This window comes from Marisediminitalea alba, assembly GCF_002993365.1.
Lineage (GTDB): Bacteria > Pseudomonadota > Gammaproteobacteria > Enterobacterales > Alteromonadaceae > Alteromonas > Alteromonas alba.
The window spans coordinates 1-57363 of sequence record NZ_PVNP01000032.1; the positions used below are offsets into that span (position 1 = coordinate 1).

The following is a 57363-nucleotide window of genomic DNA, read 5'->3' on the forward strand; positions in this document are numbered from 1 at the left end:
GGGGATCCCATCAGTACGGGATAGAGTCGTTCAACAAAGTTTGACTGATATCCTGAGTCCCATTTTCGAAGAGCAGTTCCATCCATCAAGCTTTGGTTACCGACCGGGGCGGAGCTGTCATGATGCCATCAATAAAGCCACAATGTTCATCCGTCGATATGAGCGACGACACGTGGTGGATATGGATCTGTCGAAGTGCTTCGATAAGCTGGACCATAGGCTTATCCTGAAAAGCATCAAAAGACGGGTACGAGATGGTAGCGTGCTGAACTTAATCAGTCAGTTCTTAACAAGTGGGGTAATGGTTGATGGGCATTGGCAGCAGACAGAGGCAGGTAGTCCGCAAGGTGGGGTAATCAGCCCATTGATAGCGAACATCTATCTGGATGCGTTTGATGAGGAGATGAAACAGCGTGGCCACCGCATAGTGCGATACGCTGATGACATTCTTATCTTGTGTCGGAGTCGTTCAGCGGCAGAGAATGCGCAGCGACAAGCGACACAAATCCTTGAAGGTAAACTGAAGCTGACAGTGAACACAGAGAAAACCCATATCACGCACAGTGATGCGGGAGTCAGGTTCCTTGGCGTGGAAATCGGGACAAAACATACCCGAATTCAAGCGAAGAAACTGGCGGCGTTCAGAAGGAAGCTAAAGCAGATGACAAAACGCAATGGAGGAAAACCGTTGCAAAGTGTCATCAAAGGACTGAACCCATTGCTAAGAGGGTTTAGCCAGTACTTCAGGATTGCCGATGCCGGCAGGGCATTCAGACAAATTGCGAGTTGGCTAAGACGCAGACTGCGAAGCGTTCAACTTAAGTTATGGAAGAAGACGAGCCGCCTGCATCGCTGGCTACGACAGCGAGGATACAAAGGCAAGTTCGTCTGCATGAACATGACGAGTTGGCGAAGCGCAAGAAGCCCGTTAGCAAGCTACGCGATGCCAAACAGCTGGTTCAACGAACTAGGACTGGTGAATCTGGAAGATGTTAGAACGGGGAATGTGCCCAGCATTTACGCTGGATAAATCAGTACATGAGCCGTATACGAGGTCCGTACGTACGGTTCTGTGAGAGGGATGAGGCGGAGACGCCTCACCCTACTCGATATTGGTCGAAAAACTTCGCTCACTCATTCTCAATCCGATTCCTATAAGCATCCGGACATAAGTTCTGCAATGTAAGTCAATCTAACATCGCCAGACGCTTGGTAGCGCGCCTAACCAAAGCCTCGTCATTTGCATGTGCTATCGCCTGATTCAGGCGCTGAACGGCTAACTGGCTATTTTCTTGTTGCGCAATATCCAGTAATAACACGGCGATTTCGACATTCTGACTGGTGGGCAACTTATAGGTTGCAAGTAATCGGTTAAGGGCTTGCTCACCCGGTTTTACAGCCAATCCGTGTTCCTGACTAAACAACGCTACCTGATAACAAGCATTGATCCATTTCACTTCCCGGTACCAGCTTTGCACCGGAGGGTACTCACAGGCCTGCGCAAACGTTTGTTGTGCCTGGGCCAGATTATCTATTGTCCAGTAATACTGCGCCACACGTTCGAGCACGACAAAGTCGTCGTGAAATTCTTCCACAGCCGCTTTAGCTGCGACAACGCCACTTTGCTGATCATCAGTATTTTGTGCGTAGTTCAGTTTGGCGATATAGCCCCACTTTTGATCCAGAGCGATGGCTTTGTCGGTTAAGGTTTTTTGTAAGGACGCATCGGCACCATAACTACTTCCGTGCGCAGAGGCCCCGGCTCGTAGGGCTACATATTCAGCATTGTCAGGACCGACTTCTCCGGCGCGTAACTTAGCCTGCACACCTTTCTTATAAAACCCGAACTTAGAGAAAATTCCCGCCTGATGGCCAAGGTCGCGCCAGGCATCGGAGGCAAATGCGAAGGTATCGGGATTATCCGCAAAACGAGATTCAAAACTAAGCAACAGCCTCTCCGCTGCATCGTTATTCTCCAGTTCGATTTGTAGCATGATAGCCAGTTTGCTTAACTGATGATTGTCATCTTTTATCCCTTCCTGTTCGGCTAGCAGCTTTGTGGCAGGGCTGGTATCCCCTTGTACTAAATGGTGAAATGCGGCATTAATTTGTTCATTTAATCCCTTATTCCGCTCAGCGTTGTTGGCATAACTGGCTACACAAAATACTAGTCCACTTACTAATAATAGCGTTCTTTTCACTGTTCTGATGCTACCCACATGAGCTCCACATATTGCCTGGTTCCGGAGCGCAGAACATAATGCGCGGTTAGAAAATTGTCAGGCAATACATGATGAAGCCTGTGTATTTGATGATGAACGGATAAATAACGAAGAGTTAAATTACTTAAAAGCTAACCTTGTTTCACTGCGAGAGACAGCCTTAAACTTTGCCAAGGTAACGGCCAGGTTAACTTGTAAGTTTTATCGCTCTGAATACACGGATGCAAAAGGTTTACGCTTAAAATGGGGTCTTGTATAGTGTCGTTCGAAATCGAGTAGATGAAGTAGCCCCAGAGCGTATTATTTAGTGCTGCTTCATTAATTACTAATGCCTTATCAGGCTTCCAATTGTGTTGTAGCACCATTATGAAATACAGTCCTTTACTGGCAGAGTTAATCGATAGCCTGACCTGCTTACCGGGTGTGGGAAATAAAACCGCCCAACGCATGGCGTTTCAGTTGCTTGAGCGCAACCGTGAAGGCGGCAGAACACTCAGCGCTGCCTTGCACAACGCCATGGAGCATATCGGTCATTGCAAACAGTGCCGTAATTTTTCTGAGAATGAGTTGTGTGAAATCTGTCAGCATCCCCAACGTAGCGACAGTCATCAACTTTGCGTAGTAGAGAGCCCACAAGACGTAATGGCCATCGAGCAAACCATGGCGTACAAGGGCACTTACTTTGTATTAATGGGTCACCTGTCGCCCATTGATGGTATCGGTCCTGCTGAAATTGGTCTGGATATTCTCGAAAAACAAATTACTGAAGGACAATATGCCGAAGTCATTCTGGCCACCAACCCCACAGTGGAAGGCGAGGCCACTGCCCATTATATTGGTCAGCTTTGTCAGAAGCACAATGTTTCGGCTAGCCGGATTGCGCATGGTGTGCCGATTGGCGGCGAGCTTGAATACATAGACGGCAATACACTCACCCATGCATTTTCAGGTCGACGGTCACTCTGATTACCGTCGAAACTCATTCCGGCAAGCCATTTTATAGTCAGCACTTAGCTACCCAATCAACAATTTTTTATTTTTTACCGTTGAATTTTCTGTCCTGAGACCTCACTTGTCTTGTTGAAAAATAATTAAACTGACTAGGAGACTCTGGTTTATGGCTGAAGTGGCCCATCAAGAAACTCATGGCTTTCAAACAGAAGTAAAACAACTTCTGCATTTGATGATCCATTCTCTGTATTCAAACAAGGAAATCTTTTTACGCGAGTTAGTATCCAACGCAGCCGATGCCGCTGATAAACTTCGTTTTAAGGCGCTGGAAAACGATAGCCTGTACGAAAATGATGGTGATCTGTGCGTTAAACTGAGCGTTGATAAAGAAGCGGGTACCATCACCATTAGCGATAACGGTATCGGTATGAGCCGCGACGACGTAATTGCCAACCTCGGTACTATTGCGAAGTCGGGCACCGCAGACTTTTTCAGCAAACTGTCTGGCGATAAAGCCAAGGATTCCCAGCTGATTGGTCAGTTTGGTGTTGGTTTTTACTCCGCGTTTATCGTTGCCGACAAAGTCGTTGTTCGTACCCGCGCTGCAGGCGAGTCTGCTGATCAGGGCGTGGAATGGATTTCTGAGGGCGAAGGCGAATTCACCGTAGGTGATATCGAAAAGGCCGATCGCGGTACAGAGATTACCCTTTATCTGCGCGACGACGAAAAAGAATTCGCCGATGACTGGCGTTTGCGTTCGATCATCAGCAAATACTCCGATCATATCAGTATTCCGGTGCGCATGTGGAAAGCGCCGGTAGAAGAGCAGGAAGGACCAGACGGCGAGAAGATCCCAGCCCAGCCTGGCGAGTGGGAAACCGTTAACAAAGCTACCGCATTGTGGACCCGTGATAAGTCAGAAATTAGCGATGAAGAATACATTGAGTTCTACCGCCATGTTTCTCATGACTTTGCCGAGCCGATGAGCTGGGCACATAACAAGGTGGAAGGTAAAACCGAATACACCAGCTTGTTATATATCCCAAGCAAAGCCCCATTTGACCTATGGAACCGTGAGCAAACCCACGGCCTGAAGCTGTATGTACAACGCGTGTTCATTATGGATGACGCTGAACAGTTTATGCCTACCTATCTGCGCTTTGTAAAAGGCTTGCTCGATTCCAACGATCTGCCGCTTAACGTGTCCCGAGAAATTCTGCAGGACAACAAAATCACTCAGTCACTGCGTACTGGTTGCACCAAGCGTGTACTGCAAATGCTGGAGCGTATGGCGAAAAACGACGCCGAAAAATACCAGTCGTTCTGGAACGAGTTTGGTAACGTGCTGAAAGAAGGTCCGGCAGAAGACTTCTCCAATAAAGAGAAAGTAGCAGGCCTGTTGCGTTTTGCCTCCACTCACAACGACAGCAGTGACCAAACGGTATCTCTGGCTGACTATATTTCTCGTATGAAAGAAGGTCAGGACAAGATTTACTATGTGACTGCCGACAGTTACCAGGCGGCCAAAAACAGTCCTCACCTGGAAATCTTTAAGAAGAAAGGCATTGAAGTACTGTTGATGGGCGAGCGCATCGACGAGTGGTTAATGCAGCATCTTACCGAGTTTGATGGTAAGCAGCTGAAGTCGATTGCCCGTGGCGATCTGGATTTAGATGATCTGGAAGACGAAGAAAGCAAAAAAGCTCACGAAGAAGCCGAAAAGCAGGTAGAAGGTGTGCTTGAGCGTGCCAAAACCGCGTTGGGCGACAAAGTTATCGACGTTAAATTTACCCACCGTTTAACCGACTCACCAGCGGTAATCGTGGCTGACGATAATGGCATGACTACGCAAATGATGAAGCTGATGGAAGCGGCTGGTCAGCCTGTTCCTGAAGTGAAATATCACTTTGAACTCAACCCTGAACATCAGTTAGTGAAGTTACTGGCCGACGTACAGGACGAAACGGTATTTAAGAGCTGGACAGAAGTATTGTTTGATCAGGCGGCACTATCTGAGCAGGGCAGTCTGAAAGATCCTGCCACGTTCGTTAAAAACTTAAACGGCTTATTGATGAGCTTGTCAAAGTAAGTCAGCAGCTAAGCACGGCATAAAACGGGCAGGTTTTTACCTGCCCGTTTTTTTTGCGTGTACCTGTGATGTCGACAACATTAATCCACTATTCGACAGACTTGCAGGTAACAAATTATCAGCGTGGTTTATATTGGTTTTAATTCTGGTTGATGATGCAAAGCGGAACAAGCTGGGTTGCTTACCCATGCAGACACTTACAGGTTACGGTCAACGCCTGTAATGCTTATAGCTACCGCATAAATTAGCATTGCTGTTAAGGATTTGTGTCGACATTGTTCAATAGTTCAATTTACATACGCTATTAGTCGTAAGACAGCAGACAAGACCTGCTGAGCACTTGTCACGCCGAATGGTAGTGTGTAAAGTGCCTCACAGTTATGAATAAATAAGCGGAGAGCGCAAATATGCGAATTATACTTCTCGGTGCACCGGGCGCCGGCAAGGGAACACAAGCGCAATTTTTAATGGGCAAATATGGTATCCCGCAAATTTCTACAGGTGACATGCTTCGTAGTGCAATTAAGGCTGGCACAGAAATGGGCCTGGCTGCCAAGAAAGTTATGGACGAAGGGAAATTAGTGTCCGACGATATCATTATTGGTCTGGTAAAAGAGCGTATTGCTCAGGATGACTGTAAAGATGGTTTCCTGCTCGATGGTTTCCCACGCACTATCCCTCAGGCAGATGCCATGAAGGAAGCAGGTGTGGCAGTTGACCATGTTATCGAATTTGATGTGCCGGACGACGTTATCGTTGATCGAATGGGCGGCCGCCGTGTTCACCCTGCGTCAGGTCGTGTTTACCACGTTGTCTACAATCCACCCAAAGAGGAAGGTAAAGACGACGTGACCGGCGAAGAGTTGATCATTCGTGATGACGACAAAGAAGAAACCGTTCGCGCACGCTTAGGTATTTACCATGAGCAAACACAGCCACTGGTTGATTACTACAGTGCTGAAGCCGAAGCAGGTAACTGTGCTTACCACAAACTCGACGGCACTCAACCGGTAGAAACGGTCAGTCAGCAATTAGGCGAGCTGCTGGGTTAATCCGGCCTCTTGCAGAAATTAAAAAGCCGCTGACTCACAGCGGCTTTTTTGTTTTCCGTTTTTGCTTACCAACGAACCGCGCAATCATTGCTTTACCCTTCACCCATTTCACTGTCACAATAACCGCTTCTGACGTGAAGATAGTAGTGAAAAGATGATCGTACTTCCGGTGACTGCTTTTTATGCCAGTATTCTGGCATTTATCTATTTGTATATTACCGCGTTGGTGATTATTCACCGGCGTAGCAATCGAATTGGCGTGGGTGACGGCGGCGACGAAGTACTGCAGCGTCTCGTTCGGGTTCACGGTAACTTTGCTGAATATGTGCCGCTCACGTTACTGCTGCTGGCCATCCTGGAAATCAGTACGGAAATTCCCTGGCTGATTCATCTATTCGGCGCATCCCTGGTCATTGGCCGCGTATTGCATGCATACGGTTTGCGTCACTCTGTGGGCGCAACCTGGCAACGAGTCGCAGGCATGATGTTAACCGTGATGTCGCTGTTCGGCCTGGCCAGCGCAAACCTGACACTGATTTACTGGTTGCCGTTTTTATGAATTCATTAGCACAACTTATCACGCCAGCGTGCCTGCTCGACCTGAATAAGTTCCGCCGCAATTGCCAGCGAATGCAGGCCGTCGCGGATAGTGAACAACTTACGCTTCGCCCGCACGTTAAAACCCTTAAATCACTGCAGGCGGCAGAATATTACGCGCCAGCCTCAGGCCCCATCACGGTGTCAACATTGGCTGAAGCGGCTACTTTTGCCAGCGCCGGTTATACCGATATTCTCTACGCAGTGGGCCTGTCTCCCAACAAGTTCGGCCAGTTAGCCGCCATTCAACGACTGGCGCGGGATTTCACGGTGATAGCTGACAGTCTGGCCGCGGTGAATGCATTAGCCGATTACGCCGGTGAGTTAGAGCTACCTTTATCGGTGATGCTGGAAGTGGATGTGGACGACCATCGCGCCGGGTTATTACCTCAGTCCGACGAGTTGATTATTTGCGCCAGAGCTTTATCAGCAGCTCCGAATATTCACTTTCGAGGCATCATGACTCATGCCGGGGCCTCCTACGATTGTGACACCAAAGCTTCGCAACAGGCGATGGGGCAACAAGAGTGTGAACGTATTGCCAACGCTGCAGCTAACCTGTTGGCAGCGGGAATACCCTGTGAGCTGGTTTCGGCAGGTTCAACCCCCACGGCTTTAGCCGGCATAAAGCACACCGGTATCAATGAACTTCGGGCTGGTGTTTATGCCACATTTGATTGTGTCATGGCCGGTCTTGGGGTGTGTGAAACTGATGATATTGCCCTGTCTGTACTGACATCCGTTATCGGCCACCAGGTCGATAAAAACTGGGTGATTGTTGATGCTGGCTGGATGGCCTTATCGCGGGACCAGGGCACTGCATTACAGCAGCAGGACTGCGGCTATGGGCTGGTGTGCGATGAGCACGGTAAGCTATTGGATGGCTGGTATGTGAGTGCCACTAATCAGGAACACGGCATTATCAGCCATCGCGATAATCTCACGCCGCCTGAGTCTGTGTTTGGTTATGGCCGTTTACTGCGTATTTTACCGATTCATGCTTGTGCCACAGCAGCTCAGTATTCTAAATACCATGTCATCGGTGATGACGGCAACATATCGGCTATCTGGTCGCGGGTAAATGGCTGGTAGGATGCTGGTCTGTTGAGCAGACTTCTTCATGCTGTGAACTGGGCAAATAGGCCACATCGGTTTACACTTATACGATGTAGTTTATGAGTCGCTGTCCTCAATGAAGTTTCGCCAGCTAGTCAGTGTTTTTTGTTTATTTGCACTCAGTATAACAGAGGCGTTCGCCAATACGCCCTCGCTGGTGGTGTTTACCGAAGTGTCACCACCTTATCAGTATCAGGCGGGCGATCAGGTTAGTGGTATTGCTACTGAGCGGGTTCGCAACATTATTTCCCATGCCGGGCTTACCGCTGAGTTTAAGATATATCCCTGGGCCAGGGCGATGCTAAACGTCGAACGCTCCAGTCGTGCTTTGATTTACTCCATTGCAAAAACGCCTCAGCGGGAAGGTCGTTTTCACTGGATTGCTCCGGTTGCCAGGTTTAACCTGAGCATTCTGACGCTTGCCAGACGAGAGGATATCCAGCTCGATAACCAGCTTGATCTGAATGGCTTGTCGGCAGCCGCTCAGCGAGGTGATATTGCTGAGTCATGGCTGGTTAGCAAAGGCCTGGTGGAAGGTCGGGATCTGCTGGTATGCGCCGATATTCTATGTTCGTGGCAGCAGTTAAAACTTGGCACTGTCGATATCATTATCGAAGATCCAAACCTTATTGAAAGCACCGCGGAGCTGGCAGGTTTACAGGCCGGGGATATCAAGGTTGTGCAGCCCGTACCGGCACTTTCTGTTGTGGCTTATCTGGCGGCTAATGGTGATATGGAGCCGGAGATAGTGGAACGCTTGCAGGTTGCCGCCCGGGAACTCGGTTATCAGTGACGCATAAAAAAGGCCACCATCAGGTAGCCTTTGTTCAGGTTGTGCTGACTAGCCTTTATGGCGTTCTCTGAGCACGTTAACGGCATCCGATACCGACATATCACAGGCCTGCAGCAGCACTGTTAAATGATAAAGTAAGTCAGCTGCTTCATTACGCAGTTCTTCTTTATCCATTACGGTGGCCGCCAGCGCAGTTTCAACGCCTTCTTCACCTACTTTCTGCGCGATGCGCTTTACGCCTTTACTGTACAGTTTGGCAGTGTAGCTCGACTCCGGATCAGCCGATTTACGTGCTGCCAGTACCCGCTCCAAATCGCCTACAAAGGTGTAATCGGCAACGTCGCCATCAAACCAGCAGCTTTCTGCGCCGGTGTGGCAGGTTGGGCCATTAGGGTTGGCCAGCACCAGTAAAGAGTCGTCATCGCAATCACTGCTGACACTGACTAAATCCAGCGTGTTACCGGAGGTTTCGCCTTTTTGCCATAAGCGCTGCTTAGAGCGGCTGAAAAAGGTGACTTTACCGGTACTCAGGGTAACCTCGAGTGCTTCCGGGTTCATGTAACCCTGCATCAGTACTTTACCAGTTACCGCATCTTGCACAATGGCGGGTAGCAGGTTATCCATTTTTTCCCAGGCTAACTGGCCCTGGGTCTCTTGAGTAATTTTCATAGTTGTTTCCTTATGCCCCAACCGTATAACGCTGGCGCATGGGGACACCGGCAGCTACCAGAGTCGCTTTTAATTCGTCGATGTTAATAATGGCTTTATGAAACACTGAAGCTGCCAGCGCGCCGTCGACATCGGCTTGCTTAAATACATCGGTAAAGTGTTCTATGGCACCAGCACCGCCTGAGGCAATCAGTGGGATGTTACAAACTTCTCTTACTGCTGCCAGCTGCGCAATGTCATAGCCCTTGCGCACGCCATCCTGATTCATACAGTTAAGCACTATCTCACCGGCACCACGTGACTGCACTTCTTTGATCCAGTCCAGGGTTTGCCAGGCAGTTTGCTGAGTGCGGCTTTCGTCACCGGTAAATTTGTACACTTCGTACTGGTTGTTGGCTTCGTTATAAAAACTGTCGATACCAATTACCACGCACTGCTGACCATACACATCGTGCAGTTCATTGATCAGTTCAGGATTGGTCAGGGCCGGGGAGTTAATCGAAATTTTATCCGCGCCCATTTCAAGAATGCGCCCGGCGTCTTCTACTGACTTAATCCCGCCCGCTACGCAGAAAGGAATATCAATGACCTGAGCGATGCGGCTCACCCAGCTTTTATCTACTACGCGCTGATCGGAGCTGGCGGTAATATCATAAAAGACCAGTTCGTCAGCACCTGCTTTGGCGTATTGTTCCGCCAGCGGTACGATGTCGCCAATGATTTCGTGATTACGAAATTGTACGCCTTTAACCACCTTACCGTCGCGTACGTCCAGACAGGGGATTATCCGTTTTGCCAGCATGCGATAGCCTCCTCAACGGTGAATTTACCTTCCAGTAGTGCCCGGCCTAAAATAACACCGCCTACACCGGTAGGGCGTAACGCGCGAATATCATCGAGCCCGCCTATACCGCCAGAGGCCTGCCAGAATACGTTAGGGAACTGTTTGCTCACTTCGGTATACAGTTGAACGTTTGAACCCTGCAGTGTGCCGTCACGGCTTATGTCGGTGCACAGTACGTGTTTAGCTTCCACTTCGGCAAAGGCTTCGAGGATTTGCTCCAGTGATACGCCGGAATTTTCCTGCCAGCCGTGGGTTGCAATAAACTTATTGCCGTCATCGTCGATGTTAATATCCAGCGCCAGTACTATGTGCTCAGGCCCGTATTGCTTTACCCAGCTTTTTACCAGCTCGGTTTGTTTTACGGCTAGTGAGCCAATGACCACCCGGCTTACACCAGATTCAAGCAGTTGTGCTACTTCGCGCTCTTCACGAATGCCACCGCCAGACTGGAATTTCATACGCTTGGTATCTACCATGGCGCGGATCAGTTCTAACTGACGTTTGTCTGTGTCTTTGGCACCGGTAAGGTCTACAATGTGCAACCACTCGGCACCCTGATCAGCATAGCTGTGCACAACCTCAACCGGGTCAAGGGTATACTGGGTTTTTTGGTTATAGTCGCCCTGGTACAGTCGCACCACGGCGCCGTCGATTAAATCGATAGCAGGTATAATCATGATTATAGGTTCACAAAGTTGGTTAGCAGTTGCGCGCCGGCTTCACCTGAACGCTCAGGGTGGAATTGCACCCCGAAGAAATTATTGTGCCGGATAGCAGCCGAAAAGGTCTGGCCGTACTCGCAACTCGCCAGAGTATGTTCATAAACCGGCACGGCAAAGCTGTGCACAAAATAAAAATAGGTGCCTTCGCCTAACCCTTTAAACAGCGGAGAGTCGCCGACCGGGCTAATGGTATTCCAGCCCATGTGGGGTAAGCGTAGTTCACCCGCCTGCATACGTTTAACATGGCCGGGTAACAATTTTAAGCAATCGATGGTGCCAGTAGTGGCTTCATCAGATTGCTCAACCATAAGCTGCATGCCCAGGCATACTCCCAGGACCGGCTGGGTTAATCCTTGCAGGGTAGGGATAAGCTGTTTGGCAGTAATGCTGGTCATGGCCGCGCCAGCCGCCCCGACGCCGGGTAAAAATACCTTATCGGCACTTTTAATGACCGCCGGATCGTCTGATACCGTTACGCTGACACCCAAACGCTCAAGGGCAAATTTAACCGAAGAAATATTGGCGCAACCGGTGTTAACAATAACAATGGTTTGCTGGGTCATTACAGGGCTCCTTTACTGCTTGGCAGGGCATCACCCGAACGGGTAATTGCCTGACGTAAGGCCCGGCCAAATACCTTAAACAGGCTCTCTACCTGATGGTGAGCATTACCTTCGCTGGTGGATAAGTGCAGCGACAGTCCCATGCTTTGGGCTAGTGAATAAAAGAAGTGCTCAACCATCTCGGTGGCCATTTCGCCAACCTGATCACGACTGAATTTGGCATCAAATTTCAGGTATGGGCGATTGGAAATATCCATAATACACTCGGCGCGACACTCATCCATCGGTAGAGCAAATCCAAAGCGGCCAATGCCGCGTTTGTTACCCAGTGCTTTCTTAAGGGCTTCACCTAACGCCAATGCGGTATCTTCCACACTGTGGTGATCGTCGATGTGCAGATCGCCATCGGTTTTAAGCTGTAGCTCAAAGCCACCGTGGGTGGCAATCTGGTCGAGCATGTGGTCGAAAAAGCCCATGCCGGTGGCAATGCTTGACTTTGCAGCCGAGTCTAAATCTACCCGCACATGAATGTCGGTTTCAGAGGTCGTTCGGGTGACTTCAGCAATGCGGGAAGACGCCAGTAACTGCTTCTCGATAGCCGGCCAGTTAATGTCGTCACGGCTGTACTGAATACCTTTGATCCCCATATTTTCGGCCAACTGCATATCCGTCATGCGATCGCCAATCACGTAAGAGCGGGTAAAGTCGACTTTACCCTGTTGCAGGTAGTCTTTGACCAGGCCAAGTTTTGGCTTACGGCATGAGCAGTTGTCTTCATCAAAGTGCGGGCAAATCAGCACGTCGTCAAAGGTTACGCCCTGACTTTCAAACACCGCCATCATGGCATTGTGGGGCAGGTCAAAATCGGCCTGCGGAAAGCTGTCGGTACCCAGACCATCCTGATTGGTTACCATTACCAGTTTAAAACCGGCGGCTTTCAGTTTTAATAAAACCGGGATCACCTGAGGTTCGAATACCAGCTTTTCGAGGCTGTCGAGTTGCTTGTCGATAGGTGGCTCTTCTACCAGAGTGCCGTCACGGTCGATAAATAAAATAGCTTGCTGGCTCACAGTGATGCTCCCGCTTGCTCAAAATAAGCGTCTAATAAGGAAAGTAAACGCTGATTCTGTTCAGCGCTGCCAATAGTTACCCGCAGGCAGTCTTGCAGGTTAAGTTGTTTGGACTGATCGCGTATAAGCATGCCCTGACTTACCAGGTATTGCATGATCTGCGCGCAGTGACTGTGGCGGAACAAAATATAGTTGGCTTTCACATCGCCAACCAGTGCTACGCCGGGCCGTTTGGCCAGCTCTGCCTGCAGCGTGGTGCGCTGTTCATTTAAAAACGCCACTTGTTGCTGCATTCGCTCAATATTCTCGGCCGTTAGTGCCTGCGCCACAATTTGCGCCACCGGCTCCGGAATGGGGTAGGGCGCAATCACTTTTAACAGCGACTGAATAATCGCTTCGCTGGCAATAGTAAATCCACAGCGTAAGCCGGCCAGGGCAAAGGCTTTGGAAAGCGTACGTAGTACCACCAGGTTAGGATACGCTGCCAGCTGCGTTGCCCAGGTGTTGTCGATATCAAACTCGATGTAGGCTTCGTCTACCACTACCAGTGCGGTGTTGGCAAAGTGTTCCAGCACGGCGGTTAAATCAGCCTGACTCACCTGAGTGCCGGTGGGGTTGTTGGGCGCACAAATAAACACCAGGTTAACGCTTTCTGTCGCGCAAATCCCGTCGACATCCAGGCTGAAATCGTCGTTTAAGGGAACGCGTTTAATGCCTACATCACAGGTTTCCGCGCTGATGGCATACATGCCATAGGTTGGCGGACAAATCAGAATATTATCTTCGCCCGGGGTACAGAAGGTGCGGATTAACAGCTCAATGCCTTCATCGGCGCCGCGGGTGACAATCAGTTGTGATTTATCGACACCGGCATAGTCGGCATAGCCGTTGATTACGCTGTGGGGCTGACAGGAGGGGTAACGGTTAAAGTTACCCGAATCAATATCGTAAGGATTGGCAAAAGGCGACTCGTTGGCGTTTAGCCAGTCCTGACCACCGGAAAATAACCGGCGCGCTGATTCATAGGGTTTCAGCGGCACCAGATTGGCGTTGATTAAAGTATCAACCAGTTTGCTCGTCATAGCGGTCTCTGTAAGTTAATCGTTTTGCTTGTTCAATTTGTCCAGCCGATAGCCAACCGCATTGCGGTGAGCATCGAGCCCTTCGGCATCAGCCAGTTGCATAATGGCCGGGCCTAAATTGCGCATGCCGTCTTCACTGAGTTCCTGAATTGTGTAGCGGCGCATAAAGTCCAGCAGTCCCAGGCTGGAGTAATTTCTGGCGTAGCCATAAGTCGGCAACACGTGGTTGGTGCCAGAGGCGTAATCGCCGGCACTCTCCGGTGACCACGGGCCTAAAAATATTGAGCCGGCATGTTTTATCAGCGGCAGTAACCCCCGTGAATTATCACATTGCACAATTAAGTGCTCAGGCGCGTACTGATTGCTCACGGCAATGGCTTCGTTCACTGAGCTGGTCAGAATATAACGGGCGTTTTCCATGGCCTTGCTGGCAATACTGTTGCGTGATAGCTGTGCCAGTTGTTTGGCTACCGCTGCTTCTACTGCCTCAATCAGCTCAGCACTGTTAGTGACCAGAATAGCCTGTGAATCCGGGCCGTGTTCGGCCTGGGAAAGCAAGTCAGAGGCAACAAAGTCGGCATCGGCGCTTTCATCAGCCAGCACCAGTACTTCTGATGGTCCGGCAGGCATATCAATGGCGGCACCGTCGGCGCGCTGACTCACCTGCTGTTTGGCTTCGGTAACAAAGCTATTACCGGGGCCGAAGATTTTATCGACTTTGGTGATGGTGTCGGTACCAAAGGCCATCGCGGCAATCGCCTGCGCGCCGCCACACAGATAAATCTCACCAATACCGCAGCATTTGGCGGCAAAAGCAATCTCAGGGGCAATTTCCTGCCCGGCATTAGGCGGGGTACAAAGTACCTTGCGCTCGCAGCCAGCTACCATCGCCGGTACACCCAGCATCATAACGGTAGAGGGCAGTGGCGCACTGCCTCCCGGGATGTATAAACCTACCGCTTCCAGCGCAGTAAAACGTTGCTCGCAGACGACGCCTGGCGTAGTGGTAAGCCGGATGTCCTGTGGGTACTGAGCTTCGTGGAATTGTTTTACATTGGCAAACGCCGTTTGAATGGCATCCTGTACTTCAGGCGTCACACGAGCAGCCAGCTCATCACGTTTTTCAATACTGAGTTTCAGGCTGGTAAGCTCAGGCGAGTCGAAACGGCGGGTAAATTCCAGTACCGCCTCATCACCGCGCGTAAGCACTTCTGCAAGGATGTCTGCCACGGTTGCCCTGAGTTTGGCGCTGTCGGCCATTGCCGGACGAGCCAGCGCGTCAACTTGTTGTGCAGAAGTCAGAGTAGACCAGTTAATCATAGGATTAGCCTCGCTTTTTAACCCATCATCTTTTCAATTGGCATAACCAGAATAGAGCTGCAACCTAATGCTTTGAGCTTTTCCATGGTTTCCCAGAACAGGTTCTCAGGGCTGACAACATGGATAGCTACGGTGTCGTCGCTGCCAGCCAGTGGCAGCACGGTTGGGTTCTCAGCGCCCGGGAGTAAGCTTTTTACCTGCTCCAGATACGCTTTTGGCGCGTGCAGCATAATGTATTTGCTTTCTTTGGCCTGAATAACGCCATCAATGCGCGGCACCAGACGGTTGATCAACGCTTGTTTTTCGGCACTCAGTTCACCATCGGCACGTTGAATCAGCACGGCTTTTGAGCGGAAGATCACTTCTTCTTCCTGCAGGCCGTTGGCTTCAAGGGTGGCACCAGTTGATACCAAATCACAGATGGCGTCGGCTACACCGGCGCGAGGCGCTACTTCTACCGAGCCTGTCAGCATGACCGCTTTGGCGTTAATGCCTTGCTCTTTGAAGTAACGTTCAAGTAAATAAGGGTAGGTAGTGGCGACTTTTTTACCGCCCAGAGAGGCTGCGCCGTTGTAGTCCATCTCAGTAGGAACAGCGAGAGATAAACGACAACCGCCGTAATCAAGACGACGCAGCACTTCGAAATCGGCTGCTTTACCAGCGGCCTGACGCTCGAGCATTTTCTCTTCTAACTCGTTTTCACCAATAAAGCCCATGTCAACAACACCGTCCATAACCAGGCCCGGAATGTCATCATCGCGAACACGCAGCAGGTCGATATTCTCATTGGTAGAATGGGCAATCAGCAGGCGATCGCGAATGTTGAGTTTAATGCCTATAGCTTTAAGAAGTGCAATGCTGTCGTCGCTTAAACGACCGGATTTTTGAATTGCAATTCGCAGTCTGCTGTTATCACTCATGGTGATGGTCCTCTAATTAGTCCTGAATTTGGTGCGCCATTAACGAAAAACCCCCGGAAGTTTCCTTCCGGGGGTCGATATTCTTTATCTGCGCCACTGGAAGGAAAACAACAACCTTCCAGCACAAACCTGAAAGGTTATGCTTTATGATGGTGGTGATGAATGGCGGCGCGTTTAATCATGTATTAAATTTTGTTCATTAATTTAGACGCGCAAACAATAGCCAAGACGCGCAGCCATTGCAAGTGTTTTGCAACTTTTGCGGGTAAATATACTCTAATTAATGGTTATAAGACCTGTCAGATTGGAATGAATACCCTAAGCTGGTGAATAATTATACATAAAGGCGTATAGTTGAGGCAAAGGTTGGGAGGTGGTTGTTATGAGTAACGATCTATTGTTTTCGGTTTTGCCACGGGAAGGCAAAGTGCCGGTGGTAGTCGACGAAAAGGTCAAGCGGGTCAGTAAAGAAGCCCGGGCTAAGCACCTGTCTGAAGATGAGAAAGAAACCCATGATGAAGAACGCCTGATCAGTGAGCAGGAGCAATATAAGGTGCATGAAAAAGCACCCCGCCAGGAGCAGGAGTCATCCCGGCAGCAGCATCAAAAGCAGGCTGATGAACAATCTGCTGCACCAGCGCCGGAAGATGAGGAAGAACTGCTCTACGACAGTCATGGCGAAACACCAGAACATCATCATGATCCTGATGCTCCGCACATTGATATCTACGAGTGAGTTTTAGCCGTTCGCTCGGTATCCAGCCAGAGTAAAAACGCAGGCAGAAACAGTAAGTCGATCACCAGCGCACCCACCAGGATAATGGCGGTCAGCAGGCCCATATCTGAATTGAGCGCAAAACTGGACAGGCTAAGAATACCAAAGCCCACGGTCAGCACTGTGGTAGTTACAATAAGCGCCTGACCAATGGTTTTGTAAGCATATCGCACGGCTTCTTCGGCACTTTTACCTTGTTCCCGGGCTTTTTTGTATTTCGATAAAAAATGCACCGTGTCATCCACAATGATCCCCAGTGTCATACTGAGCACCACCGAAAGCGCCATATTGATTTCACCCGAGAGCATGGCCCAGATGCCGAACCCTAACCCGGCTGGCAGTAAATTGGGCACCAGGCTGATCGCTCCCAGTTTCAGGGATTTTAAGGCAAAGACCAGCAGCCCTGATATGATCACCAGCGCCGTAAGCGAGCCCTTCAGCATACTTTGCATATTGGTCTCACCAATGTGAGCAAACATCAGAGCAGGGCTTGCCGCGGTTAACCTAAGCTCAGGCGCCAGTTTATTGAAGAAGTCCTTGGCGCGCTGTTCAAAGGCCGTGAGCTCTTTACTGCCAAGGTTATCCAGCGTCACGCTAATTCGGGTTGCGGCTTTGTCGACATCAATCTGGTTATTTAAGTCGAGGCCATAGGGGAGAGACATCTCAAACAGCAACAGATACTGGGCAGCCAGTTCCACATCAAGCGGCAACCGGTAAAAACTCTCATTATCATAATTCATGTTTTTGTTGAGCTTTTTATAGGTGTCACTAATGGAAGAAACATGATCAACCTCTGGCTGCGCCCTCAACCATTCGGTCAGTGCCTGCACCGAGGTTAATACTTCCGGTTTGTTAATACCGGAGATCTCATCGGTGTAAATGGCAAAATCAATGGTGGCGAGACCGCTTAGGTGTTCTGACTGATAATCGGCCGCCTGACGGAAGGTGTTATCCTGACTGAAGTATTTTATAGCAATGTCATTTAACTGGTTGGTGGAAGCCAGAATCAATGCGGTTACAAAAACGATTGCACTGTAAGGTAAAACCCGGCGGTGATAGGTGATCACCCATTCACCCAACCCGGTGAGCCAGGGCAGCGGTTTAGTGCTGGTTTGCTGCGGTGGTTTAATTGGCAGAATTTTAAGCATTGCCGGTAACAGTGTGAGAGCCAGTACACAAGCGAGCATGACGCCCATCGCTGTAAGATTCCCCAGGTCGACCAGAATCGGCACATCGGAAAAATTTAGGGTTAAGAACCCAATTGAAGTGGTAACTGAAGTAATAACCACCGGCATAAAGTTTAATGCCAGGGCATTGTGCAGGGCTTCATCGCGACTTTCGCCTTCACGCATATGTTGAAACCAGGAAGCTATCACGTGGACGCAGTCAGCTACTGCCAGGGTCATCACCATGGTGGGTACATTGACCGTTGAAACACTTAAAAAGAAACCGCTCCAGCCTGCGAATCCCATCGTTGCGGCAATGGTAGTTGCCACTATTACCAAAGTAGTCACGGCGGCAAAAAAGGATCGCATCAGCACGCCAATCATCACAATAATAGCGGCAAACATGGCCGGTACTAAGGTGGCTGCATCGTCGTTAGCGGCAATCTGGAAGGCATCATTGAGCATTACCACGCCGGTTAAATACAGCTTATGATCAGGGTGCTCTGAAGCGATCCGGTTTTTAATATCTTTTACAAAGTCGCCAATTTCCGCCACTTCCGGTGTTTGGTCACCATCGCTCATGCGTACGGTTATACTGATAACTGCCACCTGACCATCTGGTGAAACCAGCCTGTTCACCACATCAGGTTCACTCAGAGCGACTTGTTCGATATTGTCGATGACTTCTGGGGTGAGGGTTTGCCAGTCCGGATAGAGCTTATCGACGATTAAATCATCACCTTCAGCATAGGTATGCTGGAAATTGGTAACAGAGTTAATGCGAATAGAGTAGGGAGTTTGCCAGGCTTCTTCAGTGAGGGCTTTAATCAGATTCAGCGTCGTGGCGTTAAATACGTTGCCTGAATCCGGCACAACCAGAATATTTACCGACTCCGTTTTATTAAACATATCCTGCATTTCTTCAAATGCTACCCGTTGCGGATTATCCTCGCGAAAAAAGGTCTTATAGTCGCCGCGGAAATAGAGGTTCTGAGCGCCCGCTGCCAGTGCGAGAATCAGTATACTACTGAACAGAATAATCAGATAAGGATGGTTGAGGAGTCGCGTATAAAGGCGAATGGTCATTTGACGTCCTTCGAATTGTTATATTGTCATTGACTTTATAAACTACTATTACACGGTAATGTGGAGATTTCCACTGATGAAACAGAGTCTTTAGGCCGTTTGTTGTCGCCAGTCACGGAGCAGTATGAAATGAGTATACCCAGTGTTATGACCCGCCGCATAGTGACCGTTCAAATGGACGATTCACTGACTGTGGTCAGAGAGATATTCGAAGCCAGTGGCTTTCATCATTTGCTGGTGGTTGAAGATGAAAAGTTGGTGGGCGTCCTGTCAGACCGCGATTACCTCAAGGCTATCAGCCCTTTCATTGATAGTATTAGTGAGCGAATCCGCGACCGTGCCACGCTGGAGCGCAAGGTGCATCAGATTATGAGCCGGGACGTTATTTCTCTTAAAGTTACCGACACCATGGTGCGCGCCATCGGTTTATTTAATCAACATAAGATTTCTTGTTTACCGGTTATCGACGAGTTTGATAAGCCGGTTGGGATTGTTAGCTGGCGGGATATTTTTCGTTATTTTGGCGCCTCGGTAGAGAAACGCCGTTAGTCGTTAGCTTTTTGGTATCAACTATTGGCTCAGGCCTGGCTACCTAATGCTTTAAGCGCATCACCGTCTAACCGGTAGCGGATCCATTCGCCCTGGGGCTTAGCGCCCAGTGATTCATAAAAATCAATGGCTGGCTGATTCCAGTCGAGCACGCTCCACTCAAATCTTCCACAGTCTTTTTCCACGGCAATACCTGCAAGATGGGTTAGCAGTTGTTTACCTGCGCCGAGTCCTCTGCTTTGTGGTGAAACATACAGATCTTCAAGGTAAATACCGTACTGGCCCTGCCAGGTAGAGTAACTGAAGAAGTAAATTGCGAAACCGATGGGCTGGCCATCATGTTCGCAAATGAGCCCATGGGCATGGGGTGTTTCGCAAAACAGGGTATTGTGAATATGCTCAGGAGTGGCTTTGGCTTCATGCTCAGCCTTTTCGTAAATAGCCAGCTCTTTGATGAAGTGTAAGATAGTTTCGGTATCTGTTGTCTGAGCGGGGCGAATAGTGATGGCCATAGGGTCTCCTCGGTCGAGCCATGCCAGAGGCAGGTTGTTACTACATTTTGTTGTTAATGATGGGAAAGTTTAACTGAAAAGCATGCGGGGAGCACGGTTTGGCAACCGGCCTCCCCGAAGTTAATTGTGTTAAGAAAGCTGGGGAGATTTACCTGTTAGTTTATTTTTCATCAGTGGAAACAAGCCAAAGAATTTACCGAACAGGGTAGTCAGGTCCTGCAAAATCAAATACAGGCAGGGCACCAGTAGCAAGGTAACCAAAGTCGCGTACAACACTGCAGAACCCAGCGCAGCGGCCATTGGAATGACAAATTTGGCCTGCAGGCTGGTTTCAAACAGGATTGGCATAACCCCAGCAAAGGTCGTTATCGACGTTAAGGTTATTGCTCTGAAACGGGCGCAGCCAGCTTCCTGAACAGCTTGCAGTATGGAGTGGCCCTCCAGACGCTTCTGGTTTATGTAATCGGTCATTACCAGGGAGTCATTGATAACTACCCCGGCCGCCGCAATCAGACCAAAGGTCGACATCATACTCAGATCAAGGCCCAGCAGGTAGTGAGCCCAGATGGCACCGGTCAGGCTGAAGGGAATTACCGACATGATGATTAACGGCTGACCGTAACTCTTCAGCGGCACTGCCAGCAGGATGTACACCATGATCATCGCAGCCACAAAGAACATGATTTGTTCGTCTTGTTGCGCCTGTTGCTCTTCAATGTCGCCACCCAGTTGGGTTTGTACATTGGGGAATTCCTCGAACAGCTGTGGCAGCAGTTTTTGATCAATACTGGCTACCACCTCGTTAGGTTCAACCTGTTCTTCGTCGATAGCGCCATAGACATACACGGAGCGATAGCCCTCTTCACGACGAATGTAGCTGATTCCGGGTTCTTCGCTCAGAGTGACCACGTCACCCAACATGACTTCCTCACCCTCTGGTGTGGTAATCACTGTGTATTTCAGGTCAGAAAAACGCTCCCGGGTTAATCGAGGATAGCGCACCATCACCCGGACTTCCTCGCCGTCACGGATCACTCGCTGGGCTTCACCGCCGTAAAAGCTCAGGCCAACCTGGTTTGCAATGCTACGCAGATTCAGGCCAAGCTCGTAGGCTGCCGGTAACAGTTCCATGCGCACTTCTTTACTGGCCGGGTCAATGGTGGAGCTCACATCATAGAGGCCCTTTTCCTGTTGCAACATCTGAATAAAGCGCAGCCCCGCTTCGTTCAGTGACTTAATGTCGGCACCATACAGCAGGTAGCCAAATTCACCGTTGTCGCCACCACCGTTCACATCGTCTTCAATACTGAAGCTCTTCATACCGGCGATTTCAGGGATCTTTTCGCGCCACTTACGGGCCAGTTCAAAGGTATTAAAGTGACGTGCGTCCTCATCGACCAGAGGAATAACCAACCGCGCTTCGGTACGGGATTCATTAAATGCCAGCAGATCACGGATCATGCCAGAGCCATATTCCTTGATAGTTTCTTCTTCAATTTGCCAAATCACTGATTCGACGGTTTTTAATGCTTCGATGGTCGCCATATCCGACACATTTTCGTTCATCTCAATGCCGATGCTGGGGAAGTCATGAGGCACCTTGGGCTGAGGTATCATGCGCACATGATTACCGGCAACCAGGCCCCAGCTCAGCATTAGCATGGCAACAAAACCAGCTAGAACGGCCCAGCGCCACTGCACGGCTTTTTCGACGGTGCCACGGTACGGGCCATGAATAAACTGATTAAACCGCGCATTGAAGCGAGAGCGCCAGCCGTCAGGTTTTACTTTGCTGAATTTTATATGGGCAATGTGCGCAGGCAGGATAAGCTTGGATTCAATCAGACTAAAGGTCAGGCACAAGATCACAACAATGGCGATATTGTAAAAGAATTCCCCCTCGGGACCGCTACTAAGGGTAAATGGCGCAAACACGGCTATGGTGGTAAGTACACCAAAGGTCGCTGGCGTTGCTACACGCTTGGCCCCGCGGATAACGTTTTCTACCCCGGGCCCTCGTTGTTCTATTTCGGTGTAGGCACTTTCTCCTATTACAATGGCATCATCCACCACAATACCCAGTACCATGATAAAGGCGAACAACGACAGGATATTTACACTTACGCCAAACACTGGCATTAGCATAACTGCGCCTAAGAAGCACAGCGGTAGCCCCACCATAACCCAGAAAGCCAGGCGGAAGCGCAGGAAGATCGTCAACATCAGAGCAACCAGTAACGAGCCCTGAAACAGGTTGTTGAGCATCATGTTCAGGCGGGCATTTAAGTAGTAGGTCATGTCGACCAGCTCTTTAAGCTCTAAACCGGCTGGCAACTCTGTGTTCTTAAATGCCATGAAATCTTTTACCGTTTCAGCAATCGGCACAATGCTCTGCGATTTAGTTGCGTTTACTGCAATCAATACCGCATTTTGCCCGGTATAGCGGAAGTAGCGCTCGCCTTCAGTAAAGCCATCTTTAATGTCGGCGATATCAGAGAGCACGACCTTCGCGCCATCCGGGCCAATCTTGACCGGGATGCTGGCAAACTCATCGCCATCATAAAACTGACTTTCAATCCGCACCGAGACCAGGCCTGCGTCAGTACGTAATTGACCGGCTGAAATGTTGGCAGAGTACTGATTGATGGCATTGGTGACGTCTGAAATTGTCAGGTTATACATGCGCAGCAGTTCAGGCTTAATTTCGATGGCAATTTCATCGGTTGGTACCCGGGCATTGGCCAGGGAAACATTACTTAACTGGAGTAAGTCATCCTCAATTTCCTTGGCGATAGGCTTTAATTCCTCCAATGGAATATCACCCACCAGGGCCATTTCGTACACCTGCTGCTGAAACTCAGCCTGAGAAATGGTGACCGGCTCCATATCGGCCGGGAAGGTGGCAATACTGTCGACGCGCAGCTTTACCTTATCGAGCACATCGGTCAGCTCTTCATCTTTATCGATTTCCAGCGACACCCGGCCGCTGTTTCTGAAAGCGCGGGATACTGTGCGTTTAATTTCGCTAACGTCTTTCAGGCTCTCTTCTATCTTGATCAGGATACTTTCTTCAATTTCCTGGGGAGACGCACCGCGGTATTGCGCCGAAATATTAATATAGTTTCTCTCAATATTCGGAAACATCTGGCGCTGAATGGTTTTGTAGCCAAAGGCACCCATAATAAGGATGAATATCATCAGCAGGTTGGCGGCAACCGAATTACGGGCAAACCACGAAATAAGCCCGGTTTGAGGGTTTAATGGATCTGACATTACGCTGATTTCCGTTGATTAAGGTTGTTTTGCGACGAGTTTATCGGCACCTTCAATGACCTTTACGGCCATTCCATTCTGCGGATACTCAGGCAGTGTCATAACAATGCGATCATCAGCGGCAATATCTACCCGAATTAAAAACTCACTGTCAACTTCACGCACTACCTCAACCGGTTTGGCGACCAGTTTGTCGGCTTCATCGAGGATCCACAGTTGACGTCGGGTAATCAGTTCCTGCGGGATTCGGTAAACATTATCGATGGTCTTACCGGTAAACGACACTTTAGTGTAAGCACCAAACCGCAGCACAGGCTGTTGCGTAGTTAAACCGTAAGGGTCGTTAACTCTGGCTACCAGGTGGGTCATTCGAGTCGCGCTGTCGTAAATGCCTGAGTCGCGAACGATGGTGGCAGAGCGTTTAATTTCGTCGGTTGTGCCGTTAAGCAAGGAGACTGTTGCTTCAATACCATTGAGGGCTTCAGGCAGGAAGGCCTGGTCGAAACGTGCCAGAGGGAAAGTCACTTCGCCTACTTCCACATTGTACAAGGTGGCCGCAGAGGTTCCCACGGTAAGAAAATCCCCTTTACCAATAGAGCGACTAACAATTAAAGCATCGTAGGGCGCAACCACCTCAGTGTTGGCGAGGTCACGCTTAGCAATTTTCATTTGTGCCTGGGCGGCCTTAACCGCTGCTTCAGCAGATAAAATCTGTGGCTTACGCAGGTATAAATCGGTTACTCTTGAATTGGGTAAGGTGGCGGCTTCACGCTCGGCAACATTGGCCAGGGCTTTTTCTTCTATCAGCGCTGCCTGAGCATTGGCGAGCGCTGATTCTGCTTGTAACAGGGCTGCGGTGTACGCATCTTTTTCAATTGAGAACAGCATCTCGCCACGCTTAACAATGCCGCCGGCAACGAATGTCGGATTCCATTCTACCACTTCTCCGCTCACCTGGGCCGCCAGGCGGGTGCTTTCTAATGGCGCAAGTTCGCCGAAAGCTTCAATATTTATGGCAAAGGATTCTGGCTTTAACTGGGTAACCCGCACGGTCGGACGGGTGTCGACCGACTCGTTTTCTTCTGTGGTGTCACCTAGCGCGGTAACAGTCTTCATTGCTCCAATCCCCAGAACAATGATGGCTATTGGTAAGATCACTCTTATCAACTTCATATTTTGTACTTCCTTTGACCCTGGATACGCTTTTCTTTAGATTTATATTATGAGCGATGACAGCCATCGGATCGCTTTATAATTGTAACGAACTATTAAAAAGTGATACTGCGAAAGCCTATCGTTTTAAGGTGTTAATGATGACGCACTTAGGACCTTATTGCGACCCTTTTCTTTGGCCCGGTAAAGTGCCTTGTCTGCCAGTGAAAGGGCATTGTTAAGACCATTTTCCAGGTGAATTTGCGCCACACCAAAGCTGGCGGTAATTGTCAGTGAGGTGTTTTTGATTTGTACCGGCGTTGCTTGAATTGTTTCGCGGATTTTCTCAGCCAGTACCACGCCATTGCTCTCATTGGTGGTAGGCAGAACAAACAGAAATTCTTCGCCGCCCCAGCGTGCCACGCCATCCTGTTCCCTGATGACCTCCTTAAACAGGTCAGCAACATGCTTAAGCGCAATGTCCCCACCATCATGGCCGTAGTTATCATTGACCTGTTTAAACCGATCAATATCACACAGAATAAGGGTTAGTTGTTCCTGCTGCCGTTTAGCGCGGTTTATCTCGTGATCGATAAACTTCTGAATGCCGCGCCGGTTAGGCAGGTTGGTCAGCGCGTCATATAATGCCTGTCGTTCAAATTTTTCACTGATATCGCGAATGATGATAAAGCTGGTTTGCCGGCTGTGCTCGTAAAAGGCCGATAAAAAGGTCACGGTGGCGAAAGACAACAACAAACGCACTTTAAATTCGTGCGTATAACTGGCGATCAGCAGCGCATCACCGGGGGTGAACAGAATGACCGCGCACAGCGCGATAAACAGGCCAACGGTAATAATCCCCCAGAATACCCCGGCAAAAAACATGGCGACCGGGGGCAGCACAAAAATCCATAGCGGGCCGGTGCCAGCCACGCCACCGAATATGACCAGATACAGCATCAGACTAAGCAGGCAGAGTACCAGCAGGGTAGGGGCAATAATATGATTGTTTTTTAACTTACTGTGCAGCAACACCCCTTTACACAGGCCAAACAGGGTCGCCGATGACAGCAACACAATGCCAAGAGTAAGCTGTTCGTTGAAAAGGGCTTTGATTCCCAGTACCAGCGTGATGGACATGCCCACTATCGCGAACAGGTTGATAACGACTATCTTGCGATTAGTGTCTTCGTCATGGCCGGGGCGGCAGCCACTGGTGATAAGGCTATCGAATAGCTTAGTAAAAATGATGTAAGGGTTATCTGCCTGCTTCAACTCTGGTTACAACATCGTTGGTTAATTTATCGATCAGCAGTCGCATCTGCGATACTGAAAACGCAAAACCATCCTTGTTGAGTGGCAGCCAGTAATTAAACCGGACAATCTGCGGTGGCGCTCCGTCTGTTTCCAGCCTGAATTTTCCTTTCAGAACCAGTCTGCCATCATAGGTTGGAATAAAGTCGTCCAGCTGTATATCTAAAATGTACTCCGGTTGGGCAGGATTTGTCCACTTGCTTTGCACTCGAAGACGCATTTTATGCTTCACAGACAAGGATTCGCTAAACGCCATCTTAAAGTCACGGTCAAAGGGCTCTGCCCAAACGTGCTTTGGCGCGAAATGTATTTCGCTGTCGCTGAGCTGTAAACTGAGGTTACGTTGCTTTAAATAATCCGGTGCACTCAGCGAGCGTAAAAAAATCGTGGGCTGGTTGCTGATATCGGTACTCGACTCCGCGGCCACCAGCGTTGGCTCGTGCAGCATATAATAATTTAAACCGATTGGCTTACTGCTGCAGCCTGCTAACCACAGCACTGCAATGCCTGCTATCCACTTTTTCATTGGTCTTGCTCCTGCGCCTGAGGCTGAATATCTATCTCGGCATTATCTGAGAAAATCAGGCCATTCGGGGTTTTATTAAGTTGCATCAGCAGTGGTTGAATGGCCCTGAGCGTTTCTTGTAATGAGTCTACGGTATTGGCGATTTCCGCTTTACTTAACCCGCCCTCTGAATAGTGCTGCAGGAGACCCTCAAAGGCTTTTAAACTGTGCTGGATCTGATCGTTCAGTGCTTCCGTGTCGAGCGCCGCGATGGTTTCGTCGAAATTGTCACTGGTCTCATTCACCGATTCGGCGGCAGCGTTGAGGGTTTCTATTACGGCGGTAATATCTGCAATCAGGGTTTCCAGCGGTAATGCGTTGATTTTATCTAAAATGGCGTCGGCTTTTTGGGTCAGCTGAGTAAACTCACTGGAGACGGTGGGAATAACGTCTATGTCATTCACTGATAGCAGTGATGCCGTTTCTGGCTGGTCTACATGCTGTAAATCAACAAATAAGCCACCGGTTATAAAGTTACCCATGCGTAACGTGGCTCTGAGATCTTTACGGATCCAGCGGCCCAGGCGGTCGCGTAAAAAGGCCAGTCCTTCTTCGCTGTCTTCCAGGCGCGCTTTACCCGGATAAATATTAATTAATACCGGAATAGGATACTCATCATCCAGTAAGCTGCCGATGTCCATGTTATTGGAGTTAATCGCGGCGACTTTACCGATTTGCAGGCCACGGTATTCCACTGGCGCACCCACGGTAAGCCCGCGCACGCTTTCGTCGATGAGCAGCACGTATTGTGCAGCATAACGAAAGCGTTCATCTGCGGCAGCGTTATAGTCGCCATAAATTACAAATTCAGCGTTATCATCGATAGGTTGGCCTTTGGTATCGCCCTGGGGGTTACCAAAAGTCACACCGTTGGCCAGTAAAGTTTCCAGACTACCGGTCTGGATTGTGAGGCCGTTAGAAGCCAGCTGCAATTTTACCCCACTAACGTTCCAGAACCGTGTGTTTTCATCGATTAACTTGTGATAGGGGGCATGAATAAATGCCCGGTAGGTTATACGGCCTTGCTCAACATCAAAATGGACTTCCTCGAACTCGCCAACCTTAAAGCCTTTGTAAATGATGGTATCGCCGGGCTTATAAGTTAAATCGTCGGTATCGCTGCGTAACTCTACGTGTAAACCAGGTGTACCCGGTGGCGTAACCGGCGGGCGTTCCAGCGCGGTAAAATGATCCTGTTCGGTTTGCCCGGCTTCGGCGGTCATTGCGATAAAGCTGCCGGAAAGTAACGTGTTGAGACCAGACACCTCAGAAAAAGATACCCGCGGTGCTACTACCCAGAAACGGGTATTTTCATTGAGCAGCCGGGCTGCGCTTTTTTCCAGTCGGGCAGTTACGGTGACCCCATCAAGCTCGGGCTTGAGTTCGATTTTTTTTACCTGGCCAACATCCAGATCGCGGATTTTAATTGGTGTTTTGTTGACCTCGATGCCACTGGCGGAACTCATATCGATGGTGATCAGTGGGCCCTGATTTTGCCACTGGTAATACACCATCCAGGCGCCAATCAATAACGCAATAATCGGAATTACCCAGACTTTGGATATTCGCGTTGTGGGTTTTACTGCTGCATCATCGGTCATAAATCTGAGTCTTTCCTTTGCTGCCAGATTAAGCGGGAGTCAAATGTCATCGCGGCCAGCATGGTAATAAAAACCAGTGCACAAAATGCCAGCGCTGCAGGGCCAGGGTGAATCGCCAGGGTACTGCCAAGCTGGATAAGTGCTACAAGTATAGCCACCACGAATACGTCTATCATCGACCAGCGGCCAATAAATTCGATAAACCGGTAGTAGCGGATTTGCCTGCCGGGATTCGTCAGTTCTTTAAATTGTACGGCGTAAGTTAATCTGGCGAGTACCACCAGTTTGGCCACCGGAATAACAATACTGGCGACAAATATCACCATGGCGACCGGGTAAGAACCCGACTCCCATAACGATATCACGCCGCCCATAATGGTATTGGGCTCTGAACTGCCAAAAAGCTCTGTGCTCATTATGGGCAGTGCATTAGCTGGAATATACAGGATTAACGCCGTAAACAGCAATGCCCAGGTTCGCTGAATACTCAGGCTCGCCACATGCGGTGTAAGGGGGGTTACTTGTGGTAATTCACCATTGTGCAGCCATAGCTTGAGGCGGGTATCGTCAAAATAAAACAGCGCTGCACTCATACAAACACTGAACAGCACAAAGGCATAAAAGGACAGGCCGATAGCGATATCAGCCAATGAAGTTATTTTGATCAGACTCACCAGAGTACCGAGCAGAAAAATTTCCGCCATGCTCCAGGGCATCAGCCATTCTACCCAGCGCAGCAGGGTTTTCATCCAGGGGCTTGGTGTGGTCAGTAAACGGCAACTGAGCAGGATAATTAAGCCCGTCAGCACCAGCCCTGGCAGTACCAGAGTAGCCATGCCGGTGATCACCGCCAGAGTGACATAATCCTGCTCCACCAGCACATTCAGACCACCTGGTAAATCGATACTGTTTTGCTGCCCGTTGGCTCTGAAAGAGAGAAAGTTAAAAGGTAACGACAGCACTAAAAAAATCATCGCTGACAGCGATAAGGCCAGCGACGCGGGCATATCATTGCGGTGGTAAATACTCAGTGTATAACCGCAGCGCGGGCATACAGCACGCTGTTTATTCTGCAAAGCCGGTACGTTAACATTGGCTTCGCACTGAGGGCAGGTGATATTACATAGAGGAGGCGCTGACATCACGGGCGTCGAAAAGTGTTTTAGTTAGCTTAACCTAAACACTGGCGACTTAAAATAGAACGGGGCGCTTAAAGCGCCCCGTGAGTATTCAAATAACCGGTAGGAACCAGTCACTTAGTAGCTGGCGTTACCCGGAGTACGTGGGAACGGAATAACGTCGCGCACGTTTTGCATGCCGGTCACATAGGCTACCAGGCGTTCAAAACCTAAGCCAAAACCAGAGTGGGGTACGGTACCGTAGCGACGCAGGTCGCGATACCAGCCATAGTCTTCCTTGCTCAGGCCCATTTCTTCCAGGCGGTTATCGAACACATCAAGACGCTCTTCACGCTGTGAACCACCAATGATTTCACCGATACCCGGGGCCAGGACGTCCATCGCCGCCACGGTTTTACCGTCGTCATTTAAGCGCATGTAAAAGGCTTTAATGTCTTTCGGGTAGTTTTGCATGATAATTGGCGCACCAACATGCTCTTCAGCCAGATAGCGCTCGTGTTCACTGGATAAGTCAATACCCCAGCTCACCGGGAACTCGAAGTCTTTGCCACAGTTCTCTAAAATGGTAATCGCATCGGTATAATCCATGCGTACGAAGTCGCTGCTGATGAGTTTTTCCAGACGGGTGATAGCATCTTTGTTAATGCGCTGGGCAAAAAATGCCATATCATCGGCACGTTCTTCCAGAACCGCTTTGCATACATATTTCAGCATGTCTTCTGATAACTGGGCGATATCGTTCAGGTCGGCAAAGGCCACTTCCGGCTCTATCATCCAGAACTCAGCCAGGTGACGGGACGTGTTGCTGTTCTCTGCCCTGAACGTTGGTCCGAAGGTATAGATTTTAGACATGGCACAGGCGTAGGTTTCACCGTTCAACTGGCCGGATACGGTCAGGTAAGCTTCGCGCCCGAAAAAGTCTTCGCTGTAGTCCACATCGCCTTTGTCGGTTTTTGGGATGTTCATCATATCCAGCGTTGAAACGCGGAATAATTCGCCCGCACCTTCAGTATCGCTGGCAGTAATAATTGGCGTGCTGATCCAGAAATAGCCCTGTTCATGGAAAAAGCGGTGAATCGCCTGTGACAAACAGTTACGAATACGCGTTACAGCACCAATAACGTTGGTGCGGGCGCGTAAGTGGGCGTGTTCGCGCAGATATTCGATGGAATGGCGCTTAGCAGCCATAGGATACGTATCCGGGTTCTCCACCCAGCCAACAATTTCCACTGCCGTGGCGTCCAGTTCCAGTGCCTGGCCCTTGCCTTCTGAGGCTTTTACATTCGCGGTAACCACCAGTGAACAGCCTGCCGTTAAACGTTGAATATCGGCATAATTGGGTAAGGTATTGAGTGCAATGACCTGTACTGGGTCGAAACAACTGCCATCATGCAAAGCAATAAATGAAAGGCCTGCTTTTGAATCGCGACGGGTACGAACCCAGCCTTTTACCGTTACCGATTCGCCAACCGCGTACTTACCAGCCAGTACGTCAACTACGGGGGCGTGTGTCATGGTTACTTTCTCCAATCAAAGTGTGTCTTTATTTAATCGCAAATCATCGCATAGGCTAAGCGTGATTGCATCCAGATTCATTAAACAAAATGGCGTGTTGGCCGATATTAAGTACAAGAGCGGTAAAAATGCCGTTTTTCATCCGTTGCCTGCTTGAATAATAAGCAGTGTGGTAGTCTCTTTAGCCAAACAGGCGCTAGTATACTCAATCGCTTTGAGGATACTAGCGATACAGATGTAAATGACAACGAAACAAGTGCAAAAATTTGGTCAGGAACGCAGGAAGAAATCCCGCGAGCAGGATACTTATTACAAGGTGGTTGTTACCTTAAATTCTCTCGCCTGGTTATCGCTGCTTATTTGCTTAATTTTATTTCATTTCGCCCGGCCGGAAATGGTTTCCGGTGTGCAACAGTTCTGGGGAATTGAAGGGCGCACCAACTGGTCTGCTGAATATATAGATGCGCTGGTAATGTTACTGCAGGCTTGTCTGGTAACCAGCTTAGTCACCATGTTTTTGCGTTCGCGCCGCAATCGCCGCAAAAGCGACCGTTATGGGGTTAATTTATTTATTCTGGCCGGGATCAGCTCAGTGAGCCTGGTTACCCTTAATGCTGCAGCGCTGTCATAAGTCAGCGCTGCCCGCAATTATTACTAGCCGCCGATAAAACTACTGTTAATTAAATACCAGGTGTAACCTGCGTAGGCGGCTACAAACACACCACCTTCCAGCCTGTTCAGGCGACCAGGCCCTTTAAGGCCAATACAGAAAATAAACAGAGCAACCGACGCCACCAGCATAAACAGAACATCGCGATAGAGGAAGTCAGAGCTGACTTCCATGGGGTGAATGACCCCGGCAATGCCGACAACCGCCAGGGTATTAAACATGTTGGAGCCAATCACGTTGCCAAGCGCAAGGTCGTGTTCGCCTTTTTTCACCGCAACCAGTGAAGAAGCCAGTTCCGGTAAGGACGTGCCAATGGCAATAATGGTTAAACCAATAACTACATCACTAACACCAAAGTAGGTCGCAACTTCTACCGCGCCCCATACTAATAATCTGGAGCTGGCTACCAGAATGATAAGCCCTATTACCAGCCACAGAGTCTCCTTCTTAAGATTAGTATCGGCAAGATTAAGCTCTTCATCGTATTCTGCGGCGAGGGCGTCTTTGTCGCCGCTCATACCTGTCCAGATACTCCAGGAGATCAATAGAATAAACAGGCCGAGCAGGGAAAAAGCGTCATCTTTTGACACTTGTAAATCGAGCACCTGCCAGGCTGCAAAGAAGGTCAGGCCCAGCATGATAGGCAGTTCTTTACGGATAATTTGAGAGCGAACCGCTATCGGGCTGATAAGCGCCGTAATACCAAGAATAAGTGCGATGTTAGCGATGTTGGAGCCGTAGGCGTTACCCAGTGCGATGCCTGAACTTTGTTCCATTGCGGCAATAATCGAAACGATGATCTCTGGCGCTGAGGTGCCAAAGCCAATGATCAGCATCCCGATAAGAATTGGCGACAGGCCAAAATGTTTGGCAACAACCGCAGCGCCGCCAACAAACTTATCTGCACTCCACAATAATAAGGGTAACCCGACGAGAATAGCGACACTCGCTAACAACATATAATCTCCTTGAACAACCTATGCACCAACCAATGGTGCCGGGGTAGGCGCAGAATAGAGCATAACCCTTTCACATTGCAAATACATCAGTCGCAGCAGAAACAAAACAGGTCGTAACGATAAAAATAATCCGTTATTCGCGCGACTCGCTTACCAGTACTATAGCGCAATAAATCAACGCTGGCAGCGATCTGGCAATAGGGCCGATTGTCTGCGAACGTTCGTGTAAGGACATTCAACTTTTCATGCATCACACTCTGATTGTGGCAAATCAACACATCATGCTGGACGTACCCTCATTAACCGTTTTGAGTTTTGAGCAATACCTGGCGGATTATCCAAAATGGAACGAACCGAAAACGCGGGTTATTAACCTCTGTGACACAGATCAATACCTGAGTAACGGTTATTACTGTTCATTGCTTGCAGAAGCCCGGCAGCACCGGGTGATCCCCAGTGTAAATACCATTAATGATTTACGCCTGGTTAAAGCCGGACAGGAAGGTCAGTCGCTGGTCATTAAACCTCAGGAAAAGGCCATTATCGAAAGCCTTGGCGGTGAGTTTTTTGTGTGCTTTGGAAAAACGGAAGACAGCCGCCTGAAACGTATTGCCGCCTCTGCTTTTAATCGTTATCCAAGCCCGCTGCTGAAGCTCACTGTTCGACAGGAGCAGGCCTCGGTTGCCTGTGAATCGGTAGGTTTTAATGCGATCCCTGATGCGCTGCATAGCAGTTTTGTTGAGCGACTGAGTCAGTATACTCAGCAGCAATGGCGCACCTCGGCAAAAAGCAAACAATCCCGCTGGGACATGGCTATCCTGGTCGACCCAGAGGAATCAACGCCACCCAGTGACAAAAAAGCCATTGCCCAGTTTGTTAAAGCGGCCGGTAAAGCGGGCTTTCACGCCGAGGTAGTCACTGCAGAAACCATTGGTGACGTTGCGCAGTACGATGCACTGTTTATTCGCGAAACCACTGCGATTGACCATCAGACTTATCGTCTGGCTCGCGCTGCGGAGCGTGAAGGCGTGGTGGTAATGGACGACAGTCAGTCCATACTGCGTTGTTGCAATAAGATTTTTCTGCAGGATGCTTTTAGTTATCACAAGGTGCCTGCACCGAAGAGCCAGTTTGTGACCGATGCAGAGTTAACTACGTGTGAGGCTTTAATAGATGCATTGCAGTTGCCAATTATTTTAAAGCTACCGGAGAGCTCCTTTTCCAAAGGCGTATATAAAGTGGAAACCCTGGCTGCCTTGCACGACAAACTCGCTATGATGCTTGAAGCCTCCGCGTTAGTGCTGGCCCAGGAGTACATTTTTACTGAGTTTGACTGGCGCATAGGCATGCTTGGTGGCCGGCCAATATATGCCTGTAAGTATTTTATGGCGCGTAATCACTGGCAGATTTATAACCACGCAGACGGTAAATCAGACTCAGGTGACTTCGTTACCATGCCAACCTTCGAAGTGCCTAAACAGGTACTCAAGGCGGCGATTGCAGCGGCTGATGTAGCGGGGAAAGGGCTGTACGGCGTGGACATAAAACAACGGGGCAATAAAGTTTATGTGATTGAAGTGAACGACAACCCCAATATCGATGCCGGCATTGAAGATAAATACCTGGGCAACGAATTATACTTGCTGATCATGCAGGAGTTCGTCAGCCGCCTTGAACGCCGGGGGCGCCAGGCATGAACGCCGAACATTCGCCCTGGTTGTTAAGGCCAGCGCATAACAGCGATCTGGCTGCGCTGCTGGCGCTGGAAAATACCTGTTTCAGTGCTGACAGGCTTAGCCGTCGCAGCTTCCGGCATTACCTGCACAGCAGCAATGCTGAGATGGTGGTGGCCGATGCCGAAGGTGAGCTGGTGGGTTATGGATTACTTTTAGTCCGGCGCGGTACGTTGCTGACCCGCTTATATTCGCTGGCTGTTGCGCCACAAGCGCGGGGGCAGGGGATGGCAGAAGCTATTATCGGGTATCTGGAAAAACGTGCCAGTAAACGCGGCAAGCGTTATATGCGGCTGGAAGTGGCTGAGCACAATGCGTCGGCCATCAGTCTCTATACACGGTTGGGGTTTGAGTCGTTCGCGGTGACTCCCCATTACTATGAGGATGATGCCACCGCCATCCGCATGCAAAAAGCATTGCCGCTGGATACACCGGATATTCAGCACAGGTTATGCCCGTGGTATCAGCAATCCACCGCATTTACCTGTGGGCCAGCCAGTCTGATGATGGCCATGGGGATGTTGGATCCTGCCATCCGCTTGTCACAAACAGAAGAATTCGCGATCTGGCGTGAATCGAATACCGTGTACATGACCAGCGGTCCCGCTGGTACCCACCCATTGGGTCTGGCAATGTCTGCAATGGAGCGTGGGTTTGATGTGAAGGTGTATTTAAGTCACGAAGGCCCGCTATTTGTTGACGGCGTGCGCAATGAGCATAAACGCCAGACACTGGCCAGCGTGGAGAAACAATTTTTGGCCGACGCAGAGGCCCGTCAAGTACCGGTATTCTACAGTAACTGGCTGGAAATTCTGGATAAGGAAGCCAATGCGCCAAGTAGTGCCCTGATGTGCCTTATCAGTACTTATCGGTTGGATCGCTCAAAAGCCCCGCATTGGGTAGTGATCACCGGAACCGATGAACACTGTGTATATATTCACGATCCGGACCCTGATACCGACACGGCCGTATCACGGATCCTTGACTACCAGCACGTGCCGGTTGCCCGGGAAGACTTCCAGCGCATGACCAGCTATGGCAAGCGCCGGGTTCAGGCGGCGATTGTGATACGGCGGCGGCTCCCGGAGCTGGGCAGCGGCGAACTAATGTGCAGTGATTTTGATCTGGCGGTTTAAGTTCCGCATAGCTTCAACTAACTGCAGTAAATCATTAACTGTGCCTTTGAAAGCCGAACGCTTGGTGACCATCTGATTACCTGCGTGGCTTAACTGACCCTGGTTGGCCGGATCGAACATTTCGGTTTTCTCGGCCAGAGAATCCCACTCTGCCTGGAATGAGGCAGGGATAAGGTGACGCTTGGCCATCAGTTTGTCTCTGATTTGCAACAGTTGGCCAGTAATTAATGTCTGATTTTTCGGTGTATCTGTCATGGTTATTTTCCTCACTTCAATCGCATGGCCCTTGAAAGTGGGGCGTTTCGCGATACTGGATAAATATTAATCGATAAATTGTAAATAAAAGGTGTATACCATGATGATCAGGTAGCAATTTTGATACCTGAATAAGCACTCAGGTATAAAAAAGTTAATGGCTGAAGACCTGACGGTGCTTTTTGCGTCGATGGCGAAGCCAGGCTACCGGTAGCCAAAGCAGTAAATACAGGCTAAGAGAGGTAATCAGTGCAGAGCCAACGGCCTGCGGTTTGAGTGGCAAAGATGGCTGGTAGAGGTTTAACACCTGACCGAGTCGCTGGTACTGGGCAGGTTGAGCAAAATACCAGGCTTGCTCAAAATAGTTGCTGGTGCGCAGGTTATTCAGGGCTTGCTGAGCCTCTTTATGTGCCAGCAACACGGTTTGTTTGTGCCTTGCATCGTCACGCACCAGCGCGTCCTGATTGGCCTGCAGGGCAGTGAGCATAGCGTTGATATCGGTGTAACCGTAGGTGTCGGCCAATTGCTGATAATGATCTACCTCGGCCTGGGTGGCATCCACATAGCCGTTGAGATATTGCACATAATGGTCGGTGACAATCGGCACCTGTAGCATCAGGATGAGTAGCGCGGCAAACACTATCTTGTCGATTAATCGCAGGATAATCATTGATTGCGCGCTCCTTAATGTCTTAACCGTAAGTGTGGCTCAGGCAGTGATAGATGGCATCACTTAAGCGGCTGAGCTGCTCAGATGAAATGACGTAGGGGGGCATAATATACACCAGCTTGCCAAATGGTCGGATCCACACGCCATTTTTTACAAACAAAGGCTGTAAACGTTTCATATCTACCGGGTGTTTGGTTTCCACTACGCCAATAGCACCTAATATTCTGACATCCTGCACGCAGGCAAGTTCATTACAGCGGGAAAGCTCGGCTTTAAGCTGGGTTTCTATGCCTTGTACCTGAACCTGCCAGTCACCCTGATTAATCAGTGATAAGCTCGCACCGGCCACCGCGCATGCCAGCGGGTTACCCATGAAGGTGGGACCGTGCATAAATACGCCGGGATTACCTTCACAAACACCGCGTGCCACATCCTCGGTACACAGCGTGGCCGCCAGCGTCATGTAACCGCCGGTCAGAGCCTTGCCAACACACATAATGTCCGGGCTAATCTCGGCATGATCGCAGCCAAACAGCTTACCGGTGCGACCGAATCCGGTGGCAATTTCATCGCAAATCAGTAACACATCGTAAGTATCGCAAAGCTGACGACATCGGCGTAAATATTCGGGATGATAAAACCGCATTCCGCCAGCACCCTGCACAACAGGCTCGAGGATCAGCGCCGCCAGCTCTTCGTGGTGGCGGGCAAAAAGCTCTTCCAGCGGCAGAATGTCGTCTTCACTGAAAGCCTGACCAAAGCGGGTCTGTGGCGCTGGAGCAAAAACGTGCTTGGTTAGGCTGTTGGTAAACAGGCTGTGCATGCCATTAACCGGATCACAAACCGACATAGCGGCAAAGGTGTCGCCGTGATAGCCATTGCGGGGCGCAATAAGCCGCGATTTTTCCGGTCGGCCCTGACACGCCCAGTACTGTACGGCCATTTTAATGGCCACTTCCACTGATACTGAGCCGGAGTCAGCCAGAAATACCCGCTCAAGGCCCGCCGGTGCCATGCTTAGCAGCTGCCGGCACAGATTAACGGCTGGTTCGTGGGTCAGGCCGCCAAACATGACATGGCTAAACTTATCAACTTGCTGGTGGGCGGCGGCATTGAGTGCCGGGTGATTGTATCCGTGGATAGCGGCCCACCAACTGGACATACCGTCAACCAGGGTTTCTCCCGAGGCCAGGCTAATCTCGGCACCACTGGCGCCACTGACCTCAAAACAAGGCAAGGGATCGATGGCTGAAGTATAAGGATGCCAGATATGTTGTTGGTCAAATTCTTTATTGGTTAAATTATGCACAATAGTAAAGTTTAAAAAGTTAATTTGGTTGACAAGTCTTTGCTGCCGCATAGACTAAGCGACCAGACAATAAGAGTAAAGGATAGGCGATGCTGGCATCACAATATAATAGCACTGAAGCGGTCGTTCGACATGACTGGACCCGGGATGAAGTGGAGGCATTGTATGCAATGCCCTTCAACGATTTGTTATTTAAAGCCCAGGTGGTTCATCGTCAGCATTTCGACCCTAATCAGGTGCAGGTGAGCACACTGTTATCAATCAAAACCGGTGCGTGCCCGGAAGATTGCAAATACTGCCCACAAAGCGCCCGCTATGATACCGGCCTTGAAAAAGAACGTCTGCTGGAAATCGAAAAGGTCATTGAACGCGCCAAAGAAGCTAAACAAACCGGCTCTACTCGTTTTTGTATGGGCGCGGCCTGGCGTAACCCTAAAGAGCGCGATATGCCTTACCTTACCCAAATGGTCGCCGAGGTGAAGGCGATGGGGCTGGAAACCTGCATGACGCTCGGTATGTTAACCCGCGACCAGGCGGTTGCCCTCAAACAAGCTGGTTTGGATTACTATAACCATAATCTGGATACCTCGCCGGAATTTTATGGCGATATTATTACCACCCGTACCTACCAGGATCGCCTCGATACCCTGCAAAATGTCCGCGAGGCGGGGATGAATGTGTGCTCGGGTGGCATTGTCGGCATGGGCGAAACACTGTCCGACCGCGCATCGCTGCTTATTCAGCTGGCCAATTTGCCGGAGCAGCCTCAGAGTGTGCCGATTAACATGCTGGTTAAGGTTGATGGCACGCCGCTGGACAAACTGGATGATATGGAACCCTTTGATTTTATCCGTACTATTGCGGTAGCGCGTATCATGATGCCCAAGTCCCATGTTCGCCTGTCGGCGGGTCGTGAACAAATGAATGAGCAAATGCAGGCGCTGTGTTTTATGGCCGGTGCCAATTCCATTTTTTATGGTTGTAAGCTGCTCACCACTTCAAATCCGGATACGCACGAGGACGTGGTGTTATTTAAGAAGCTGGGCATTAATTCTGAGCGTACCCGGGAATATTCTGACGAAGCCCATCAATTGGCGCTCGAGGAAGCTATCGAACAACAAAATGCTCCGCAGTCAGAACTATTTTATGACGCCACCGAAAAAGGTCAAACCGAGTCTGCATAATGGCCTTTGATTTTATAGATGTGCAGTTAACAGAGCGCCAGCAGCAGGGCTATTACCGCCAGCGCACCGCCATCGACTATGAGCGGGATGGCGTTATTGCGATTGATGGTAAGCATTATCTTAACTTCGGCAGCAATGATTATTTAGGACTGCGTCACGACCAGGGCGTATTGCAGGCCTGGGTTGAAGGACTGGCGCAATTTGGTGCTGGCAGCGGTGCTTCACCGCTGGTAACAGGTTACAGCGTGGCTCACCGTGAGCTGGAACTTATGCTGGCTGACGCGTTGGGCTATGATGCGGTGCTGTTGTTTAACTCCGGCTTTGCCGCCAATCAGGCCGTATGTCAGGCGTTATTTGCCTCGTCCGGCGAGATTATTGCTGATAAATTTATGCACGCGTCGTTTATTGAAGGGGCGCTTGCCAGTCAGGGCAACCTGCGCCGCTTTGCCCATAATGATACAATCCACCTCGAAACCCTGTTGGGTAAGTGCGAAGGGACAAACCGACTGATTGCCTCGGAAGGGGTGTTCAGCATGGATGGTGATAGCCCTGATATGAATGCGTTGGTCAGTTGCGCCAGTCAAACAGGCAGCTGGCTGATGCTGGATGATGCCCATGCTTTTGGTGTGACCGGCGAAAACGGGCTGGGCTCGGTAGAAAACTTTGGCCTTAAGCCAACGGATTGCCAGATCCTTATGGGTACCTTCGGTAAAGCTGTGGGCACTGCCGGTGCCTTTGTGGCCGGGAGTCACAGCCTGATTGATTACCTGGTGAATTATGCGCGTCACTATATCTATTCTACGGCCTTTCCGCCGGCTCAGGCGGTGGCTACCATTTACGCGCTGAACTGCGTGACCACCGGCTCCCAGCGCGAGCAGCTGCACGGCAATATTGCCTATTTTAAACAACGCGCCAGGCAGGAAGGTCTGACACTGCTCGACTCCGAAAGCGCTATTCAACCGTTAATTGTGGGCGAACCAGAGCTGGCCCGCCAGTATTCCAAAGCATTGTCGGAAAGAGGGCTATGGGTGCCGGCCATGCGTCACCCAACGGTACCGAAAGGCTCAGATCGGCTGCGCATTACACTCAGTGCCGTGCACACAAGCCAGGACATAGACGCTCTGATAGACGGGCTGACTCTGGTGCGTCAGGAGTTACAACATGGCCCTGATTGAACCGCGCAAAACTGTGCAGCAGGCAACTAAAAAAGACGACGTTGCCAAACGTTTCAGTGGCGCAGCCAGACAGTATGATGACATTGCCAATATTCAGGCGCAGATAGCCACAGCAGCACTTGCCCGTTTACCTGCTGCGATGTTCAACAACGCGCTGGATATTGGCTGTGGCACCGGCCGTCATACTGAGCGCCTGAGCCGGATAGCCACTACGACAACCGGGCTCGACTTAGCCGCTGGCATGGTCGCGCAGGCTAAGCGAAATTACCCAGCTCTTCATTTTGTGCAGGGCGATGCCGAGCAACTCCCCTGGCAGAATGCCGCTATTGATATGGTTTTTTCTTCCATGGCGCTACAGTGGTGTCGTGGTCCGCAAGTCGCTCTTGCTGAAATATCCCGGGTTTTACACCCTGGTGGTCGTGCTGAACTGGCCATTATGGTGAATGGATCTTTTACTGAATTACGCCAGGCAAGTTGCGCTGCCGGAGTATCGCTACGTATCAACGAGCTGTTCGCCGCCAGCGATTGGCTTAATGCGCTGAGCCAGACCGGTTTGAACTATGGCACACATGAACTTGTTGAATACCGCGATGAATTTGATGATATTTTGAAGCTGCTGCGCTCAATCAAAGGCGTTGGCGCTGGCAGTAGCGCGCTGGGCGCCAAGCGCCAGGGGCTAACCCGTAAAGCGCTAAACCAACTTGAAGCAGCGATGCCACGCAACGAGCAGGGGCCGTTAACCAACACCTACACCGTATTACACCTGACGCTGGAGAAACCATTTTGACCCAGGCTTTTTTCGTTACCGGCACTGATACCGAAGTAGGCAAGACCTACGTAAGCGCAATGTTCCTTAAAGCCGCGGTAATGGCCGGCAAGCGTGCCATAGGCTACAAGCCTGTGGCAGCGGGCTGTGAATGGCAGACCGGCCAGTGGCAAAACGAGGATGCACTGGCCTTACAGCAGGCATCCAATGTTGAGTTAACGCTTAAAGAGGTAAATCCTGTGGCGTTGGAGCCAGCAATAGCACCGCATATTGCCGCCGAGCTTGCCGGTGAGTCAATCAGTGAAGGTGTGATTAAAGGTGGCTTTGATAATCTGCTTAGCAGGCAAGCTGATGTGTTGCTGATGGAAGGTGCTGGTGGCTGGCGTTTACCCATTGGCAATCAACGCTTTTTAAGTGACGTGGTGAAAGCCCTTCAGCTTGATGTCATCATCGTAGTAGGCATGCGTCTTGGCTGCCTGAATCACGCGTTACTGACTGCCGAAGCCGTAAAGGCTGACGGCCTTAATATCAAAGGCTGGGTGGCCAATACACTGACACCCGATATGCCTTATTTTAATGAAAATCTGGCGACGCTCGAGCAGCTAATGCCAGCGCCGCGTCTGGCAACTATTCCCTATAAGTCAGTGCCGGATTTTGCCGCACTGGGCGAGCTCTTCAACTAATATAGTTGGTCAAGTCCTGGCCTGGCGCGATAGGGGTTTTATCATCGCCGCTAAAACAAAAACCTTCCAGCTCACCCAACAAAGTAAGCCGTCCTTCAGTATATTGCAGGGCAGTGCCTTCCCGGATAGCCAGTACAGGCGTTTCCGGGTTGAGGCGCGTGAACTCAAACAACCGGTCATCCCGGGTTTCACCATTATGTCCGGGCCGCTGATAATCAGTATAGTGGGGATTTAACTGGCAGTGCACAACGTTAAGCGCAGCAAAAGAGGGCGGTTCAATAATCGGCATATCATTGGTTGTGCGGATACTGTTGCCGCAAATATTACTGCCCGCGCTCCAGCCAATGTAAGGCATGCCCTGGCTGACCTGGCGCTGCAGAGGTTCAATTAGTGACTGCTTATACAGCTCATTGAGTAAATTAAAGGTGTTTCCACCCCCAACCAATACAGCCTTAGCAGAGGCGATTGCGTCCTGCGGATCGTCGCAGCTATGGATACCGGTAATATTGAGCTGTGGAAGGGCCTCGCGGACTTTTTCTAAATAGTCATCCCAGCCCAGCGTGACCCCGGCAAATGGAATGAACAAGACGTCCAGCTCCTCGCTGAGGTGGTGTAAAATCATCTCGCGGGCATGGGCCAGATACTCTTCGTCGCCCATTCGGGAACTGGAGAGCATTAGCACGTGTGGTTTAGTTTCTGTCGGCATTAATCTTTCTCTTTGTTTTTTTCGTGGGTTTTAGCATAGTGTTCAACGCTAATGATAAGTACAATACCACGCTCGAACCGGTGGGGTAAGTCGCATTGCCAGCAGGCCGGGAAAGTTGCAGGCTAAGCATACTGACGTAAAGATAGGAATTACCATGACATCACCCAAAGCTGTTTTATTTGTCTGTCTTGGCAATATTTGCCGCTCGCCCACGGCTGAGGCGGTATTCCGCCACAAGGCTGATGAGGCAGGACTTAAATTGACCATAGATTCAGCCGGTACTCATGGTTACCACACTGGTAGCCCGCCAGACAAACGCTCGCAAGCCGCCGGGCAGGAGCGTGGCTACAGTTTTAAAGGGCTGAAGTGTCGACGGGTGAGTGACACCGATTTTGAAACTTTTGACCTGATCCTGGCCATGGATCAGAGCAACCTTGAAAACCTGCGCGAGATGAGCGACCCGGAACATCATCACAAAATTCGCCTGATGCTGGATTTTGCCGGTTATGAGAATGAAGAAGTACCGGATCCGTATTACGGTGGCAAAAAAGGCTTTGAACTGGTGCTTGGCTTAATAGAGGAAGCTTCAGACGGCTTGATTAAGGCGCTCAGAAGTTAATGTCGTCCCCTGCCTCCAAATGGACTCTTGGTGCACTGGGTATTGTATTGCTGTTGTGTTTTTCTGCATTGCTCGCCAGTGTCTGGTGGCAGGCTGATACTACCGCAGAGACACGCTGGTACATTCTGGTTAATTTACAATTGCCATTGGCAATCACGGCCACCGTTGTAGGCGCAGCACTTTGTGTAAGTGGCGCGGCCTTGCAGGTGGTGTTACGTAATCCACTGGCCGACCCGGGGATCATTGGTATTGCCAGCGGCGCCAGCCTGATGGCGGCATTAGTGTTGATCCTGATGCCAGAGTGGATGGTCAGTACCCTGCATTACAGCATGCCACTGGCCTGTTTTGCCGGCGCGTTGCTATCGACCGCGGTTATCTATCGCCTCTCTACGCGCTTGCGAGGGCTTAACACAGCGGTGATCCTCGCTGGTATCGCAATTACCACCTTAACCAGCGCTGTAATGGGCTGGCTTTATTTGTTCGCCGATGCGCAGTCGATGCGTAATCTTACGTTCTGGGTGATGGGCAGTCTGCATCAGGCCGACGGCTGGATTTTGTTGTGGAGCGCGCCACTGATAGCGGGCAGTTGTGTGCTTATTATCTCAAAAGGTAAGACGCTGAATTACCTCTATAACGGCGAACTGACGGCGCGCAGTGCAGGCATCGACCCGACTCACGAGAGTAAGGTTGTGCTTATAGCCTGCGCCCTGGCGGTGGGGGCGGCGGTTGCTATTGCCGGCTCTATTGCCTTTTTAGGGTTGCTGGTGCCTCATTACGTTCGTTTACTGATGGGGTTTGATAACCGGTTGGTACTGCCTGCCAGTGCTTTTTGTGGCGCGGTTTTGTTATTGCTGGTGGCATTGTTCTCGGATTTGTTGCCTTATGCGTCCTTGCCGGTCTCCATGGTTACAGCGTCTCTGGGTGGCCCGCTGCTGCTCTATGCATTACTCAAAGGGCAGTTTAAATGAACCTGCCGATTGCGCTTGAGAACATCTCTCTTGACCAGCGTCTGAATAATATCTCGGTCACTATCAGGCAACCGGGCATTACCTGTCTGCTGGGAGCCAATGGTGCAGGAAAATCAACCTTGTTACTGGTGCTGGCTGGCCTGATAGAGCCGGAGCAGGGCAAAGTACACTGGGGGCAAACCGATGTTTATGCAACGCCGCTGGCGGTGCTATCGGTACATCGCTGTTTTGTTGCTCAGCAACACAGTATTCAGTTCGAACTTAGCGGTCGCGAATGCCTGCAATTTTTAAGTCCCTGCCAGAGCAGCGACATTCCCGGTGAGCTGATCCGGAAGCTGGATATTGCTGATTTGCTGGATAAACCGGTTAGCCGCATGTCTGGTGGTGAGTTACAACGTATCATGATTAGCCGCGCGTTGTTACAGGTGTGGCCAGCTATTAAATCCGGTAATGCTATTATAGTGCTGGACGAGCCACTCCAGGGAGTGGATATTCGTCACCAGACAGTGTTGATGCAGTGGCTCAGTGCGCTGGCGAAGGTCGGTAATCAAATAATTATGAGCTGTCATGATATCAATATTGCTAACACCTTTGCCGATACGGTATTGTTAGTAAAGGCGGGGCAAATGCTTGCATACGGACCTACCAGAGATGTACTCAACCTGTCTAACCTGTGGTTAACCTTTGATTGTCAGTTTGAATGCCTGTTTAAGGATGAGCAGCGGCATTTTATTCCCGTACGACATGCAACTGGCTTTTAAAGGATTAGTCGTTTTCTGAAATTTCCCATTTGAAAGAGGTGCTAAGTGAATAACTGGCAACCAGATAGCTGGCGGGCAAAGCCAATTTTGCAACAGCCAGAATACGAGGATAAAGCTGAACTGGACCGGGTAGAGCAGACCCTCGGTTCGTATCCTCCTTTAGTGTTTGCCGCTGAAGCCCGAGAGCTGCGTCGCCAGCTTGGTCAGGTATGCGAAGGTAAAGGATTCTTACTTCAGGGCGGTGACTGCGCGGAATCGTTTAGTGAGTTTAATGCACCGAAGATCCGCGATACCTTTAAAGTACTGTTGCAAATGGCGATTGTGCTGACTTTCGCCGGTCGTTGCCCGGTAACCAAAGTCGCGCGCATGGCCGGTCAGTACGCCAAACCACGTTCGTCGGACTTTGAAACCATCAATGGTATAACCCTGCCCAGTTATCGAGGCGATATTATTAACAGCTTTGAGTTTACCGAAGCAGCGCGTCGCCCTGATCCACAGCGTCTGGTTGAAGCCTATCACCGTAGTTCTGCCACGTTAAATCTGTTGCGTGCTTTTGCTCAGGGCGGACTTGCTGACCTGCACGAAGTGAACCGCTGGAATATGGCGTTTCTGGAAAACAACCCGCAAAAAGATAAGTATCTGGACTTATCCCGCCGCATTCAGGATACCCTGGAGTTTATGGATGTCATTGGCATTAACTCCACCAATACGCCATCGTTACACGAAACGTCATTGTTTACCTCGCACGAGGCGTTGTTGCTTAATTATGAGCAGGCTTTAACGCGTATTGATACGCTAACGGGTAAGCCTTATGACTGTTCTGCGCATATGGTATGGATTGGTGAGCGTACACGTCAGCTCGACCATGCGCATATTGAGTTCTTCCGCGGTATCAATAACCCTGTGGGTGTGAAAGTTGGCCCGTCAATGGAAGAAGACGAACTTATTCGTCTGATTGATGCGCTTAATCCGAATAACGATCCGGGCAGACTCACTCTGATCACCCGTATGGGGGCAGACAAGCTGGAAGCGAATTTACCGCGTCTGTTGCGCCGGGTGAAAGCCGAAGGGCGCAACGTGGTGTGGAGTTCCGACCCCATGCACGGCAATACTTTCTCGGCCTCCAGTGGCTATAAAACCCGTAACTTTGATGCCATCCTGAGCGAGATTAAGCAGTTCTTCCAGGCCCATGAAGCTGAAGGCACTTACGCGGGCGGTATCCACCTGGAGATGACGGGGCAGCACGTTACCGAATGTACTGGTGGGGCTTACCAAATCAGTGACGAAGATCTTAAGGAAGCCTATAAAACTCAGTGTGATCCGCGCTTAAATGCTGATCAGGTACTGGAAATGGCGTTTCTGGTAGCAGACCACTTACGTAGTAAGTAGCCTGTTGGCTGTAGTCTTTATCGGATATCAGAGCGCAGCGAGGCAATCGCTGCGCTCTTTTTCGTTAAGGACGCCGGTAAAGATGGATTTACGACGTAGCGCTGTGGTGGTTTTATCGGTGGCGGTTATCGCTTTAATGAAGCTTTGAGGCGTGTTTACCTGGGCAAGAATTGCCTGCCAGTTCAGATAGGCACCATAGCTGAGCAGTTTTTGCTCGTAGCGCTGTTGTAATGTGCTTGTGGCCTGGCTTAACAGTGCCGGCTCAGCCAGCACTTTGCGGGCTATACAGCCATGTAAGCACAGGCTGCGCTTATCTGCTTCGAGTTGCTGGTACTTTTTTTGATGGTAAACCATGGCGCTAGTCTTCAATTAACGGCGTAAGCATACCTTCCATGCCGTTCAGTTTGATTTCGTACATCAGCGCCAGTTGCTCACCGAGCTTTCCGACCGGAAAACCTTGCTTGGCAAACCATACCAGGTAGGGTTCGGGCAACTGGATGAGCTTACGCCCGGCATATTTGCCAAAGGGCATAGTCTGATTAATGGCCTGTTTAAGGGCCGCCGCGTCGGGCATTGTGTTTGTCATGGTTAAGTCGCCTGCTTTTGCTGTGCCTGCCAGAGGCCGGCATAAACGCCTTGTTGACTGAGCAGTGCATCGTGATTGCCATGTTCGATGAGCCGGCCCTGACTCATAACCAGAATTTTATCGGCATCCACAATGGTTGACAAACGGTGGGCTATTACCAGACTGGTGTGGCCTTTGGCGACTTCCCGCAGCGCACGGAGTATGGCTTGTTCAGACTGACTATCCAGCGACGAGGTGGCCTCATCGAAGACCATGATTGCCGGACGTTTTAATATCGCCCGGGCGATAGCAACCCGCTGCTTTTCACCGCCAGATAGCTTAAGGCCTCGCTCGCCTACTTTGGTTTGGGCACCTTCGGGCAATTGACTGATAAACTGATCAAGATGGGCCAGACGAATGGCTTCATGCACATCTTCCTCACTGGCATCGGGCCGACCGTAGCGGATGTTCTCGAAAATAGAGTCGTTAAATAACACGGTATCCTGGGGAACGATGCCAATATGCTGACGTAAACTGTGCTGAGTGACGTCTGCAATATTCTGGCCGTCGATAGTGATCCTGCCGGATGCCGGGTCGTAGAAACGAAACAGTAATTTAACCAGGGTGGACTTTCCGGCACCACTTTCGCCCACTACAGCCACCTTGCTGCCGGGTTCAACCGTAAAGCTAACATCGCTGAGGATCGGGCGGTCGTCGTGATAAGCAAAGCTTACCTGCTCAAACTCAATGCGCCCCTCACGGGTAACCAGCGTTGTTGCATCCTGACTATCATCTACCTGCGGGGTTCTGTCGAGCAGTTTAAATAAGTTTTCAATATTGGCCAGTGAACCTCGAATTTCGCGGTAAACAAACCCCAGAAAGTTGAGTGGCATAAAGATTTGCATGGTGAAGGCGTTGATTAGCACAAAGTCGCCAATGGTCATATTGCCTTCGCTGACCTCAAGGGCCGCCAGCAATAGCATGCTGGTCATGGCGGTAGCAATAATAAAAGCCTGGCCACCGTTTAAGGCAAATAAGGATAAACGGTTTTTGCGGCGCGCGGTTTCCCATTGGGCCAGGTTACTGTCGTACAGATTGGCTTCGTATTGCTCATTATTGAAATACTTCACGGTTTCGTAATTTAGCAGGCTGTCGATGGCGCGGGTATTGGTGCTGGAGTCAGCCTGATTAACCTGGCGGACATATTCAGTGCGCCAATCGGTGGCTTTCATTGAAAACCATACATAGGCAATCACCGAGCAGAGGATAATCAACGCAAATAATACGCCGTACTGAGTCAGTAATATGCCCACCACCAGCGCTATTTCCAGCAAGGTAGGGCCGATGTTAAACACCATAAACCGCATCAGAAAACTAATGCCACTGGTGCCCCGCTCAATGTCCCTCGACAATCCGCCGGTTTGTCTTGAAAGGTGGAAGCCCAGATCCAGCCGGTGTAAGTGTTCAAACACCTGCAGGCCGAGGCGGCGCATGGCACGCTCAGTTACGCGGCCAAACAGTGTGTCGCGTACCTCGCCCAACAACACATTGGACAGTCGTAATACGCCATAAGCGAACACTAGTGATAGTGGGACGGCCAGGGCTTTTATGGTGTCGTCGTTGAGACTGTCGACGGTATGTTTAAGAATAAAAGGCAGGCCAATGCTGGCCAGTTTAGCCGCTACAAGGCATAACAGGGCTAGAAAAACCCGCTGTTTAAATTCCAGCAGGTAGGGCCATAACTGCCGAAATACCTGCCATTGCATAGGAGTGTTGGGATCAACCGGTTGGCGATGTGGGCGCATGTATCTTCTTTTATACCCTTAAAATAACAATGGTTATGTTTTGTGCCGACATAAGGTAGAATGGCCATACAGCACAATGTGCGATGCTGATAGCTGACATTAACCCTAAAGGCATTGATTTGTTACAAGATTCGTTTGGTCGCCGATTTTATTATCTGCGTTTGTCCATTACTGATGTATGCAACTTTCGTTGTCAGTATTGCCTGCCCGATGGTTACCAGGGCCAGGCCCAGCAGTTTCTGAGCCTAAATGAAATTGACACCCTGGTAAATGCTTTTGCGCAAATGGGCACCTCGAAAATTCGGGTGACCGGCGGTGAGCCCACCCTGCGACGAGATATTGTTGATGTGGTTGCCAGCTGTGCGCAAACCGAAGGGATCAGTAAAGTGGCTATGACCACCCATGCGGGCAAACTGTCTTCACTGGCAACGCCACTGGCCCGGGCCGGGTTGAAACAGGTCAATATCAGTCTGGATAGTCTGGACCCGGCACAGTTTGCACTGCTTAGTGGTCAGGACAAACTGAATGCCGTACTCGATGGCGTGGAGTCAGCCATCGTTGAGGGCATGAATGTTAAGGTTAATGCAGTATTGCTGCGCCCCTGGGCTGATGCGCAGTTACGCGATTTTACCACCTGGCTGAAAGACATGCCGGTAACAGTTCGATTTATTGAGCTGATGGAAACCGGCCAGCACAAGGCCTTTTTTAAATCTCATCATGTCAGTGCCGAACCCCATCTGGCAGCGCTTAAAGCTCAGGGCTGGCAGCCGTTGCCGCGTGATAAGGATGCTGGCCCGGCCATTGAACTGGCGCATCCTGATTATGTTGGCCGGATTGGCTTTATTATGCCTTATAGCAGTGATTTCTGTGACAGCTGCAACCGCTTGCGCATTACTGCGCTGGGCAAACTGCATTTATGTTTATTCAGTGAACAGGGGCTCGATTTACGTGAGTCATTAGAGTCGGGCAATGTGCAGGCGGTTAAGGACTTTGTGGCGTCGAGTCTGGCCGACAAAAAAGTGTCTCATTACCTGCAGGAAGGCATCACCGGGATCACTAAAAATCTTTCCATGCTGGGCGGATAATACCATGCTCACTGTTAATCCGTCCGAGCGTTTAACCTATCGTCGTATTACCGCACAAGACCGGGATTTCCTGTTTGACATTGATCAGGATGAAGAGGTTATGCGCTACTTAACCGGTGGCAGAAAAACCACGCGCAAAGAAGTCGACGAAGTATTTATTCCCCGCATCGAGTCTTTCAATAATGAAGAAAAAGGTTGGGGATTATGGCAGGCCAGCTTAAGCACCGGTAATCGCGCAGCGATTGGCTGGATTCTGGCTCGGCCGTTGGGCTTTTTTACCGGAAACCCGCAGCCGGATAACCTTGAGCTTGGCTGGCGCTTTCGTCGTCAGAGCTGGGGGAAAGGGTATGCAACGGAAGCTGCTAAAGCTGTGCTGGACTCGCTGCGCCAGGCAGGATGCCCACAGTTCTCTGCTATAGCGCTGGAGGATAATCATGGTTCTATCAATATAATGCAGAAACTAGGCATGCAGTATCAGCGTACGGAGCGCTATACCGATGCGATTTTTGACGAAGACGTGGTAGTGTATAGTACCCACCCGGTTAATGCGTAACCGCTGCCACCTGCTGATCATTATCCGCTGGCTGAGTATGCATCTGATGATGCCAGAAATAGCGGTTTTTACCCTGTCGTTTGGCCTCGTATAATGCATCGTCCGCTTCTTTCATGGCCGAATCAAAAAACATGGTTGCCGACTGTGTACTACGGCAAACCAGAGTTGCTCCAACACTGATACTGATATTATTCAGCACGCCTTTTTCTGTGTCGATCCTGATAGCTCTGATGCTGGCCATGATGGTATCGAGGATTTGACTGCACTGTTGTTCCTCTCCTGAGTCCAGAAACAGACCAAATTCCTCGCCGCCCAACCGGGCAACCAGGTCTGAGCTTCTTACTGAGTGCTCCAGTACGCGAGCTACTTCTTTCAGTACGCTGTCTCCGATGGGATGACCGTAGCTGTCGTTAAGCTTTTTAAAGTTATCTATGTCGATAATGCAAATACACAGGTTAGCTTGTTCACCATCGGTTAAAGACTGTATGCGGTTAAAATACGCACGTCTGTTCATCAAGCCCGTAAGCGCATCGGTAGAGGCCAGGTACTCCAGGCGTTGCTCGGCCTCGAAACGCGCCTGTTCAACCTCAACGGCTCTGAACAAATTAGCCAGTGTATCGGTAAGCGGGGTCAGAAAGTCCACATCACTTTGCGAGTAATCTTCAGCTTTATTGGCTAGCCCAATCACACCTACCGCTTTGCCCGCTTGTTTAATGGGCAAGCCAAGAAAACGATGAAGTACAGGGTGGCCGTGAGGCGTGCCTTTTGACGCCAGGTGTTTTCTTGGCGCGTTGGCGATGACTGGCGAATTTGAGGTAATCACATGGCCAAACAGATTATTCAGGTTGGTAAATCTTAATTTACCTTGTTTGAACAACTCATATTGTTTTTTGGTTTCTTCACTCCAGCTTACATCTGAAATCGCGTAAATATGCAGGCAGGGATTATCTTCCTCGTAATGCACTTTACCTATAAAGCCGTATTCACTTTCTGCCAGGTCGATGAGTTTTGGAAAAATCTGTTCACAGGCGAGCTGCAAGTCTTTTTGCGCAACAAACAGGTTTTGGGCGTGATTAATAAAGCCCAGTAACCGACGCTGGTTTTCTGCCTCAAGATCGGATAGTTTCTTTTCGGTGATATCACGGTGGGTCATGGCAAACCGTTCAGCGCGGCCGTTCTCATCCCGGGTAACAACCTTGCCGTAGGTTTCTATCCAGCGGTACCCACCGGCCGCTGATTGCAGTCGGTATTCAATATCCAGCGGGGTTTGTGGGTTAATCAGACTGTCTACTATGGCATCGCGCATGCGTTCCTTATCAGCCGGATGCACCAGTTGCGCCCAATACATCATGCTGGTGTCTACACTATCCGGGTGCATACTGACTATGTCACACATCCGGTTGTTCACGCGCATGTTGTCGTTTCGCAAATCCCAATCTGAAGTGCCTAGGCCGGAAGCCTCAAGAAGAAGGCGCATGCGTTCGTTAGTTTCCAGAATACGCTGCTCCAGGTATTTCTGTTCTGTGTTATTGAGCAATAAGCCTTGTACGGCTGTCAGTTGGCCTGCTTCGAAGATACCGCGGGAAACCAGTTTGTACCAGATTGGGTTGTGGCCTTTATTAACGACTCTGAAGTCACATTCACAAAATGAAGCGCCTTGTTGGTGATTACGCATGGCAAACATAAAGCCGTCGAGGTCCTCAGGGTAAATGTAGCTTTCCAACTGAAAAAGTGAGACATCTTCGGGGATCTCAACGCGCAGTAATTTGCTGAAATTCTGTGACAGATAAGAGGTAGACACTGAGGGTTTGGCCTGCCAGCGGATAAGGGCTGCTGGAGAATTATTTAATAACTGGTGTTCGTCCTCGGTGCGTAAATTGGCGTAAATTAATTCGATGCACTGGGCCAGATGCTGGCTGAATTTGGTCAACAGCTCAACGTCCTGAGAGGTTAAGACACGTGGCCGGCTGTCCATAACACAAACCGAGCCAAGCGTTATGCCCTGGAGCTGAAAGGGCACGCCAGCATAAAAGCGAATAAATGGCTCACCGGTAACACAAAGTTTATCTTTGGAGCGTTCATCCTGCAGCGTATCTTCTATGTAAATAACGCTGTCGGTTTCTGTTACCAGCCTACAGATTGAATCATTAACCGGGATCTCTGTTGCTTTGATACCAAACTTGGCTTTAAACCACAGAGTTTCACTTTCCACTACTGCTAAAAAAGCAATGGGCATATCAAACATTTCAGCAGTTGACTGAATAAACTGACCCAGAATGTCGTTATATTCATCGTCACGAAGGCGATACTTCTCGATAAGAGCCTTTATAGTCATGTAGGGGATTTTGCTTAGTTAGAGTGATACCGAATTATTTTTTACTTGTAATATATAGTCTCGAACCAGTAAATCAGCAAAGTTTCAATGCAAAATAATCAGGCTGTAAGCCATGTTGAGAGCGGGGTATAGAGCTTAAGTCAGGTCTTTTAATACCTTTTTGACACGCTGATAACGTTGTTCCTGTTCTTCGGTGAGCTTGCCTGATTCAATGGCTTTCAGGCAATTATGGATTAACTGTGTACTAAGGGTATCTTTTGCCGCCTCGCTATTCGCTTCCCGAAGATTAATTGCCGCGGCCTGTAGTAAATTAAGCGCGATGGATGGGTTCTTAGGCATGATGGTAAATGCCTGACGGAAAGTTTGCAGGGCTTTTTCCAGATCGCCGCGCTGGTACTGATTAACGGCACTGTTATTAAGCTCTTTTGGACTGAGACTGATTTCTGCTTTCTCAGTTTTTTCCTGCTGGACATACTGGAAAAACAAATTACTTTGTGCTGGATCGTTGTGACAGCGGCGTTCGATAAGGTCGAGGATATTGAGCGCATGCTCCTGAAAACCCACCTCATGGAAAGCTTTCGCTTTATCGAGGAGTCCTTCAATGCTTTCGGTTTCCCAGGCATCATCACTCAATTGGTCAAGCAGCGCTTTGGCGTTATCCACTTCGTCTTCCAGGTACAGCAAACGGGCATCAATGACTTTTAACTGATCATCAATGTCGGCTTTCGGAAAATTATTCTTAAGCTGCTTTAAATACTCGGTGGATTGTTTGATTAAGCGTTTGGTATGGTCTTCATCGGCGGTCATGGCAAAATCGATCCCCGCCCGGGCCACATTGAGATAAATTTCCGGCTTGTCGTGAATGGAATTCTTAGCAATTTTGACAATTTTCTTAGCTGCTTCAAACTGCGATTCGTAATCGTGGGTCAGTCTCGATAAATCCAGGGCCTTGGCGTGGCGGTGGATGTTACGGGGAGAAATTTCACTGGCAACCTCAACACTTTCCAGCGCATCCTCGAATTCTTGATGCTTAATTTGCAGCGCAGCGAGTAAGTCATACGCGGCTATCATAGAGTCTTGCTTGAGTGCCAGCTCGATAACCAGCTTTTCAGCTTCTTCATCCTGATCCAGCGAAATAAAACTGCGTATCAGGCCGAGTTGGGCCCAGGTGAAGTTTTGCACATTGATAATGGCCTGGTAAAATTCCCTGGCTTCATCGTAATGGCCACAGGCTAACAGCAGTTCGCCTTTTAATTTTAAGGCAAGAGGGAAAAATTCAGAGTTGCGTGGTTCGGTTAAAAAATTTTCCAGCTCCAGAAGTGCCTTATCCAGAGAGCCCTGTTCAATAAACTGATAGACCGGTTTCAGCACTTGTTTGCGGGTTAACAACCGGCCAAGACGGCGGTCGAGTTCCCGCACCGTAAAAGGCTTGGCCAGAAAGTCATCTGGTTGCAGTTCAACAATACTGTGCACAATATCCGCGGTCGTATCGGCACTAATAAAAACAAATGCCGTACTTGGTGGCAATTCGTTGTGTTCTTTTAGCTGGTCGTAAAGAAAGTAGCCGTCCTGTTCATTTTTCAGATCATAGGAACAGACAATAAGATCGTAATGGTTACGGCGAATGTAGGTTAGCGCAGTGCTTACCCGATCGGCATATTCGATATTCTGAAAGCCCAGCTCTTCCAGTGAGTATTTCAGATAGCCTTTGGCAAGGACCTGATCGTCAATGACTAACACACGAGTCTGTCTGGCTAACTTTAAATTCATTACCGCTATTTCCGTTTGGCTTCTGAATGCTTTATCGGCAACTTGCTAATAAATCTTATTAAAACCTGAATACTGAGCACTGTCACGAAAAACAATGGGTCATGACATTTGGCTATTTAGGAGGGCATGGCTTTCACTCTACTTGCGTTTTTGGCTTTCCGGATAGTAGAAGGTGGATAGACATGCTAAGAAACCAGAGTAAATTTAGCGTGACGTAAAAGACTACCAGAGCGTAGCGCGGGTAAAAAAGAATAAGAATCCCCAGCGAACCATTGGCTACACCAGCCCCTGTAATAACGCGATTGACCCTCTTTTTACTGAATAGCCAAAGGTTTAGCAGAATAAGCCAGATGTCACCGGAAAATTCCGTGCTTCCACGCAATTTTTGTAATAATGCTGTAAATGCCTTGAACTGAAGGTGTTTTTCTTTTTCACTGAGACTTATCTGGGTCAGGACCGCTAATATTTCAGTGAGACCCACTGCAATGCAATACGCTGCGAAGGAAATACTCGCCAGATTGATTAGCAGAAGTTTTAAACTAAAGTGCTTCGAAAATAAATCCGTTACCGCAAAGCTAAAGAGGGCAGCTGCAATACCGAATATCACCCAATCGAGCAAATACCATAACAGCAACGCGGTGGGATATTCGGTGATAACCTGTTCTTTCACGTTTGTGTCGGTAAGAAAGGCGGGGTTTATCCAAAACACAATAACCCAACTAACCGCGATAGAAAAAGCACAAATCAAGCCCCAGCCCGATGCCGTGTTTATTTTTGCCAATTTAACACCCGTGTCTAGTGAAGGTGCGCTATTGTGCGATAGCTAGCCCTAAAAATATATAACGGGTATTGTGCCAACTGGATTAGATTGTAAAATAAAATTTCAGCCTGTCAGTGACGGTCAGATTACGTCTGCGCGACTCGCAACGAAGACATTGAACCAGTGAACGGTACTAGTGCTTTTTTGAATGATTATTTTTTTGAAATTGAAAAGAGGGATGGTGGACGTCTGCTGCGACTCGCAACGAAGGTGTTGAACCAGTGAACGGTACTAGTGCTTTTTTTTGGATAGTTATTTTTTTGAAATTGAAAGGATAGATGGTGGACGTCTGCTGTGACTCGCAACGAAGGTGTTGAACCAGTGAACGGTACTATAGGTTTTTTGTATGATTATTTTTTTGAATTTAAAAAGAGAGGTGGTGGACGCTACTGGACTTGAACCAGTGACCCTCGCCTTGTAAGGGCGATGCTCTCCCAACTGAGCTAAGCGTCCTAATTTTTTGATTTTTGCTAAGAAAGAAGTGGTGGACGTCTGCTGTGGCTCGCAACGAAGTTGTTGAACCAGTGACCCTTGCCATCTAAAACTTCAAAATAAGTGGTGGACGCTACTGGACTTGAACCAGTGACCCTCGCCTTGTAAGGGCGATGCTCTCCCAACTGAGCTAAGCGTCCTCTTTCTTTGCTACCTGCCGTGCTTGGCAAGTGGGGCGTATTATAGAGAGGGTAATGAAACTGTCAACAACAAAAATAGAAAAAATTACACAACCGTGTCTGTTTGATGACAAAGTAACCGAAAAGGCTGTTTTGCGATGATTTTGCGAACAATTCACTTAGTCTGCAAGAAAAATAGCATCGCCGCTTTGTGGCATTGCCCAATGGCTGGTAAAATGCGCCAACTTTGAAAAACACCTTTAACAGTAGAGATTATTCATGTCGGTTGTTACCAGATTTGCACCCAGTCCAACGGGTTATCTTCATGTCGGTGGTGCGCGCACCGCATTATATTCCTGGCTATATGCTAAGAGTCAGGGCGGAGCGTTTGTATTACGTATCGAAGATACCGATATCGAACGCTCAACCGAAGAAGCCAAACAAGCAATTCTGGATGGCATGGAATGGTTAGGTTTAACCTGGGATAAAGGGCCGTACTATCAAACAGAGCGTTTCGACCGCTACAAAGCCATCATTCAGACTATGCTGGAAGAGGGTAAAGCGTATAAGTGCTTTATGCCGGCAGAAGAGCTCGACGCTATTCGCGAACAGCAAAAAGAAAACGGTGAAAAACCCCGTTACCCGGGGACCTGGCGGGATCGTACCGATCATCCGGAAGGTCAGCCCTACGTTATTCGTTTTAAAAACCCGCTGGAGGGGAGTGTGGTATTTGACGACCACGTTCGTGGCCGTATCGAAATCAGCAACACCGAACTGGATGATTTGATTATCCAGCGTTCCGACGGCACGCCTACTTATAACTTCTGTGTGGTGGTGGATGACTGGGATATGGGTATTTCCCACGTTGTTCGTGGCGAAGATCATATTAATAACACGCCACGCCAGATAAATATCTTAAAAGCGCTGGGCGCGCCGGTACCAGAATACGCGCATGTTTCGATGATTCTGGGTGATGACGGTAAAAAGCTTTCAAAACGCCACGGTGCGGTTAGCGTAATGCAATATCGCGATGACGGTTACCTGCCACAAGCGGTTAAGAATTATTTGGTGCGTCTTGGCTGGGCCCATGGTGACCAGGAAATCTTTTCTGAACAGGAAATGATTGAGTTATTCAGTCTTGATGCCATTGGGCAGTCGGCCTCAGCATTTAACACCGAAAAATTGGTGTGGTTAAACCAACACTACATTAAAAGTTTGCCAGCAGAAGAAGTTGCCAGTCACGCAAGCTGGCATTTTGAGCAGCAGGGGATTTCTTTAGAAAACGGCCCGGCACTTACCGATGTAATCGCCATTCAGGCCGACCGCGTTAAAACCTTAAAAGAACTGGCGCAAATTAGTGCGTACTTCTATCAGGACTATGAAGAGTTTGACGCTAACGCCGCGAAAAAGCACTTGCGTCCGGTAGCGAAAGAAGCGCTGGAACTGGTTCAGCAAAAACTTGCTGCCATTAGTGATTGGAATCCGCAAACGATTCAGGCGGCCATTAACGATACGGCTGAAGAATTGGGTGTGGGTATGGGTAAAGTGGGTATGCCACTGCGCGTAGCGGCCACCGGAAGCGGTAATTCACCGTCGCTGGATGTGACGCTAAATCTGTTATCTCAGGACAAAATTGTCGAGAGAATAAACAAGGCGCTCACTTTTATAGCAAACAGAGAAAATTCCTAAAAAAAGCGTTGACATGATGGGGCGTGCTATCTAGAATGCGCCCCGCTGTCACGGAACAGTCATCGACAAAGTCAACGACATCCGTAACGCAATTTGGGGCCATAGCTCAGCTGGGAGAGCGCTTGCATGGCATGCAAGAGGTCGGCGGTTCGATCCCGCCTGGCTCCACCAAATTTCTTTTCATGATGTATGTCGTGGAATAGGCCGAAAGCAGAAATGCTTTCAGGACCGAAATATTCTGTGAGGAATGATAATAAGGTCGCTCGGTTACGCAGAGCTTACCTCGCCTTACAGAAATTTAGTGAAGCAACGCTTCACTAACAAAAAGTTCTAGGATGAGGTCGCTCAGATACTAAAGTATCTTTCGCCTTACAAAATTTTATCGTCGCAGTGCGACGATAGACAAAAATTTTGTCCCCTTCGTCTAGAGGCCTAGGACACCGCCCTTTCACGGCGGTAACAGGGGTTCGAATCCCCTAGGGGACGCCAT

General features: G+C 49.6%; 52 protein-coding genes, 4 tRNA genes and 1 other annotated feature. Of the genes, 25 read left to right on the forward strand and 31 right to left on the reverse strand.

Annotated elements, in window-relative coordinates; translation table 11 throughout:
* A partial coding sequence (gene ltrA / locus C6Y40_RS03920) for a group II intron reverse transcriptase/maturase (protein WP_105933439.1) occupies positions 1–1030 on the forward strand: 1030 nt, incomplete at its 5' end.
* A gap of 157 nt (positions 1031–1187) precedes the next feature.
* Here the strand turns inward: ltrA and C6Y40_RS03925 are convergent.
* A complete protein-coding gene (locus C6Y40_RS03925; RefSeq protein WP_105933440.1) occupies positions 1188–2201 on the reverse strand; it encodes a hypothetical protein in 1014 nt (337 codons plus the stop codon).
* Between the two features lie 387 nt (positions 2202–2588).
* On the opposite strand from C6Y40_RS03925, the gene recR reads away from it, so the two are divergent.
* From recR to C6Y40_RS03960, 6 genes are all read left to right on the forward strand, one after another.
* The gene (gene recR / locus C6Y40_RS03935) at positions 2589–3188 is read left to right on the forward strand and encodes a recombination mediator RecR (RefSeq protein WP_105933442.1); all 600 of its coding nucleotides are present in this window, start codon (positions 2589–2591) and stop codon (positions 3186–3188) included.
* Between the two features lie 151 nt (positions 3189–3339).
* Positions 3340–5262, forward strand: coding sequence for a molecular chaperone HtpG (gene htpG, locus C6Y40_RS03940; protein WP_105933443.1), 1923 nt, complete (start codon positions 3340–3342; stop codon positions 5260–5262).
* Positions 5263–5669: 407 nt separating this feature from the next.
* Entirely contained in the window at positions 5670–6314 is a 645-nt protein-coding gene (gene adk / locus C6Y40_RS03945) for an adenylate kinase (RefSeq protein ID WP_105933444.1), read from the forward strand.
* A gap of 154 nt (positions 6315–6468) precedes the next feature.
* Positions 6469–6873, forward strand: a complete 405-nt coding sequence (locus C6Y40_RS03950) for an MAPEG family protein (RefSeq protein WP_240621837.1) — start codon at positions 6469–6471, stop codon at positions 6871–6873.
* Positions 6870–8003, forward strand: coding sequence for an alanine racemase (locus C6Y40_RS03955; protein WP_105933445.1), 1134 nt, complete (start codon positions 6870–6872; stop codon positions 8001–8003). Before C6Y40_RS03950 ends, C6Y40_RS03955 begins: the two co-directional genes overlap by 4 nt.
* A 100-nt stretch (positions 8004–8103) precedes the next feature.
* A complete protein-coding gene (locus tag C6Y40_RS03960) occupies positions 8104–8820 on the forward strand; it encodes a substrate-binding periplasmic protein (protein WP_105933446.1) in 717 nt (238 codons plus the stop codon).
* 48 nt (positions 8821–8868) lie between these two features.
* Here C6Y40_RS03960 and hisIE read toward each other — a convergent pair whose 3' ends face one another.
* From hisIE to hisG, 8 genes are read right to left on the reverse strand one after another with little or no spacing between them, the layout of a single operon-like run.
* On the reverse strand, positions 8869–9489 hold the full coding sequence (gene hisIE / locus C6Y40_RS03965; protein WP_105933447.1) for a bifunctional phosphoribosyl-AMP cyclohydrolase/phosphoribosyl-ATP diphosphatase HisIE: 621 nt from the start codon (positions 9487–9489) through the stop codon (positions 8869–8871).
* Positions 9490–9499: 10 nt separating this feature from the next.
* On the reverse strand, positions 9500–10291 hold the full coding sequence (gene hisF / locus C6Y40_RS03970) for an imidazole glycerol phosphate synthase subunit HisF (protein WP_105933448.1): 792 nt from the start codon (positions 10289–10291) through the stop codon (positions 9500–9502).
* Complete coding sequence (gene hisA / locus C6Y40_RS03975; RefSeq protein WP_105933449.1) at positions 10273–11010, reverse strand: 1-(5-phosphoribosyl)-5-[(5-phosphoribosylamino)methylideneamino]imidazole-4-carboxamide isomerase; 738 nt, start codon at positions 11008–11010, stop codon at positions 10273–10275. Before hisA ends, hisF begins: the two co-directional genes overlap by 19 nt.
* A gap of 2 nt (positions 11011–11012) precedes the next feature.
* On the reverse strand, positions 11013–11618 hold the full coding sequence (hisH, locus tag C6Y40_RS03980) for an imidazole glycerol phosphate synthase subunit HisH (protein WP_105933450.1): 606 nt from the start codon (positions 11616–11618) through the stop codon (positions 11013–11015).
* Positions 11618–12688 carry a bifunctional histidinol-phosphatase/imidazoleglycerol-phosphate dehydratase HisB gene (gene hisB / locus C6Y40_RS03985; protein WP_105933451.1) on the reverse strand — a complete coding sequence of 357 codons (1071 nt, stop codon included), beginning with the start codon at positions 12686–12688 and terminating at the stop codon, positions 11618–11620. The genes hisH and hisB overlap by 1 nt, the downstream gene beginning before the upstream one ends.
* Positions 12685–13770, reverse strand: coding sequence for a histidinol-phosphate transaminase (gene hisC / locus C6Y40_RS03990; protein ID WP_105933452.1), 1086 nt, complete (start codon positions 13768–13770; stop codon positions 12685–12687). Before hisC ends, hisB begins: the two co-directional genes overlap by 4 nt.
* Positions 13771–13785: 15 nt before the next feature.
* Positions 13786–15090 (reverse strand): histidinol dehydrogenase, encoded by a 1305-nt coding sequence (gene hisD, locus C6Y40_RS03995; RefSeq protein WP_105933453.1) that lies wholly within the window; start codon positions 15088–15090, stop codon positions 13786–13788.
* Between the two features lie 17 nt (positions 15091–15107).
* Positions 15108–16010 (reverse strand): ATP phosphoribosyltransferase, encoded by a 903-nt coding sequence (gene hisG / locus C6Y40_RS04000; RefSeq protein ID WP_105933454.1) that lies wholly within the window; start codon positions 16008–16010, stop codon positions 15108–15110.
* Between the two features lie 45 nt (positions 16011–16055).
* Positions 16056–16172: a sequence feature (His leader region), on the reverse strand.
* Between the two features lie 220 nt (positions 16173–16392).
* Here hisG and C6Y40_RS04005 point away from each other — a divergent pair.
* Positions 16393–16746, forward strand: a complete 354-nt coding sequence (locus C6Y40_RS04005; protein ID WP_105933455.1) for a hypothetical protein — start codon at positions 16393–16395, stop codon at positions 16744–16746.
* Here the strand turns inward: C6Y40_RS04005 and C6Y40_RS04010 are convergent.
* The gene (locus tag C6Y40_RS04010) at positions 16737–19037 is read right to left on the reverse strand and encodes an efflux RND transporter permease subunit (RefSeq protein WP_105933456.1); all 2301 of its coding nucleotides are present in this window, start codon (positions 19035–19037) and stop codon (positions 16737–16739) included. The two genes, C6Y40_RS04005 and C6Y40_RS04010, sit on opposite strands and share 10 nt — an antisense overlap.
* A 129-nt stretch (positions 19038–19166) precedes the next feature.
* Here C6Y40_RS04010 and C6Y40_RS04015 point away from each other — a divergent pair, with 129 nt between their 5' ends.
* Positions 19167–19586: a CBS domain-containing protein gene (locus C6Y40_RS04015; RefSeq protein ID WP_105933457.1), complete on the forward strand. Its 420-nt coding sequence runs from the start codon at positions 19167–19169 to the stop codon at positions 19584–19586.
* Positions 19587–19615: 29 nt separating this feature from the next.
* Here C6Y40_RS04015 and C6Y40_RS04020 read toward each other — a convergent pair whose 3' ends face one another.
* From C6Y40_RS04020 to asnS, 8 genes are all read right to left on the reverse strand, one after another.
* Complete coding sequence (locus tag C6Y40_RS04020) at positions 19616–20098, reverse strand: GNAT family N-acetyltransferase (RefSeq protein ID WP_105933458.1); 483 nt, start codon at positions 20096–20098, stop codon at positions 19616–19618.
* Positions 20099–20227: 129 nt separating this feature from the next.
* Positions 20228–23371 carry an efflux RND transporter permease subunit gene (locus C6Y40_RS04025; RefSeq protein WP_105933459.1) on the reverse strand — a complete coding sequence of 1048 codons (3144 nt, stop codon included), beginning with the start codon at positions 23369–23371 and terminating at the stop codon, positions 20228–20230.
* 18 nt (positions 23372–23389) lie between these two features.
* Complete coding sequence (locus tag C6Y40_RS04030; protein WP_105933460.1) at positions 23390–24544, reverse strand: efflux RND transporter periplasmic adaptor subunit; 1155 nt, start codon at positions 24542–24544, stop codon at positions 23390–23392.
* Between the two features lie 126 nt (positions 24545–24670).
* Positions 24671–25798, reverse strand: coding sequence for a GGDEF domain-containing protein (locus tag C6Y40_RS04035; RefSeq protein WP_105933461.1), 1128 nt, complete (start codon positions 25796–25798; stop codon positions 24671–24673).
* On the reverse strand, positions 25782–26363 hold the full coding sequence (locus C6Y40_RS04040; protein ID WP_105933462.1) for a PqiC family protein: 582 nt from the start codon (positions 26361–26363) through the stop codon (positions 25782–25784). Before C6Y40_RS04040 ends, C6Y40_RS04035 begins: the two co-directional genes overlap by 17 nt.
* Complete coding sequence (gene pqiB, locus C6Y40_RS04045; RefSeq protein ID WP_105933463.1) at positions 26360–28003, reverse strand: intermembrane transport protein PqiB; 1644 nt, start codon at positions 28001–28003, stop codon at positions 26360–26362. Before pqiB ends, C6Y40_RS04040 begins: the two co-directional genes overlap by 4 nt.
* Entirely contained in the window at positions 28000–29145 is a 1146-nt protein-coding gene (locus tag C6Y40_RS04050) for a paraquat-inducible protein A (RefSeq protein WP_105933464.1), read from the reverse strand. Before C6Y40_RS04050 ends, pqiB begins: the two co-directional genes overlap by 4 nt.
* Before the next feature lie 114 nt (positions 29146–29259).
* On the reverse strand, positions 29260–30657 hold the full coding sequence (gene asnS / locus C6Y40_RS04055) for an asparagine--tRNA ligase (protein WP_105933465.1): 1398 nt from the start codon (positions 30655–30657) through the stop codon (positions 29260–29262).
* 241 nt (positions 30658–30898) lie between these two features.
* Between asnS and C6Y40_RS04060 the strand changes: the two genes are divergently transcribed.
* Positions 30899–31288, forward strand: a complete 390-nt coding sequence (locus C6Y40_RS04060) for a hypothetical protein (protein ID WP_105933466.1) — start codon at positions 30899–30901, stop codon at positions 31286–31288.
* Between the two features lie 23 nt (positions 31289–31311).
* On the opposite strand, the gene C6Y40_RS04065 is transcribed toward C6Y40_RS04060, so the two are convergent.
* Positions 31312–32286 carry a calcium/sodium antiporter gene (locus tag C6Y40_RS04065; protein ID WP_105933467.1) on the reverse strand — a complete coding sequence of 325 codons (975 nt, stop codon included), beginning with the start codon at positions 32284–32286 and terminating at the stop codon, positions 31312–31314.
* Between the two features lie 245 nt (positions 32287–32531).
* Here C6Y40_RS04065 and C6Y40_RS04070 point away from each other — a divergent pair, with 245 nt between their 5' ends.
* Together C6Y40_RS04070 and C6Y40_RS04075 are read left to right on the forward strand one after the other, a co-directional pair.
* A complete protein-coding gene (locus C6Y40_RS04070) occupies positions 32532–33983 on the forward strand; it encodes a RimK family protein (protein ID WP_105933468.1) in 1452 nt (483 codons plus the stop codon).
* Entirely contained in the window at positions 33980–35155 is a 1176-nt protein-coding gene (locus tag C6Y40_RS04075) for a GNAT family N-acetyltransferase/peptidase C39 family protein (protein WP_105933469.1), read from the forward strand. The genes C6Y40_RS04070 and C6Y40_RS04075 overlap by 4 nt, the downstream gene beginning before the upstream one ends.
* On the opposite strand, the gene C6Y40_RS04080 is transcribed toward C6Y40_RS04075, so the two are convergent.
* The 3 genes from C6Y40_RS04080 to bioA form a co-directional block, all read right to left on the reverse strand.
* Positions 35123–35410 (reverse strand): hypothetical protein, encoded by a 288-nt coding sequence (locus C6Y40_RS04080; protein ID WP_105933470.1) that lies wholly within the window; start codon positions 35408–35410, stop codon positions 35123–35125. The genes C6Y40_RS04075 and C6Y40_RS04080 overlap by 33 nt on opposite strands.
* A gap of 154 nt (positions 35411–35564) precedes the next feature.
* The gene (locus tag C6Y40_RS04085) at positions 35565–36080 is read right to left on the reverse strand and encodes a DUF2937 family protein (protein WP_105933471.1); all 516 of its coding nucleotides are present in this window, start codon (positions 36078–36080) and stop codon (positions 35565–35567) included.
* A 22-nt stretch (positions 36081–36102) separates the two neighbouring features.
* Positions 36103–37389 (reverse strand): adenosylmethionine--8-amino-7-oxononanoate transaminase, encoded by a 1287-nt coding sequence (bioA, locus tag C6Y40_RS04090; protein WP_420836925.1) that lies wholly within the window; start codon positions 37387–37389, stop codon positions 36103–36105.
* Between the two features lie 89 nt (positions 37390–37478).
* Here bioA and bioB point away from each other — a divergent pair, with 89 nt between their 5' ends.
* Genes bioB through bioD form a run of 4 tightly spaced genes read left to right on the forward strand, consistent with a single transcriptional unit; the run spans position 37479 to position 41197 of the window.
* Positions 37479–38573: a biotin synthase BioB gene (gene bioB / locus C6Y40_RS04095; protein WP_105933473.1), complete on the forward strand. Its 1095-nt coding sequence runs from the start codon at positions 37479–37481 to the stop codon at positions 38571–38573.
* Positions 38573–39748 carry an aminotransferase class I/II-fold pyridoxal phosphate-dependent enzyme gene (locus tag C6Y40_RS04100; protein ID WP_105933474.1) on the forward strand — a complete coding sequence of 392 codons (1176 nt, stop codon included), beginning with the start codon at positions 38573–38575 and terminating at the stop codon, positions 39746–39748. The genes bioB and C6Y40_RS04100 overlap by 1 nt, the downstream gene beginning before the upstream one ends.
* Positions 39735–40535, forward strand: a complete 801-nt coding sequence (locus C6Y40_RS04105) for a methyltransferase domain-containing protein (RefSeq protein ID WP_105933488.1) — start codon at positions 39735–39737, stop codon at positions 40533–40535. The genes C6Y40_RS04100 and C6Y40_RS04105 overlap by 14 nt, the downstream gene beginning before the upstream one ends.
* Positions 40532–41197 (forward strand): dethiobiotin synthase, encoded by a 666-nt coding sequence (bioD, locus tag C6Y40_RS04110; RefSeq protein ID WP_105933475.1) that lies wholly within the window; start codon positions 40532–40534, stop codon positions 41195–41197. Before C6Y40_RS04105 ends, bioD begins: the two co-directional genes overlap by 4 nt.
* On the opposite strand, the gene pepE is transcribed toward bioD, so the two are convergent.
* Positions 41190–41903: a dipeptidase PepE gene (gene pepE / locus C6Y40_RS04115; protein WP_240621838.1), complete on the reverse strand. Its 714-nt coding sequence runs from the start codon at positions 41901–41903 to the stop codon at positions 41190–41192. The two genes, bioD and pepE, sit on opposite strands and share 8 nt — an antisense overlap.
* Positions 41904–42057: 154 nt before the next feature.
* Between pepE and C6Y40_RS04120 the strand changes: the two genes are divergently transcribed.
* Genes C6Y40_RS04120 through C6Y40_RS04135 form a run of 4 tightly spaced genes read left to right on the forward strand, consistent with a single transcriptional unit; the run spans position 42058 to position 45640 of the window.
* Positions 42058–42522: a low molecular weight protein-tyrosine-phosphatase gene (locus C6Y40_RS04120; protein WP_105933476.1), complete on the forward strand. Its 465-nt coding sequence runs from the start codon at positions 42058–42060 to the stop codon at positions 42520–42522.
* Positions 42522–43490, forward strand: coding sequence for a FecCD family ABC transporter permease (locus tag C6Y40_RS04125; RefSeq protein WP_105933477.1), 969 nt, complete (start codon positions 42522–42524; stop codon positions 43488–43490). Before C6Y40_RS04120 ends, C6Y40_RS04125 begins: the two co-directional genes overlap by 1 nt.
* The gene (locus C6Y40_RS04130; protein WP_105933478.1) at positions 43487–44251 is read left to right on the forward strand and encodes an ABC transporter ATP-binding protein; all 765 of its coding nucleotides are present in this window, start codon (positions 43487–43489) and stop codon (positions 44249–44251) included. Before C6Y40_RS04125 ends, C6Y40_RS04130 begins: the two co-directional genes overlap by 4 nt.
* A 45-nt stretch (positions 44252–44296) precedes the next feature.
* On the forward strand, positions 44297–45640 hold the full coding sequence (locus C6Y40_RS04135; protein WP_105933479.1) for a class II 3-deoxy-7-phosphoheptulonate synthase: 1344 nt from the start codon (positions 44297–44299) through the stop codon (positions 45638–45640).
* A gap of 27 nt (positions 45641–45667) precedes the next feature.
* On the opposite strand, the gene C6Y40_RS04140 is transcribed toward C6Y40_RS04135, so the two are convergent.
* Genes C6Y40_RS04140 through C6Y40_RS04150 form a run of 3 tightly spaced genes read right to left on the reverse strand, consistent with a single transcriptional unit; the run spans position 45668 to position 48010 of the window.
* Entirely contained in the window at positions 45668–45994 is a 327-nt protein-coding gene (locus C6Y40_RS04140; RefSeq protein ID WP_105933480.1) for a hypothetical protein, read from the reverse strand.
* 4 nt (positions 45995–45998) lie between these two features.
* Positions 45999–46226 carry a DUF3820 family protein gene (locus C6Y40_RS04145; RefSeq protein WP_240621839.1) on the reverse strand — a complete coding sequence of 76 codons (228 nt, stop codon included), beginning with the start codon at positions 46224–46226 and terminating at the stop codon, positions 45999–46001.
* A 2-nt stretch (positions 46227–46228) separates the two neighbouring features.
* Positions 46229–48010, reverse strand: coding sequence for an ABCB family ABC transporter ATP-binding protein/permease (locus C6Y40_RS04150; protein WP_105933481.1), 1782 nt, complete (start codon positions 48008–48010; stop codon positions 46229–46231).
* A gap of 119 nt (positions 48011–48129) precedes the next feature.
* Here C6Y40_RS04150 and moaA point away from each other — a divergent pair, with 119 nt between their 5' ends.
* Both moaA and C6Y40_RS04160 read left to right on the forward strand, forming a co-directional pair.
* Positions 48130–49095 (forward strand): GTP 3',8-cyclase MoaA, encoded by a 966-nt coding sequence (gene moaA, locus C6Y40_RS04155; protein ID WP_105933491.1) that lies wholly within the window; start codon positions 48130–48132, stop codon positions 49093–49095.
* Between the two features lie 4 nt (positions 49096–49099).
* The gene (locus C6Y40_RS04160) at positions 49100–49648 is read left to right on the forward strand and encodes a GNAT family N-acetyltransferase (RefSeq protein ID WP_105933482.1); all 549 of its coding nucleotides are present in this window, start codon (positions 49100–49102) and stop codon (positions 49646–49648) included.
* Here C6Y40_RS04160 and C6Y40_RS04165 read toward each other — a convergent pair.
* From C6Y40_RS04165 to C6Y40_RS04185, 5 genes are all read right to left on the reverse strand, one after another.
* Complete coding sequence (locus C6Y40_RS04165) at positions 49638–51983, reverse strand: sensor domain-containing diguanylate cyclase (protein WP_105933483.1); 2346 nt, start codon at positions 51981–51983, stop codon at positions 49638–49640. The two genes, C6Y40_RS04160 and C6Y40_RS04165, sit on opposite strands and share 11 nt — an antisense overlap.
* A 135-nt stretch (positions 51984–52118) precedes the next feature.
* A complete protein-coding gene (locus tag C6Y40_RS04170; protein WP_105933484.1) occupies positions 52119–53753 on the reverse strand; it encodes a response regulator in 1635 nt (544 codons plus the stop codon).
* 133 nt (positions 53754–53886) lie between these two features.
* On the reverse strand, positions 53887–54534 hold the full coding sequence (locus C6Y40_RS04175) for a hypothetical protein (RefSeq protein ID WP_105933485.1): 648 nt from the start codon (positions 54532–54534) through the stop codon (positions 53887–53889).
* 416 nt (positions 54535–54950) lie between these two features.
* Positions 54951–55026, reverse strand: a tRNA-Val gene (locus C6Y40_RS04180).
* 103 nt (positions 55027–55129) lie between these two features.
* Positions 55130–55205 (reverse strand) — tRNA-Val (locus tag C6Y40_RS04185).
* Positions 55206–55463: 258 nt separating this feature from the next.
* Here C6Y40_RS04185 and gltX point away from each other — a divergent pair.
* The 3 genes from gltX to C6Y40_RS04200 all read left to right on the forward strand — a co-directional run bounded on the left by gltX (position 55464) and on the right by C6Y40_RS04200 (position 57362).
* Positions 55464–56873: a glutamate--tRNA ligase gene (gene gltX, locus C6Y40_RS04190; RefSeq protein WP_105933486.1), complete on the forward strand. Its 1410-nt coding sequence runs from the start codon at positions 55464–55466 to the stop codon at positions 56871–56873.
* Between the two features lie 95 nt (positions 56874–56968).
* Positions 56969–57044: transfer RNA gene (locus C6Y40_RS04195), tRNA-Ala, on the forward strand.
* Between the two features lie 242 nt (positions 57045–57286).
* Positions 57287–57362 (forward strand) — tRNA-Glu (locus C6Y40_RS04200).
* The last annotated feature ends 1 nt before the right edge of the window (position 57363 follow it).

Excerpts from the sequence above, each read along its gene's own strand:
- C6Y40_RS04065 (WP_105933467.1), bottom strand. The coding sequence starts at position 32,286 with ATGTTGTTAGCGAGTGTCGCTATTCTCGTCGGGTTACCCTTATTATTG.
- C6Y40_RS04040 (WP_105933462.1), bottom strand. The coding sequence starts at position 26,363 with ATGAAAAAGTGGATAGCAGGCATTGCAGTGCTGTGGTTAGCAGGCTGC.
- hisC (WP_105933452.1), bottom strand. The coding sequence starts at position 13,770 with ATGACGAGCAAACTGGTTGATACTTTAATCAACGCCAATCTGGTGCCG.
- htpG (WP_105933443.1), top strand. The coding sequence starts at position 3,340 with ATGGCTGAAGTGGCCCATCAAGAAACTCATGGCTTTCAAACAGAAGTA.
- C6Y40_RS04050 (WP_105933464.1), bottom strand. The coding sequence starts at position 29,145 with ATGTCAGCGCCTCCTCTATGTAATATCACCTGCCCTCAGTGCGAAGCC.
- hisF (WP_105933448.1), bottom strand. The coding sequence starts at position 10,291 with ATGCTGGCAAAACGGATAATCCCCTGTCTGGACGTACGCGACGGTAAG.
- C6Y40_RS04070 (WP_105933468.1), top strand. The coding sequence starts at position 32,532 with ATGCATCACACTCTGATTGTGGCAAATCAACACATCATGCTGGACGTA.
- C6Y40_RS04170 (WP_105933484.1), bottom strand. The coding sequence starts at position 53,753 with ATGAATTTAAAGTTAGCCAGACAGACTCGTGTGTTAGTCATTGACGAT.
- C6Y40_RS04015 (WP_105933457.1), top strand. The coding sequence starts at position 19,167 with ATGAGTATACCCAGTGTTATGACCCGCCGCATAGTGACCGTTCAAATG.
- hisG (WP_105933454.1), bottom strand. The coding sequence starts at position 16,010 with ATGAGTGATAACAGCAGACTGCGAATTGCAATTCAAAAATCCGGTCGT.
- C6Y40_RS04100 (WP_105933474.1), top strand. The coding sequence starts at position 38,573 with ATGGCCTTTGATTTTATAGATGTGCAGTTAACAGAGCGCCAGCAGCAG.
- C6Y40_RS04080 (WP_105933470.1), bottom strand. The coding sequence starts at position 35,410 with ATGACAGATACACCGAAAAATCAGACATTAATTACTGGCCAACTGTTG.
- C6Y40_RS04105 (WP_105933488.1), top strand. The coding sequence starts at position 39,735 with ATGGCCCTGATTGAACCGCGCAAAACTGTGCAGCAGGCAACTAAAAAA.
- C6Y40_RS04165 (WP_105933483.1), bottom strand. The coding sequence starts at position 51,983 with ATGACTATAAAGGCTCTTATCGAGAAGTATCGCCTTCGTGACGATGAA.
- C6Y40_RS03955 (WP_105933445.1), top strand. The coding sequence starts at position 6,870 with ATGAATTCATTAGCACAACTTATCACGCCAGCGTGCCTGCTCGACCTG.
- C6Y40_RS04010 (WP_105933456.1), bottom strand. The coding sequence starts at position 19,037 with ATGACCATTCGCCTTTATACGCGACTCCTCAACCATCCTTATCTGATT.
- hisD (WP_105933453.1), bottom strand. The coding sequence starts at position 15,090 with ATGATTAACTGGTCTACTCTGACTTCTGCACAACAAGTTGACGCGCTG.
- hisH (WP_105933450.1), bottom strand. The coding sequence starts at position 11,618 with ATGACCCAGCAAACCATTGTTATTGTTAACACCGGTTGCGCCAATATT.
- C6Y40_RS04140 (WP_105933480.1), bottom strand. The coding sequence starts at position 45,994 with ATGGTTTACCATCAAAAAAAGTACCAGCAACTCGAAGCAGATAAGCGC.
- C6Y40_RS04160 (WP_105933482.1), top strand. The coding sequence starts at position 49,100 with ATGCTCACTGTTAATCCGTCCGAGCGTTTAACCTATCGTCGTATTACC.
- C6Y40_RS04030 (WP_105933460.1), bottom strand. The coding sequence starts at position 24,544 with ATGAAGTTGATAAGAGTGATCTTACCAATAGCCATCATTGTTCTGGGG.
- C6Y40_RS04130 (WP_105933478.1), top strand. The coding sequence starts at position 43,487 with ATGAACCTGCCGATTGCGCTTGAGAACATCTCTCTTGACCAGCGTCTG.
- pqiB (WP_105933463.1), bottom strand. The coding sequence starts at position 28,003 with ATGACCGATGATGCAGCAGTAAAACCCACAACGCGAATATCCAAAGTC.
- C6Y40_RS03960 (WP_105933446.1), top strand. The coding sequence starts at position 8,104 with ATGAAGTTTCGCCAGCTAGTCAGTGTTTTTTGTTTATTTGCACTCAGT.
- C6Y40_RS04005 (WP_105933455.1), top strand. The coding sequence starts at position 16,393 with ATGAGTAACGATCTATTGTTTTCGGTTTTGCCACGGGAAGGCAAAGTG.
- bioB (WP_105933473.1), top strand. The coding sequence starts at position 37,479 with ATGCTGGCATCACAATATAATAGCACTGAAGCGGTCGTTCGACATGAC.
- recR (WP_105933442.1), top strand. The coding sequence starts at position 2,589 with ATGAAATACAGTCCTTTACTGGCAGAGTTAATCGATAGCCTGACCTGC.
- C6Y40_RS04075 (WP_105933469.1), top strand. The coding sequence starts at position 33,980 with ATGAACGCCGAACATTCGCCCTGGTTGTTAAGGCCAGCGCATAACAGC.
- C6Y40_RS03950 (WP_240621837.1), top strand. The coding sequence starts at position 6,469 with ATGATCGTACTTCCGGTGACTGCTTTTTATGCCAGTATTCTGGCATTT.
- asnS (WP_105933465.1), bottom strand. The coding sequence starts at position 30,657 with ATGACACACGCCCCCGTAGTTGACGTACTGGCTGGTAAGTACGCGGTT.
- C6Y40_RS04120 (WP_105933476.1), top strand. The coding sequence starts at position 42,058 with ATGACATCACCCAAAGCTGTTTTATTTGTCTGTCTTGGCAATATTTGC.
- C6Y40_RS04145 (WP_240621839.1), bottom strand. The coding sequence starts at position 46,226 with ATGACAAACACAATGCCCGACGCGGCGGCCCTTAAACAGGCCATTAAT.
- adk (WP_105933444.1), top strand. The coding sequence starts at position 5,670 with ATGCGAATTATACTTCTCGGTGCACCGGGCGCCGGCAAGGGAACACAA.
- C6Y40_RS04150 (WP_105933481.1), bottom strand. The coding sequence starts at position 48,010 with ATGCGCCCACATCGCCAACCGGTTGATCCCAACACTCCTATGCAATGG.
- C6Y40_RS04020 (WP_105933458.1), bottom strand. The coding sequence starts at position 20,098 with ATGGCCATCACTATTCGCCCCGCTCAGACAACAGATACCGAAACTATC.
- C6Y40_RS04025 (WP_105933459.1), bottom strand. The coding sequence starts at position 23,371 with ATGTCAGATCCATTAAACCCTCAAACCGGGCTTATTTCGTGGTTTGCC.
- C6Y40_RS04085 (WP_105933471.1), bottom strand. The coding sequence starts at position 36,080 with ATGATTATCCTGCGATTAATCGACAAGATAGTGTTTGCCGCGCTACTC.
- pepE (WP_240621838.1), bottom strand. The coding sequence starts at position 41,903 with ATGCCGACAGAAACTAAACCACACGTGCTAATGCTCTCCAGTTCCCGA.
- C6Y40_RS04060 (WP_105933466.1), top strand. The coding sequence starts at position 30,899 with ATGACAACGAAACAAGTGCAAAAATTTGGTCAGGAACGCAGGAAGAAA.
- C6Y40_RS04125 (WP_105933477.1), top strand. The coding sequence starts at position 42,522 with ATGTCGTCCCCTGCCTCCAAATGGACTCTTGGTGCACTGGGTATTGTA.
- hisA (WP_105933449.1), bottom strand. The coding sequence starts at position 11,010 with ATGATTATACCTGCTATCGATTTAATCGACGGCGCCGTGGTGCGACTG.
- hisIE (WP_105933447.1), bottom strand. The coding sequence starts at position 9,489 with ATGAAAATTACTCAAGAGACCCAGGGCCAGTTAGCCTGGGAAAAAATG.
- gltX (WP_105933486.1), top strand. The coding sequence starts at position 55,464 with ATGTCGGTTGTTACCAGATTTGCACCCAGTCCAACGGGTTATCTTCAT.